Genomic DNA, 45,156 nt, shown 5'->3' with positions numbered 1-45,156 from the left:
CGCCGGCGCGCTCGCGCTCGGTGAGGTACTCGTCGACGTCGAGCGCGGCCTTCACGCCCATCCCGCTGGCCGTGGCCGCCTGCTGATAGTGGAAGTCGACCACGTCGCCCGCGCCGAACAGCCCCTCGACGCCCGTCGCGGTCTGGTTCCCGCCGCGGCCGCCCTTGGTGATCAGGTAGCCGTCGTCGTCGGTCTCGATCCCCGTCCCCTCCAGGAAGTCCGTGTTCGGGGTGTGGCCGATGGCGAAGAAGACGGCGCCCACGTCGAAGTCGTACTCGTCGACCTCGTCGGCGGTGGCCGCGTTTTTTTTTTTTGGTGTTGAGGAGGAGTTCGATCTCGCCGTCCTCGACCTTCTCCATCGTGCGCTCGATCCACACGTCCTCGGCGCGGAACTCCTCGCGGCGGTGGGCGACGTAGACGGTGTCCGCGAACTTCGTCAGGAAGTTCGCCTCCTCCATCGCGGCGTCGCCGCCGCCGACGACGAGCATGTCCTCGCCGCGGAAGAACGCGCCGTCACAGGTCGCACACGTCGAGAGCCCGTATCCCATCAGCTCGTCTTCGCCGGGGACGCCGAGCGTGCGGGCGCTGGCCCCCGAGGCGGTGACGAAGGCGTCGGCGGTGTAGACGTCGCCGTCGGAGAGCTCGACGCGGAAGTGGCCCGCGGGCTCTTTGGTCACGTCCACGATGACCCCGTTTCGGGTCTCGGCGCCGAACTTCGTCGCCTGCTCTTTCATGTTGTTGATGAGCTCCGGCCCGGAGATTCCCTCGGGAAAGCCGGGGTAGTTCTCCACGTCGGTGGTGAGCGTGAGCTGCCCGCCCGGCTCGTCGCCCTCGATGAGGAGGGGGTCGTTGTTCGACCGCGCGGCGTAAATTCCCGCGGAGAGTCCCGCGATACCGGTGCCGGCGATGATCAGTCGGCGGTGTTCGACGACGTCGTCGGTCATACGTACCGATTCGCCGTCGCGAAGTATGTAGGTTGCGCCCTCGGGCGCGAGTGACGGGAAACCGAGCGAGGCGCCCGCCGCGACAGCGGGGAGTCGGGCGTCGAAGCGGCGGAACGCGCCGGAATCCGGGGATAACCGACCTCAGTCGGTCGGGAACTCCCGCAGTGCCCCCGTCGGCGGCGAGGGGGCGTCATCGAGCGCCTCGAAGAACCGGCCGGCGACGAACGCCTCGACGACGTCTTCGAGCGACTCCTCGTCGGACACCTCCTGTAAGATGCCGAGCGAGACCTGCGCGCCGGCCATGGTCGCGTGCCCCCCGGCGGAGCCGACCGGATCGAGCGCGTCGCGGAGCAGTTCGCCCACGTCGAGGTCCGCGCCGCGGGCCCGTGCAGAGCCGTAGATGACACCGTCGATGTAGCCGAACACGAACGTCACCGTGATCCCGTCCAGATCGAGGAGGCGGTCTGCCGCCTGCGCGAGGGCGTCGCGGTCGCCGATCTCGCCGACGCAGGAGGCGACGGTCGAGCCGCGCACGTCTCGCCCCTCGATCGCGCGGGCGAGCACGCGGAGCGTCTCCGGGCTCACGCTCGGGCTCTCGACGCGTTCGAGCGTCGACTCGTCGGCGGACGCCGACAGCGACGCGGCCGCCTCGAAGTCGGGGATCGAGGTCGACCGCGTGAAGTCCTTCGTGTCGATCCGGATCCCGTACAGGAGGGCGGTCGCGAGCGGCTGGTCCGGCTCGATGCCGAGCCGCGAGAGGTACTCCTCGATCAGCGTGCTCGTCGCGCCCGCGTCCGGTCGGATGTCGACGAACTCGCCCGCGACGGGGCCTCTCGGCGGGTGGTGGTCGACGACGATGGAGACCGGATACCCCTCCGGGAGGCTGTCGTTGATCCCGGCGCGCGAGTGGTCGACGAGGGCGACCCCGCCGTAGTCGTCGAGGTCGATTCCGTCGAAGGTCTGCAGCGAGAGGTCCAGCAGGTTCACCATCGCGCGGTTCTCCTGGTGAGCGATCTCGCCGCCGTAGCAGGCGTCCGCGGGGACGCCGACCGACTCGGCGATCCGCGTCAGCCCGAGCGCGCTCGCGATGGCGTCGGGGTCGGGGTTGTCGTGGGCGACGACGAGCAGGGGGCCGGAGAGGTCACGGAGGACGCGAAACAGCCGGACCGGCTCCTCGTCGGCGTCGGCGCCGGTCGCCTCGCGAACGCGAGAGACGACGGCCTCGACCGGGTCGACGACGCGGTCGGCGACCGCCTCCAGCGCGTCCTGTTGGGCCGCGGTCGGATCCGTGCCGACGTGTGCGACGATCATCGCGTCCGGGTAGCAGCGTCGGGCGGCCTCCGCGGCGGCGACGTTTCGCTCCGGGTCGTCGCTGGCGACCAGCACGACCGCGGCGCTGTCGGGATACGTCGCGGGATCGGTCGGGTCGTCCTCCACGGTGGCGACGTTGCGGTCGCGCAGGGTCGAGGCCCACCCGGTGTCGTCGGTGATCGCGATGAGCTCGCCGCGCGAGTCGCGGGTGCGCTCGACGAGCGTGTTCCCGACCGCGCTACAGCCGAGCAGCAGACGCCGGGCCATATCGGCGCGAGGGGGTCGCGACGCAAAACGCTGCCGTCATTCGTCGGGGTCGCTCCCCGCCGACGCTCCGCTCTCGGAGCGCGAGCCGTTCACCGCGGCGGCGACGTCGACCGCGGCGCGGTTCTCGGCAACGTCGTGGACCCGGACGATGTCGGCCCCCCGGTCGGCCGCGAGCGCGGTCGCGGCGACTGTGGCGTGCTCGCGGTCGTCCGGCGCTCTGCCGACCGCCCCGTACATCGACTTGTGCGAGTGGCCGATCAACACCGGGCAGTCGAGCGCGTCGAACTCCCCGACGCGGTCGATCAGCTCGAACGCCTCGGCGGCCGACTTGCCGAAGCCGATCCCCGGGTCGACGATCACGTTCTCCCGGTCGATCCCGGCGGTCTCGGCCAGCGCGAGGCGCTCGCGGAGCGCCGCGATCACGTCGTCGACCGCGTCGTCGTACTCGGGGTCGTTCGTCGGGTCGACGGGCGCGTCGAGGCTGTGCATCACCACGACCGGGCAGCCGGCGTCGGCGACGACCTCGCGCATCTCCGGGTCGGCCAGCCCGGTCACGTCGTTGATGATGTCGGCGCCGGCGTCGAGGGCGGCCGCCGCGACAGCCGGCTTCCGCGTGTCGACCGAGACCAGCACGTCGCCGTCGGCGACCGCCGGCACGGACTCGATCGCTTCGAGGGTCGGGACGACTCGGTCGATCTCTTCGTCGACCGGCACAGGTTCGGCGCCGGGTCGCGTCGACTCGCCCCCCACGTCGACGATGTCGACGCCCGCCTCGGCCATTCGCTCGACGCCCGCGACCGCGTCGTCGAGGCCCGCGTGTCGCCCGCCGTCGTGGAAGGAGTCGGGCGTGACGTTGAGCACGCCCATGACCGCGGTGCCGTCGGTCCACGGGTAGTCGGCGGCGGTCGGTCCGGCGGCGGCCGGTTCGTCGCCGTCGCCGATCCCGAGCCGGTCGGCGATGTCGTCCGCGACGCCCGCGAACCCGTCGCCCTCGCGCTCGCGGAGCCGGTCGAGCAGGTCGCGGTACTCCGCGACCGTCCCCGCCAGCGTGACGGGCACGCGCTCGCCGCCGGGGACCCGTCCCCCGCCGGCGCCGAGCCCGCCGATCGCGGCGTCGCCGCCCGCCTCGCGGAGGGCGGCGGCGATCCGCTCGGCGCGGTCGCCGCGGAGCCGGAGTGAGAGGACGCGGTGGTCGATCGCCTCGCGTCGGCCAACGCCAGAGTCGTCCCCGGCGGGAACCCCCCCGGCGTCGAGCGCCTGCGCCGCGTTCGCGGCGGGACTCGTTCCGCCCCCCATCCGCCGCGGCGTCACGGTCCGCATGCGCGCCGCGCGGGCCTCCGCGACCGCGAACAGCGAGCCGACGAGCAGCACGCAGTCGCCGGGGGCGGCGCGTTCGACAGCGGCGTCGAGCGCGGCGGCCACGTCGCCCCCGGGGGTCACGTTGCCGACGCCCGCCGTCCGGAGCGCGGCGGCCAACACCTCGGGGTCCTCCGCGCGGTCGAGGTCGGGGCGACAGGTGATCGCGGAGGCGGCGTCGGGGAGCGCGTTCGCGGCGCTCGCGTGGTCCTTGTCGTGCATGGCGCCGTACACGAGGTGGAGGTCATCGTAGTCGTACTCGGCGAGGGTCCCCGCGAGCGTCCGGCAGGCCGCCGGGTTGTGCGCGCCGTCGAGCACCGTCAGCGGTTCCGTGTCGACCACCTCGAACCGGCCGGGCCACGTCGCCCGCGCGAGCCCGTCGCGGAGCGCGGCGTCGGTGAGGTCGGCGTCGCTCCCGTCACCGAGGGCGGTTGCGGTGCGCCGGGCGAGCGCGACCGCGATCCCGGCGTTCGTCGCCTGATGGTCGCCAACGAGCGGGATCCGGTAGGTTCCGGCCGCCTCGCCGGACAGCGTCACCTCGGCGTCGGTCGGGCTCACGCGGCCCTCGTAGGCGACGGAGATGGCGGGGTCTTCGTCGGCGGCTTCGCTGTCCTCGCCCGCTCCCGAGACCGTCGCGACCGCGGCGCCCGCGTCGGCGGCGACCTCGCGAACGACCGACAGGGCCTTGCCCTCGCAGGCGGTGACGAGGGGGGCGCCCGCGTCGGCGATCCGCGCTTTGGTGCGGGCGATCTCCGCGATCGTGTCGCCGAGGACCGCGGTGTGTTCGAGCGAGACGTTGGTGACCGCGGTCGCGACGGGGTCGACCACGCTCGTGGCGTCGTACTCGCCGCCGAGCCCGACCTCCAAGACGGCCACGTCGACCTCGCGGCGCGCGAAGTCGCGGATCGCCATCGCCGTGACGACCTCGAAGAAGGTGAGCGGTTCGCCGGCGGCGGCGCGCTCGACGAGCCACGGCTTCACCTCCTCGACGAAGTCGGCGATCGCGTCCTCGGTCATCGCCAGCCCGTCGACTCGGACCCGCTCGGCGAGCGCGGAGAGGTGCGGGGAGGTGTAGAGGCCGACGGAGAGCCCGGCCTCTCGGAGGACCGACTCGGTCATGCGCGCCGTGCTCCCCTTCCCGTTCGATCCCGCGACCTGCACGAACGACACGTCCTCCTCCGGGTTCCCGAGCCGGTCGAGTAAGGCCGCCACGCGCTCGGTCCCCGGCTTCACCGAGAAGCGGCGGAGGTCGAAGAGGAACGCCGCCGCCTCGTGGTAGTGCATACGCCGTGGGTCGGCTCGCCGTCGCTTAGGCGTAACGGACCGGGAGCGCCGTCCCGGCTGTTTCCCGTTCCCTTCCACTCTCGTCCGCCTTCCCCCCGCCCGACCGGAAGAGCAACCCTTACGCGCGCGGCACCCCGACTCGTTCGCATGAACGAGACTGCGGCCGCGACGGCGTCCGCGGCCGAGGACGGGGAGCCGGACCGCGACGCCCCCGACGCCGCCGGCACCGCCCCGGTCGTCGTCGGCGAGGGCGTCCGCAAGTCGTACGGCGAGGTCGACGCGCTCGACGGCGTCGACATCCGCGTCGAGCCCGGCGAGGTGTTCGGGCTCATCGGTCCCAACGGCGCGGGGAAGACGACGCTCGTCCGCGCGCTGACGGGGACGACCGAGGCCGACGGCGACCTGCGGGTGTTCGGCGTTCCGCCGCGCGAGGTCGACCCGCAGCGGATCGGCCTGCTCCCGCAGTCGTTCGACCCGCCGGAGCGGCTCACGGCGTCCGAGCTGGTCGACTACTACGGCGGGCTGTACGACGCGTCGCGCGACACCGCGTCCGTCCTGCGCGACGTCGGGATGGCCGACGACGCCGACGCGTGGTACGAGTCGCTCTCGGGCGGCCAGCAGCGCCGGACCTGCGTCGCCACCGCCATCGTCAACGACCCCGACCTCCTCTTTCTGGACGAGCCGACCACCGGGATCGACCCGGCCGGCCGGCGTTCGATCCACCGGCTGATCGAGCGGCTCGCCGGCGACGGCACGACCGTCTTCCTCACGAGCCACGCGATGGACGAGGTCGAGCGGCTCGCCGACCGCGTCGCGCTCCTCCGAGACGGCGCGGTCGTCGCGGTCGGCGCCCCCGACGAACTCATCGCCGCTCACGGGGGCGACCCCGGGCTGGCGGTCACGCTCGACGATCCCGCCGCCGAGGCCGACGTCGAGGCGATCCGAGAGACGCTCCGAGCGGAACGCTCGGGCGGATCGACTGGGGAGCCCGCGGCCGCGGGTGAGGACGTGCCGGCGGTCGAATCCACCAGTGAGGGTCTCCGGATCCGCGGCGTTCGGCCCGAGGAGATCGGCGACGCGGTCGACGCGCTGGAGGCCGCCGGCGTCGCCTTCGAGTCGCTCGCGTGGTCCGAACCCTCGCTGGAGGACGTGTACCTCCGGCTCACGGGAGAGGAGTACTCGCCGCGGACGGGGGATCTCGGCGAGCTCGCGTCGGAGGGGGGTGACCGATGAGCCGCGTCGGTCGGATCGCGACCGAGGCGAGCGCGGCGGCGCGGTCGTTCCTCCGGCGGCGGACGGCGGTGTTCTTCACCTTCTTCTTCCCCGTGATCCTCGTGATGATCTTCGGCGCGCTGGTCCAGACGCAGCCGACCGGAGGCGGGCTGTTCGCGGAGCCAGCGGGCTACTACATCCCCGGCTACCTCGCGGTCGTCGTGCTGTTCACGCCGTTGTCGCGGGTCGGCTCCGAGATCGCTCGCCACCGCGACGGCGGCCGGTTCGAGAAGCTGGCGACGACGCCGCTCTCGCGCGCCGAGTGGCTGCTCGCGCACACGCTGGTCAACGTCGCGATCATCGGCGCGGCGAGCCTGCTCATCCTCGGCCTCGTGTTGGCCGTGACCGACGCGGAACCGGTGGTCTCGCCCGCGCTGGCGGCCCTCCCCGTCTTCGTCGCCGTCGCGGTGGCGCTCTTCTGCGGGCTCGGCGCGCTGCTCGGCGCGCTCGCGGACTCGCAGGACGGCGTGATCGCCGCGAGCAACACGGTCGCGCTCCCGCTTCTGTTCCTCTCGGAGACGTTCGTCTCGCCCGAACTGCTGCCGGAGTGGTTCCTGCCGGCGGTCGCGGCCTCGCCGCTGACGTACTTCGCGCGGGGGACGCGAGCGATCATCCACGAGCCCGGGCCGTGGCTCGGCGATCTGGCGGTCCTCTCGGCGCTCGCTGTCGCGTTCCTCGCGCTCGGGGCGTACGCGGTCCCCCGGACCGAGTAAGAGCGGGATCGCGCGGCAACGACCCGGAAGCCGGTCATTTATATCGCCCGACGCCGTCTCCGACAACGAGAGCAAGCGTGCCCACCGTTCAATTCACCTGCTCGGACTGCACGCAGACCATCGAGGTCAACGACGAGATGCGGGAGACGATCCTCGACACCGGCTGTCCGGTCTGTACGACCGCGGCGAGCGAAGACGATTTCGGCGACGAGTAGCGGGGCCGACGCGTCGTTGTCGGTGGCGTTCTCGGTCGGTCGGTTCCCCGGAGTCGTCTGCGATCACGAGAGCACTTCGACCACGTAGCCGTCGGCTTCGAGCGCGTCGATGATGTCGGCGGCGTGTTCCGCGTCGTCGGTCTCCAGCTCCAGCTCGAGCTCCGCGGCGTTGACGGCGACGTCTCGCGACGTGCGGTCGTGGTGAACGGCGTACACGTTCGCGCCGGTGCGGGCGACGATGCTGGAGACGCGCTCTAACTCGCCGGGCCGGTCCTTCAGGTCGATGGTGATCTTGAGGTACCGGCCCATCTGGACCAGCCCGCGCCGGATCACGGTGCCGAGGCGGTTGAGGTCGATGTTACCGCCGCAGAGCGCGGCGACGATCGTCTCGTCCTCCTCGTACTCGAACGCCTCCGAGAGGACGGCCGCGAGCGCGACCGCGCCGGCCCCCTCGACGAGCGTCTTCGCGCGCTCTAACAGGAGCGTGAGCGCTAAGGCGATCTCGCGGTCGTCGACCGTGACGACCTCGTCGACGTACTCAGTCATCACGTCGAGCGTCTGCTCGCCGATCGATCGGGTGGCGATCCCGTCGGCGATCGTGTCGACGCTGTCGATCTCGTGGACCTCGCCCGTTTTCAGCGACTCGCCGGCGGAGGCCGCGCCCTCGGCCTGCACGCCGACGACCCGCACGTCCGGGAGCTGCTCTTTGATCGCGACCGCGACGCCCGAGATGAGCCCGCCGCCGCCGATCGGGACGACGACCGTGTCGAGCTCGGGGCAGTCGTCGACGATCTCCAGGCCGAGCGTCCCCTGTCCCGCCATCACTACGGGGTCGTCGAACGCGTGGACGTACGTCCGGCTCTCCTCGCGTTCGAGCTCGTGGGCGTACGCCTGCGCCTCGTCGTAGTCGACGCCCTCCAGCCTGACGCTCGCCCCGTACCCGCGGGTGGCCTTCACCTTGGAGACGGGCGCGAACTTCGGCATCACGACGGTGGCGTCGACGCCCGCGCGGTCGGCCGCGAGCGCGACGCCCTGCGCGTGGTTCCCCGCGCTCGCGGTGACCACGCCGGCCTCGCGCTCGGCGTCGGAGAGGGTGGCGATCCGGTTCATCGCCCCGCGGATCTTGAACGCGCCGGTGCGCTGGAAGTTCTCCAGCTTGAGGTGGAGGTCAGCGCCGCTCATCTCGGAGAAGCTCCGCGACCGCTCCAAGGGCGTGTGCCGGGCCACCTCGTCGACGCGCTCGCGCGCGTCGCGAACGTCGGAGAGGCTGATCATACCCCGGTGTCGCCGCGCCGGCCGCTAATTGGTTCCGGTCCGTTCCGTCGCGGTTCGCCGTCGAACGAGGCGAGCCACGGGCTCGCCGTCCGTAACCGAGCCACAGGCTCGCCGTCTGTGAAAGGGGGAATGCACGCGTGTGACGTGCAAGTGAAACGAGACGTGCCGAATACAAAAAGGTAGGGCTAGCGGAGTGAAAGTGAAAACGCACGACTGCGGCGCCGTCATCCCTCCGTCAGACGCGATCTCAGGGGGTCAGGCGCACCCGGACGGCTTCCCGTTCGAGGTAGCTGTCGACCCGATCGGCGAACCCGTACTCGTCGCTGCCGCGGTCTCCTCCGGCATCGTCGCGGTCGCCGCCGTCTCCGGCGTCCGGCCACGTCGCGTCCGCGTCGAGCCTGTCGGGGTCGCCGACGTACACCGCAGCCTCGTCCGGATGTCCGTCGGGCGCTTCGAGCGGGATCGCCACCCGGCGGTACAACCCCTCTCCGACGCGCTCGTACGCGTCGAGCGCGTCCAGCTCCTCGGTGCGGAGGAGCCGTCCCGCGGTCTCTCCCCTCGGCGCGAGCGTCGGGTACTGCCCCTCGACGAGGTGGAGTCCGAACAGCGTCGCGGGGCCGACGTACACGTACGAGTCGAGCACCCCGGCGACGCGCTCCGGTTCGGTCAGGGTCCCGTACACGAAGACGTCCATAGGCTGTGTGCGTCGTTCGCACGCTTCAACGTTCGGGCGGCGCTCTCCGCCTCCAATCCAAACGATTTTTCCCCATCCCATCGGTGAGTGACGGCATGTATCGACCCCGCGGTCACCGCGTTGTCGCGGGAATTGGGGCGCTCTTGCTGCTGGCCTCGACGGCCCATCACGGCTTCGAGATCGGATCCGTCACGGGCGCTACCGGGCCGCTGCTCGCGCTTGCGCTCGACGGCGGGATCGCGGCCGCCGTCGTTTACGCCGGCTACCGGATCGCTGCGATGGGGTTTTCTCCGGACGAGGAGCGCCGTATCGCCCGGTGGACGGTGGCCGGAGGGCTCACGGCGGTCGGCGCGATCGGCGCGACACTCCTCGTTCGCGCGTTCGAGGGGCGCCGGCTCGTCGAGCCCGCATTCCCGCTTCTGGTCGCCGCGGGCGCCGGGGCGTTAGCCGGCACGGTTGCGGGTTACTACGCGGTCCGGAGCGCGGCCGAGGCCCAGCGCGCGCGGGACGCGACGCGGGCCGTCTCCTTCGTGAACCGTCTCCTCCGTCACGACCTCCGGAACGACCTCTCCGCGATCCGCGGGTACGCCGACCTGATGGACGGGGGAGCGGCCCCCAGCGCCGACGAGCCGCCGGGCGGGCTCGGCTCCGACTCCCCGCCAGACTCAGCTCTCGACGCCCCCTCGTCCACGTCGGCCGTCATCGCGCGGAAGGCGGACGAGGGCCTCGACCGGATCGAGGCGACGGGCGCCGTCGCTGACGCCCTCCTCGGACGGGCACCGCTCCGACACGTCGACCTCGCCGAGACGACGCGAGACGTGCTGGCCGGGGTCGCCGACCGTCGCGGAGTGACGATCGACGCGGACATCGCCGACACGGCGCCGGTCCGGGCGAACGAGGGGTTGCGTTCGGTGGTCGACAACCTCGTCGAGAACGCGATCGAACACGGCCGCCCCGATGTCACCGTCCGGGTCGTCGTCCGCGTCGGCGATGACAACGTCTCGCTGACGGTCGCCGACGACGGTCCGGGGATCCCCCCGGAACACCGCGACTCGCTGCTCGGCGAGGGAGCGGCCGAGGACGATGCGTTGGGCGGCCTCCGGATCGTCTCGACCCTGATCGACAGCTACGACGGGGACCTCTCGATCGGCGAGTCCGACGACGGCGGTGCGCGGATCACGGTGACGCTCCCACGTGCGGGCTCGCGGTAGGGGCCGCGACGAAGGGGTGAACGAAGCCGGAGGGGGACGGTGTCCGGCGCTTGACGGGTCGCGTCCGGCGGCGCTCTCCGCCTCCGATACGGTGAAAGCCTGTCCGGCCCTCCGCGGTGACACATGGACCTCTCGCGGCTGCGGCGCGTCTGGACGCGCGTGTTCGCGCTCGCGTGGCCGGTCATGGCCGAGCAGACGTTCCGCACCGCGATGCGGACGACCGACATCCTCGTCACCGCGCTGTTCTCGCCGGCGGCCGTGGTCGCGATCGGGCTCGCCGACCTCTACGCTCGGTTTCCCCTCCGGATCGGGCTCGGCCTCGGCGGCGGGGCGATCGCGCTCTCCTCGCAGGACACCGGCGCGGGCGCGACCGACACGCGCGACGAGGCGGTGACGCAAGCGATCCTCGTCGGCGCGCTCGCTGGGATCCCCTTCGTGTTCTTCGGCCTCTTCTTCGGCGAGTACGCGATCGACGTGTTCGGGCGGCTCGTCGGCGATCGAACCTCCCCGGCCGTCGTCGCGCTCGGGTCGACGTACCTCGCGATCGTCTTCGCGACCGCCCCCGCACGCCACGTCGCCCTGGTCGCCGCCCGCGCGCTCCAGGGGACCGGCGACACCCGCACGCCGATGTACGTCAACGTCGCCGCCAACTCCGTCAACATCGCGGGGTCGGTCGTCCTCGGGCTCGGCCTGTTCGGTCTCCCGCGGCTGGAGGTCGTCGGCGTCGGCCTCGCGACCGCCGGCGCCAACGTGCTCACGGCCGGGCTCCTCTGCTTCGCCATCTGGGGCCCGTGGACCGAAGCGTCGTTCGCGCGCCCCCGCGACCTCACGATCGCGAGCCAGCTCCTCCGAGTGAGCGCCCCTCGCGTGCTCGAGGGGTTCGGCTCGGAGCTCGCCGAGTTCCCGTTCAACGCGCTCCTCTTGGGCTTCGGCGAGCCGGTCAACGCCGGGTTCCAGATCGGGTGGCGGGTGTACCAACAGGTGACCGGCCCGCTCTCGCGGGGGTACAACGTCGCCGCCTCGGTGCTCGTCGGGCAGTCGCTCGGCGCCGGCGACCCCGACGAAGCCCGGCTTAACGGGTGGGCGGTCGCCGGACTGGGCGTCCTCACGGTCGGCTCGATCGGCCTCGGTCTGGTCGCGCTCGCGCCCCGGCTCGTTCCGCTCTTTACCGACGACGGTCCGACGATCGCGTATGCGGTCGACTTCGCTCGCGTCTACGGCGTCGCCGGGGCCGCCTTGGTCTGCTTCTCCGCGCTCTCCGGCGCGCTGCAGGGTGCGAGCGAGACCAGGGTCCCGCTCGTCGCTCGCGTCTCCGGGATGTTCGGCCTCTTTCTCGGCGCGTCGTGGCTGCTCGGGCGGACGGCCGGACTCGGCCCCCGGGGGGCGTACGTCGGCGTGTTCCTCGCGTACGCGTGGATGGCGCTCGTCGTCATCGTCGGCTTCCGCTACTCGGGGTGGGCCGGCCGCGCCGCGGAGATGATGGCGGAGCGCGGGAGCGACGAGGCCGGCGACGCGTCGCCGGCGGACGGTTCGGAGCGGACCGAACCGGCCGATCGCACCTCCGAGTGACCCCCACCGCTCGGGTTTTTAAGTATCAGACGGCCGAACCGGTTCGCATGGACCTGTCCTCCGCGGTCTCCGCTACCGCGTCGACCCTCCGACGGCGTCCCGCCGACCTGCTCCCGTTTTACCTCCTCGGCACGGCGATCCCCGTCGTCGCTCGCGTTGGCCTCTTCGTTGCGGTCGCCGGAACGTACCTCCACTACGAGCTGACCGGTCGGCTCGCCGACGCGCGCCGAGCGCTCGCCGACCTGGACCTGACGCCGCCCGACACGCAGGACCCCGAGGCGGTCCAGGCGTGGGCCGAGGGCGTCGCCCCGGCGCTCGAACCCCTCGCGTCGCCGACCGCGATCCTCCTTCTCACCCTCGGCACGGCCGCAACGCTTCTGTTGGCGATCCTGACGTACGCCGCCGTCTCGGCCGGACAGATGTCGGCGGTCGCGGGCCGCGTCCGCGGCGGTCGCGGGCTCACCGCCGGAATCGCCGGCGTGCGAGGACGCTGGCTCACGTTCCTCGGCCTCTACGTCGCCGAGGTCCTGCTGTGGGCCGGCGTGTTGCTGCTCGCCGGGGTCGCCGTCGGCGGGGCGTCCCTCGTCAACCCCTTCCTCGGCGCGCTCGTCGCGCTCGTCGCGCTGCTCGTCGGACTGGTCGTCCTGCTCCTCGTCCGCGCGGTGTTCGCGTTCGCGCCGGCCGCGGTCGTCGTCGACGAGACGGGGGTGATCGGCGCCGTCGAGGGGGCCGCCGGGTTCATCCGATCGAACCCCGTCGACGCCCTCGCGTACCTCGTCGTCGCCGTCGGCGTGCTCGTCGCGATCTCCTCGGCCGCGTCCGCGCTCGCGTTCTTCGGCGGCGGGGCCGTCGTCGCGCTCGCCAGCGCGGTCGTCGCCGCCCCCGCGCTCGACCTGCTCAAGACCGTCCTGTACGGCGACCACCGCGGTGCGGTCGCGCCCGTCGACCCGGTCGACGCTCGCCTCCGCGACCAATTCCTCGACGGCGTCCGCCGCGGCTGGCGTGAGATGACCGGGTTCGTCCGGCGAACGCCGGGGTTACACGCGGTCGCGGTCCTCGTCGGCGTCGGATTTGGTGCGGTCGGGTGGCTCGCGGCCGACCCCTTCGTCGGCGCGGTCACCACGTCCATCGACTCGCGGCTGGTCGGCCATCTCCCGCCGGCGGCCGCGCTCAACTTCTTCGGGAACAACTGGTCGGTGGCGATCGCGACCTCCCTCGGGGGTGTCGCCCTCGTGATCCCGGCGATCTCGTCGATCGCGTTCAACGGGCTGGCGCTCGGCGCGGTCGCGGCGTTGGAGGAGAACCTCGCCGCGCTGGTGGCGTTCGTCGTCCCGCACGGGGTTCTCGAAATCCCCGCGCTCTTCATCTCCGGAGCCCTCGGCATCCACCTCGGAATCGTCTCGTGGCGGACGTTCCGCGGTCGCCTGTCTCACGAGGCGTTCGCCGACGTGCTCGAACGCGCGTTCTGGGTGCTGGTGGGAGTCGGCGCGCTGATCGCGGTCGCCGCGTTCATCGAGGGGTTCGTGAGCCCGTACTACTGGCGGCCGTTCCTCTGAGGTCGCCTCCTCGCCGCGTCGCCGTCGCTCCCCTCTGCTCGGCGACCCGCCCGTACGTTCAAGTCGCTCCGCGCCGAATCCTGTCCTGTATGACGCGACGCGATCCCTTCACCGAGATAGAGGACCTGCTCGAACGGATGGGACAGGAGTTCGAGGAGCTGGGCGGCACGCTCGACGCGCCGGGGCCCGAGGTGCCCGGATTCCCCGGGGCCCGCGACGTCGCCGTCGACGTGATCGAGGACGACGAGTCGATCACCGTGCTCGCCGATCTCCCCGGCTACGACGCCGACGAGATCGAGGTGGAGCTTCACGACGACGCGCTCTCGATCGCGGCCACCCGCGAGGAGACCCGGGACGCGGAGGCGACGGTCGGCGAAGCCGACGCGGCCGGAGACGAAGACAGCGTTGACGACGCGGGCGTCGGCTCTGAGGCCGGAGGCGACGCGGCGGTTCGCTACCACCGCCACGAACGCCGCCGCCGCTCGGTGTCGCGCCGGGTTCCGATCCCCGAACCGGTCGAACGCGACGGCACGACCGCCTCGTACGACGACGGCGTGCTCACCGTCACCCTTCCCAAACGGGCGTCGTCGGACTCCGCCGGCCACAGCATCGACGTGAACTGACCGGTCAGGGTTCGGGCTCTCTCGTCGCCGTCGCTTCGCGTCTTCCGAGCCGGCTGACACGAGCTATCAGCTATCCTGTCGTCTTTAATACCACTGAACGCGTCTCTATAGGTGACCATGAACAGAACAAACCCCTTCGACGAGATCGAGCAGTTCCTCGGCCGCGCCTCCTTCGGCGGCGACCGCGCGTGGGGGCGTGACCTCCGAACGACGGACATCGACGTGGCCGAGTACGACGACGAGTTCGTCGTCATGGCCGACCTCCCGGGGTACGACCGCGAGGACATCGACGTGCGGGCGACGGAGGGACGGCTCACGATCACCGCCGAGCGCGACACGGAGCGCGAGGACGGAGACCACGAGGCGGACCGTCGCTACCTCCGACGCGAGCGGCGCCACGAGTCCACCACCCGATCCGTCGACCTCCCCGGACCCGTCGTCGACGAGGACGCGAGCGCGACGTACCGCCACGGCGTGCTCACCGTCACGCTCCCGAAGACAGCCGACGTGGCAGACGAGGGCCACCGGATCGACGTGGCGTAGGCTCCCCGCGTTCGTTCTCATCTTCGTTCTCATCTCCGTTCTCGTCCCCGCCCCCCTTCTCACGCCAACACTTTCTCCACGCCTCGCGTGCTACGACGACCCATGGACGACGCCGACCACGAAGCTGCCCGTCGCGACCTCGTCGCCAGCCTCCGTCGCCGGCTCGATGTCGACGAGCGGACGCTCGCGGCGATCGGATCGGTACCGCGACACGCGTTCGTCCCGGAGGGCCACCGATCGCGCGCCTACGCCGACCGGCCGCTCCCGATCGGCCACGATCAGACGATCAGCGCGCCGCATATGGTGGCGCTCATGACCGACCTGCTCGATGTCGGACCGGGCGACCGAGTGTTGGAGGTCGGTACGGGCTGCGGCTACCACGCCGCCGTCGTCGCCGAGATCGTCGGCCCGGGGAACGTGTACAGCGTCGAGTACGTCCCGGAGCTGGCCGAATCGGCCCGCGAACGGCTCCGGCGGCTCGGCTACGACGTGACCGTCCAGGCCGGCGACGGGCGAACGGCGTTCCGCGACGAAGCGCCTTTCGACGCCGCGTATCTGACCTGCGCGCCGACCGATGCAGTCCCCGACCAGATCGTCGAGCGCGTGCGGTCGGGCGGCCGGGTCGTCGCGCCGGTCGGTCGCGCCGGCGCGCAGCGGCTCGTCAGACTGACGATCGGAGCGGAGGGCGTCGACCGCGAGGACCACGGCGGTGTCCGGTTCGTTCCGATGCGGTGACGGGCGACTCGGTGACACGCGGCACGACACCGAGCGAGCGCTTTTAGAGGGCCGAGCACCGAGCCACGCTATGGACGAGGCGTCGCTTCGAGCCGACATGATCGAGGGGCTCGAACACCAGATCGGCGAGACGCTGGACGAGCCCGTGTTAGCGGCGCTCCAACGCGTCTCACGTGACCCGTTCGTCGACGACGCTTCGACGGCCGGGGGCGAGACCGGCCGGGGCGGCGGCAACGGGGACCGGTCGCTCGCGCCCGCGACGGTCGTGCGGCTGTTAGCCGCGCTCGACGCCGACGAGGGCGACGAGGTGCTCGTCGTGGGCGCGGGCGTCGGCTACTCCGTCGCGCTGCTCGCTGAAATCGCTGGCGCGAGGCACGTCCACGCCGTCGACATCGACCGCGGGGCGGTCGCGCTCGCCCGGTCGAACCTCTCGACGGCCGGATACGACGCCGTCCTCGTCGACCGGCGGGACGGGGCGAACGGGCTCCCCGAATACGCCCCGTACGACCGGATCCTCCTCGAGGCCGGAGTCGTCGAGCCGCCGCGCGCGCTCCGCGAGCAGCTCGCCGACGATGGCCGGATCGTCTACCCCCGCGGGACGGCGGTGCAAACGATCGCCGCGATCGAGCCGGACTCGGCGGGAGACGCGACCGACGACGCGATCGACGACGATACCGCCCCGACGGGGTTCCGGACGGTCGAAACGGCCGGTCCGGCCCGCCTCCAGCCGATGCTCGTCGACGGCGAGCAGCGCGGCGTCGAGCGGAACCGCACCCGCCGCGAGGACGCCGAGCGCGCCGAGCAGGGTCACTTCGCGCGGCACGGCTGGGAGCAGGACTGGATCGACTGGGACGACCGCCTCTGATCATTCCGCGACCACCAGCACCTCCGTGTTCCCGCGCTCGTCGACGTAGTCGCCTTCCGCGGGTGGTTTCACTTCGACGGTGAGGGTGCCGTCCGGCTGATTCGGCCCCAGTTCCGGGTCGACATCGACCGTCGCCATCCCGTCCTCGTTCGTCGTTCCGGTGGCGACGCCGTCTATCTGTGCCGATCCGCTTCGGACGATTACCGTCGCGTCCGCGACGCGGGAGCCGTCCGGATCGAGGACGGCGACGTCGAGCGACTGGTCGCCCGGCGTCGTCACCTCCGGCTGCGGCTGCGCGTCGAGCTCCGTCGCCGACAGCCCTTCGATATCGCCGATCATCCCCATCATCACGCTGAGGCTCGCGACGCCGACGACGAGCGCGATGACCAGCCTGACCGGCAACCCCTCGATCGCCCGTCGGTCTGCGCGGAACGATCGGTTGTTCGCGGTGCGTCCGTCCCGTTTCGAGTGCGGCATACCGCCGGTGGCCGCGGTATCACTGATAAATAGTTGGACGGGGTCGACCGAGCGGGTCGGGGGAACCGTCTCTCGCCCGCGACCGTCACTCCGGCGGGCTGTTACCGACCGCGTTCTCCCCGGGCCTTTTGTGCGATACCGGGCGCACCGCGGCTATGCACGTGCTCGGACGCGAAGCCGGTTCGGACGGTGGAGCCGGCCCCGACGAGAGTTCTCCCGCCGGAGCGGACGGCGAAACCGCCGGCGGCCGTCTCCCGACCATTCGGCTCGGATCGTTCCTCGCGCGCGACGGGAGCGCGGGAGCCGGTGTCGGCGTGGACGCGGATACGCCACACGCCGGCGTCGTCTTCGGCAAGCGGGGCACCGGCAAGTCGTACACGCTCGGCGTCCTCGCGGAGGGGCTCGCGGCCTCGCGCGGCGTCGCGCCGATCGTGGTTGATCCGATGGGCGTCTTCGGTGGGCTCCGGGCCGCAGGCGGACGGGTCGTCGAACCGCGGATCCGACCGACGGCGATCCCGCCGGAGGCGTGGCCGGACCTGCTCGGGCTCGACCCGGCGAGCGGCCCGGGAAGCCTGGCGTGGCGAGTCGTCGCCGATGCCTTCGACGCCGCCACCGACGCCGGAGACGACCGGGAGGAGGCGGACCCCCCCCCTCTCGCTTGCGACGCTCCGCGACCGTGTCGACGACGCGGACGCGCCCGCGGCGGACCGGCGCGCGGCGACGAACCACCTCCGACTCGCGGAGTCGTGGGGCGTGTTCGACGCGACCGCGCCGCCGGTCACCCGTCTCGCCGGCGGGGACCCGACCGTGATCGACCTCGCCGGCGTCCCCGAGGCGGCCGCGGCCGCGGTCGTCCGGGCGGTCGCTCGGGGACTCTACGACGCCCGGATCGACGGCGACCTCGACCGCCTCCCGTGGCTCCTGATCGACGAGGCGCACGCCTTCTTCGGCGGCGTCGCCGACCCAGCACTCCGGACGCTGTTGACCCGCGGTCGCGCGCCCGGCGTCTCGCTGGTCTGTGCGACGCAGCGTCCCGGCGCGGTGCCGAGCGTCGCAGTCTCCCAGTCGGACCTGATCGTCGCCCATCGTCTCACCGCCGAACGCGACCTCGATCGGCTCGCCGAGGCCGAGGCGACCTACCTCGCCGGCGACCTCGCCTCGCGGCTTCCGACCGACACCGGCGAAGCGCTCGTCGTCGACGACGCGACGGAAACGGCACACACCGTTCGCGTCCGTGAGCGCCGGACCCCGCACGGCGGCGGGAGCCCCCGCGCGAGCCGGACCGCCGCGGTCGCGGGGGAGCCCCCCGGAGACGGATCTCCGGAATGCGCTGCGGATTCGGGGGGTCCGAGATAACCGCCGGAGGCGCGCCGACGCGGAACGGACGCCGTCAGGAGTCCGCCTGATCGGACCTCGGGGAACGACAGGTACAGGCGCCTCCGTGCCCTACTGGGTCTCGTGACCGACGACGAGGACGGAAGCGCCCCAGACGGGTCCACGGCAGACGCTTCGCCCGCGGACGCCCAGCCCCATGCCCCCGGCACCGCCGACGCCGCAGCTACCGCCGACGCGGCGGATTCTCCCGACTCGGCGGACGCGCCGATCGACTTCGGGACCCTCTCGCTCCCCCAGCGCGCGTTCGTTGCGGCCGTCCAAAACCCGACCCGCGGGGTCATGATCGCCGGCCTGCTCGCGTTCGCGTTCTCGTTTTACGTCGCCTTCTGGCTGGTCTTTCCGCAGGTCGCGGCGTTCATGTCGGCGATCGGCGCCGTCTTGGTCGCGCTCGTCGCGCTCGTCTACCTCGTCTCGGACCGACTCTCTCGGTAGCCCCCCTCTCTCGTCAAGTCGTTCCTCACTCTCGGCTCTCGGGCTCCCGCCACGCGCTCACGGGTGCGGCTCGTAGAACTCCCTGAGCGGCACCCCGAACGCCGGCGCGAGGGTCGCGACCGCGTCGCCGACCAGCACGTCGCGCTCGGCGAACTCCCGCTCCACCTGCGCGCCGAGCGCCACGTCGCCGGCCGCGTCGCTCTCGAGGTACTCGCGGACCGTCGTGAACTCCCGCTCTCGTTCGACGACGTAGCGATCGCCGTCGATGAACGGGCCGTACGTCTCCGGATCCACGTCGTCGGCGTACGACTCGTAGAAGCTCGCGGCGTGTTTCCGCACCGCGACCGGCGGTCCCTCGTGGCGCGCCACCGCCGGCCGCTCTGCGACCTCCAGTTCGGCGTACAGCGCCGCGCGCTTGGCGCCGCCCCCCTCGCGATCGGGGCCCTCCGCGTCGGTCATCGCACGCGCGCGGAGCACGTCGAACCCGCGCTTGTTCAGCCCCCGGACGATCCCGTCGAGCGACCGCCGGAGCTGCGGCCACAGCTGGTCGTCGACCACGTCGGGAGCGTCGAACACGACGGCGGCCGGCGTCGTGTTCCGTCGATCGAGATGGCTCCGGACGTCACCGGCGTCGAGCGGGGCGGGGTCAGCCGGCTCGAACGGGTCCTCGCTCGGCGCCGCGAGCAGCTCGCGGGCGTAGTGTTGGAACCGCGCGAGGTTCGCCGCCGAGAGGACGGCCGCGACGTTCCGCGTCGGATCGGTCGGATCGACCACGACGAGCGGGTCGTCGAAGGTCCGCTCGGCGTGCCCCTCGGGGTCGAACTCCACCGGCGGGTGCCAGCTCCGGGCGGACTCCACGAGGGGGACGAACCCCCCGAGTTCCAGGACGAGCAGCTCGGTCAGGTACCCCGAGAACCCCTCGGTGCGGAGGTCGCTCCCGTACGCTCCGATCCCTTTCAGGAACGCCTTCGCGAGCACGACATCGTCCGCGAGATCGTCGTCCAGCCGCGCGGAGAGGTACGCGTCGTGGAACGGGGTGCGGTCGACGGCGGAGACGAGGTCCCCGGCGGTCTCGACGTCGTGACAGGGGACCAAGTCCACGTCGAACCCCTCGTGGGTCCCCTTCACGTAGGGGTGTTCGGCGTACTCCTCGTGGCCGTCCGGGAGGACGGCGTGGCCGACGGCGAGCCCGTACTCCTCCAGCTGTTCGCGGTCGAGGTCGGCGTCGAACCGCACGAAGAGGTCGATGTCGCGGTCGCCGGAGACCCACGTGCCGCGGGCGGTCGACCCCACCTGCACCACGTCGGCGTCGACCGGGAGGTCCGCGATCGCTGCTCGCGTCCGCTCGGCGAGTTCGGCGGCGACCGTCCGCAGGTGGTCGCGCTCAGCGGGCTCGGGCACCACTCGGTCGCGCACCCGCGACAGCACCGCCTCGAGATCGTCCATGAAACTCGCTTCTCGCGGTCCGGCCGAAAACGTGTCGGTCACCGGGCGAGTGGCGTGCTCTGCGAGTCGATCGGGAGACGGCGGCTGGGAGCGATCTGGGTGCGCCAACCGATCGCACTCGGGTCGGGCGGAAACGAAAGCCCTATCAAAACGAATCGAGTACGCTGAATCGAGCCGAAGTAGCTCAGTTGGTAGAGCGCCTCGCTGTTAACGAGGCGGTCCCAGGTTCGAGTCCTGGCTTCGGCGCCTCTTTCCGTTCCTACTCCGCATACCGTTTGGTGACGACTCCGGCTTTCTATCGACAAGTTCACTCCCGGTCCCGTCCGGCGATCACACCGATTCGGTACGCTAAAGGGCTCGTCCCGTTTAGCCCGCACCACGGGCCTTTAGCTTAGTCTGGCTCAAAGCCCTCCGCTCATAACGGAGTGATCGCCGGTTCAAATCCGGCAAGGCCCATCTTTTTACTCCAACAGCTCGACGAGCCCGTTCACGTCTTCGATGACGGCGTCGGCGCCGACCTCGGTGTACTTCCGGCGTCCCTCGTCGCCGGTCAGGCCGCCGGTGAGGACGCCGATCCCGTAGTAGACGCGGCTCGGGTCCTCGTCGTCGGCGTTGCGCGCGGTCCGCACGTCGTCGAGGGTGTCGCCGGCGAAGGCGACGCGGTCGGCGTCGAACCGTTCCGCGAGCTCCACGAGCGCCCGCGGGTGCGGCTTCCCCTCTTCCCAGTCGTCCATCGTGAACCGGTGGTCGTCGGGCACGTCGAGGCCGACGCGTTCTAAGGCGATCTCCGCCTCGGCTGCGGGCCGTCCCGTCAGCACGCCCACGTCGAACCGGTCGGTGAGGGCGGCGATCGTCTCCGCGTCGATCAGCGTCGGCTCGTCGTGGATATACCCCGGCGCCGACAGCGGCGGCTCGCCGCCTTCCAGTTCGCGGTACAGATCTTCGCCCAGATACAGCGCCTGAAAGGTCTCGCGGAGGAGGTCGGTGTCCCACTGGTCGCGGACCCGCGCCTGTGCGACCCGGGGGAGGTCGCCGACGACCGCCTTCGCGGCGCCGAGCCCGCCGCCCCCCTCGGCCACCCGGTCGGTGAACGTCTCGACGTCCATCCCGAGCCCCTCGCGGCGGGCCAACACGTAGAGGGCGGCCGCGTTCGTCAGCTCCCAGTCGTTGTTGAACCCGCCGGCATCCTTGAACGCCTGGACGCCGTCGCGATCGATCGTCTTCTCACACACCCGCTCGACGGTCTCGATGATCGCCCGCCGGTAGGAGTCCGCCACGTCGACCAACACCCCGTCGATGTCGAGGACGACTGCGTCGACCTGCATACCCGTAGGCTGGCAGGAGCGGGAAAGAACGTTCCGGGTTCTCGTCGAATCGGGCGCCCCTCGGACTCCCGCCTCACACGGGGTCGGCCGATCGCCCCTCGCGGTCGCCGTCGCGTGCGACGTACAGCACGATCCCCTCGATCGTGCGCCGTCGGACCGGCACGACCGGCTCCTCGAACCCGAGGGTGGTGAACACGCAGACGGCGTCGAGACGGTCGGCGAGCGCGACGGTCGGCCGTTGGATCTCGGCCGGCAGGTTACACGCGTACACCGCGTCGACCGCCGCGCGGCCGTCCGCATCGGTCGCGACACGATCGGCCGCCTCACCCGTGATGCGGCCGCTCTCGTCAACCAGCGGCTCGGCGTCGCGTTCCGGCTCCCCGTCCGCGAGCGCGAGCACGTTCCCCCGGCGGATCCGAAGCGACCCCGCGACCGATCCGCTGTCGGTTTCTCTCGCGGCCGACCGGGTTCGATCCCCCGGTTCGATGTCGACGGCAACGACGCGACAGCCCCGCTCTGCGAGCGCTCTCGCGACTTCGGGTCGGTCGCCGACGCCGACCTCGACGAGGGTGTCGTGTTCGGCGAGTTCGTCGACCAGCGCCCGGCGAGAGAGTGAGACCACGGCGCGGGCTTTATGATTGCGGCGGTCATAAGCGATTCCATGCTCGTGGACATCGTCCCAGTCGGGGAGGTCACGCCCCGCGTGAAACGCGAGGCCTCCGCCGCGCTCCGCTCCGTGTACGACTGCGACGTGACGGTCCACGACGACCAGCCGATTCCCGGGGCGGCTTACGACGAGGGCCGCGATCAGTACCGCGCCGAGGACCTGATCGAGACCGTCGGTCGCGTCGGCGGCGGCGAGAAGAACATCGGAATCACTCCGCGCGACCTCTACTACCGCCGTCGGAACTACGTGTTCGGACTCGCGTATCTCAACGGAAACGGCTCCGTGATCTCCACTCACCGGCTCCGAACGTCCTCCGACGGGGGCGTCTCCACCAAGCCCGCAGTCGACGTGTTTGCCGACCGCGTCCGCAAGGAAGTCGTCCACGAAATCGGTCACACCCTCGGTTTGGAGCACTGCGACAACAGCAAGTGCGTCATGTCCTTTTCCCCGACCGTCCGCGAGGTCGACGTGAAAGAGGAGAACCTCTGCGGCTCCTGTTCGCGGCTCGTTCGATAAGGGCGCCGTCGCTCGGGAGCGACTCGGTTCCCGCCGGTAGACGTAAACCGCATCCTGTCCAACTACCGCGTATGGCCGCAAAGCCGGAGTACCGCGACCGGCCGGACGTCGAGGTCGCGCTGTTGGACGCGCTTGTCGACCGCGGCGACGAGGGGATGACGGTGCTGGAGCTTCGCGCGGCCGTCGACGCTGACATCGACGCCGTCGAGGAGGCGCTGTCGACGCTGAAAGCGGACTCGCTCATCACCGTCGAGAGCGAGCAGCGGGTGCGTGTCTACGCGCACGACCGCGTCATCCCCGATCCCGACGATCAGATCGAGGATAGCTCGGACACCCTCATCGACGCCGTCCGCGACCGGCTCGGACTGTAGCGACACGGCGCGTGCGCGAGCGGGGACGCGGCCTCGCTCGGGCCTGCCGAAGCCAGCGACCTTTTGCCGCTCCCCCGACTCTCTACCGGTATGACTCTCGTCTCCGACACCCACGGTGCCCACGGCGCGGTGTACCGCGACCGCGGCGGCCGGCAAGTGGTCGATCACTACGGGAAACCAGAGCGCGTCGGCAAGGCGGTCCGCAACGTCGTCGGCGCGATCGAGATGGGGTACGGCGTCCTCGCCGTCACGGGCGACGACCGCGTCGAGTTCGTCGACAACGCCGTCTCCAACCGGGTCCCGGGCGAGGACGGGCAGGGCGTGTACGCGCTCCTGCTCGATCCGCAGGGGGGGATCGAGACGGACATGTACGTGTACAACGCCGACGAGCGCCTGCTCGTCTTCCTCCCGCCGGAGCGGACCGAGGCGGTCGCCGAAGATTGGGCCGACAAGGTGTTCATCCAGGACGTGGCGATCGACGACATCTCCGACGAGCTCGCCGTCTTCGGGGTTCACGGGCCCAAGTCGACGGAGAAGATCGCCTCGGTGCTCGGCGGGCCGGGCGCCCCCGAGAAGCCGCTCTCGTTCGTCCGCGGATCGATGGTCGACGCGGGCGTCACCGTCATCGCGAGCGACGCCCCCCTGGGCGAGGAGGGGTACGAGGTCGTCTGCGCCGCCGCGGACGCCGAAGAGGTGCTCGACACCCTGATCAACCGCGGGCTCAACGCGGCGCCGTTCGGGTACCGGACGTGGGACGCGCTCTCGCTCGAAGCCGGCACGCCGCTCTTCGAGTACGAACTGGACGGGACGGTCCCGAACGTCCTCGGGCTCCGCAACGCGCTGGACTTCGAGAAGGGGTGTTACGTCGGACAGGAGGTCGTCTCCCGCGTCGAGAACCAGGGGCGCCCGAGCCGCCGACTCGTCGGGCTCGCCCTCGACGGCCTCGCCGACGCGACCGCCGAGATCGACGGCGACACCGACCCGGAGGAGTACGACGCGCTCCTGCCCTCCCCCGGCGCCGCCGTCTTCGCGGGCGACGAGGCGGTCGGCGAGGTGACCCGCGCGGCGGTCGGCCCCGCCGCCGGCGATCCGATCGCGCTGGCGCTCGTCCGGTTCGACGCCGATCTCGCCGCCCCCACCGTGCGCGTCGACGGCGCGGAGGTGTCGGCGACGCGGACCGACCTCCCGTTCGCGTCCGTCGACGGGAGCGCCCGCTCCGCGCGGCTGCCGACGTACCCGGACGACGAGTAGCCGACGCCGGCTCGGTGCCCTCCGGGTTTCGAAGTCATCCGCCGCCGAGCCGCCGGTAACGCCGGACGATAGCCGGATGATAGCCGGACCACCGCGGTTCGCCGATCGGATCGCCGTCAGATCACGAACTGCACCGCGGTGTAGACGCTAAACCCGAGCGTCAGCGAGCCGACGAGCGACGCGATCCACGCGAACACGGTGTACCCCATCTTCGACCGACTCACGCCGGCGTCGCCCGCGGCGTAGCCGGCGCCGACGATGGCGGAGACGATGATCTCGTTGAACGAGACGGGGATCCCGAACGCGACGGCGGTCTGCGCGATCGCGAACGACGGGATGAGCGCCGAGATCGACCGCCGCGGTCCCATCGAGGCGTAATCCTGCGAGATCGCTTTGATCATCCGCGGCGCGCCGGTCCACGACCCGACCAGCAGCCCCGCGCCGCCGCCGACGAGCAGGGCCCACAACGGGACCCCGACCTCGCTGAAGATCGGCACGAGCGGCCCGATGGCGAGGCCGACCTGCGACCCCCCGGCCGAGAACGCGACGAGGCCGCCCATCGCGAGGAGGAACCGGCGCTGGGCGCCCTCGCGGTCCCGACCGAGATCGGCGTACACCGCGGCCGCGACGACCGCCGCGACCGCGGCCGTGACGAGCGCGTCCCCGAACGCGCCGACGCCGATTTCGGTGCCGATCGCCGCCGATAACGACGCCTGCTCGCCCGGCGGACCGAGCAGCGCGAACCCGACGTTCGCGACAAGCGCGCCGACGAGTCCGGCGAGCGCGGCGGTGAGCGGCCGCTCGGGGAGCGCGTCGCCGATGAGCCCCCGCGCGACGACGTAGGCGACGCCGCCGCCGGCGAACGGAGTGAGCACCCACAGCGTGAGGATCTCGGTGTACTTCGGCCACGCCGGATCCCCGCCCATCGCGAGGCCGACGCCGACGACCGCGCCGGTGACGGTGAAGGCGGTCGCGATCGGGTAGCCGGCGAACACGCCGATCGCGACGAGCGCGGCCGCGGTGAGCAGCGCGACGATGGCCGCGCCGGCGGTGAGGGTGACGCCGCCGATCAGTTCGGTTCCCACCGCCTCCGTCACGTTCGCGCCCTGGAGGATCGCGCCCAGCAGCCCCAACACCCCGACGACAAGCCCCGCGCGCATCACGGAGATGGCGTTGGCGCCGACGGCCGGAGCGAACGGCGTCGATCCGGAGGAGCCGGCGCCGATCGACCACGCCATGAAGAGGCTGGCGGCGGCGGCGACGCCGAGGGTGGCGACGGTTGCGACGACCATGTTACTGCTGCCCGTCTTCGAACCCTTCGCGGAGCCCCGTCAGGGTGCGCCGGACCAGCAGAAAGGCGAAGAAGAAGAAGCCGAGTAGGACAACGAGAATTACGACGAACAACGGTTCGACCGGGAGCATACAGTCGGATCCGTCGGCACGGTGTTATGCGTTTCGGCACCCCGGTCGCCCGCCGATTCCGATCGGCTCTCTCGCCGGGCGAGTGCGCTCACCGTCAGTCGGTGACTAAAACGCGCCTTTGTGTCTCAGTCACCTATATGATCTCACCGACACAAGATATCGATGCGACCCCCGCTTCGGCCCTCTCCCCACATTCGGTCACCCACTGGCGAGCCGCGACGACCGATAACGCTTGCCTGTTCGGGTCACTCCATGCTCCCTCCCCCCCTGCGTCCCGGCGTGACCGACCGGGCGGGGTGTCGTGTCCGTCCGCCGATGCCCTTCAGTCCCCCTGCCACCCCGTTTGGCGGGCGTTTTCATCCGGCCAGCGACCGATCCCGGCCGCTGTCGCCCACCCACGCCCGACTCAGGGATCGATCCGGAACTCCTCGAAGACCTCACCGCCCGGCGTGACGAGGCTCCCGGTTAGCGCGCTTGCCCCCTCGGAGGCCGGTTCGAGCTCCGCGTGCGCCGGACGGTTCCCGCGCGGCTGTGCGTGGCTCCCGGGATTCAGTATCGGGAGCGCGCCCGAGTCGTCGAACCGGGGCCGGTGGCTGTGGCCGCAGATCACGGCGTCGGCGTCGCGCTCCCGGGCGAGCATCACGAGCCCGGTGTCGCCGCTGCGGTGCCGGTGCGTGACGGTGAACCGGACGCCCTCGTACTCCACGGTCAGCACCTCGGGGAGCCGGTCGCGGATCGCGGCGTCGTCGTTGTTTCCGTACACGCCCCGGAGCGTTCGGGCGGCCGACTCGAACGCGTCGAGCACCGGCTCGCGGTAGAAGTCGCCGACGTGAATGACGAGGTCGGCCTCGCGGACCGCCTCCGCGGTCCGCCCCTGAAGCTTCGACTCCTCGCGTGAATGGGTGTCCGAGACGACGACGAGCATACGCTCCGTCGGCGCGCGTCCGGCTTAAAAAACACGTCCGGCGGCGCCGCCCGCGATCCGAACGAGCCGCCGAGCGGGAGACGACCTATTCCTCCAGCGACAGCGAGGCGAGCAGCGACTCCAACTGCACCTGTTCGTTCGCCCCCTCGGCGATCCGGTAGTCGGCCTCGCCGATCCGCTCCATCAGCGCGACCGCCTCGCGCTCGGTCAGGTCGAACTCCCAGACGGAGCGGTGGAGCTGGTCGATCACGTCGCCGCCGGCCATCCCCGTCTCCGTGAGGAGCGTGTCGAGGGTCGCCCGCGCCCGCGAGAAGTCCCCCTCCAACGCGTTCGTCACCATCGACTCGATCTCCTCGGGCCGCGCGGTCGCCGTGATCGCGTACACCGCCTCCTCGTCGACGACGTCGCCGGTCGTCGCCGCCGCCTGCAGCGAGTTGATCGCGCGGCGCATATCGCCGTCGGCCGCGTACACCAGCGCGTCGACCCCCGCGTCCGTCACCTCGATCCCCTCCGCCGCCGCGATCTCGCGGGTCTGCGCGGCGACGGCCTCGTCGGAGAGCGGCGAGAAGCGGAAGACGGCACAGCGCGACTGGATCGGGTCGATGATCTTCGACGAGTAGTTACACGAGAGGATAAAGCGCGTGTTGTCGGAGAACTGCTCCATCGTCCGGCGAAGCGCTGACTGAGCGTCATCGGTGTTGTGCGTCAATACCCCGTTTGCGAGCATGAAGTTGGGAGTGTCCTCCATGCTAATGTTGTACGCCTTGCCGCGATGGCTGTATTCGATGCTGTCGATCGCGACCGTCTGGACGCCCTGTAGTCCGCCGTCCGTGACGACCGCCGGTTCGAACTCCTCTTTCTCGTAGTGCTCGTGGTGAGGCATGGCGCCGTCGCCGACCACGACGTAGGTGTACTCGTCGCCGTACGTCTCGAGGAACTCCTCGACTTTCTCCGTCTGCCCCCAAAGCTCGGCGACTCCTTTGACCTCGATTACCGTGTCTCCGAGCAGGAAATCGGGGTGGTATACGTAGTCAGACAGCTCGAATGCCGGTTCGTACTCGTACTCGATGCCTTCTTCCTGCAGCGCCTTCGCGACATCGTACTCCCAGTCGGATCGAACCAGATGTCCGAGTTCGTCGCTGTGCCTGATGTTGCCGCCGGTCGGCTCGTGACCTTTCAGCGCTTCGGACACCTTCTGTGCGACTTCCGGATCACGCATCGGGTTATTGTCGCCGCTGATGTCACAAACCGGATAGTCACAGTTTTCGACGCTCTTTTCGATTACCGCTTGTCTCTCGTCGTCGTCCAAGCTTTCCCACCACTCGACCGTGGCCGCGCCGATGTCTGCTTTCACCTCGTCGGGATCTGCGTCGACAACCCACTCTTCCCACGACGTTCCCGACCGCATCTCGCTGATCGTCTCGCGGACTCGTTCCACTGTCTCCTCGTCCATTTCCCACACGTTGACGCCATGGAAATCCCCGCCGTAATTCGGATTGTTACTCCCCGCAAAGCGACCGTCAGAGAGCTTTTCGACGATCTTCTCTCGCCGCTCGTCGGACCACTCGGTCCCGTGCATCGGGTTCCCGTCTCCGCGCATTTTCCGGCTGTGGCCCTCATTTTTGCACTCGACGGAACAGAACCGCCCCGCCGTCCACGACTCACAGATCTCGCACTGGGACACCCCGATCTCGTCTTTGAAGTCCGCGATTTCGTCCCCCGATGATAGTTCTCTGAGCTCCTTCTCTACGAGTCTCCCATCTTCGCCGACCACGAAGAACGGGTGAGTCGGACTCGCAATCGTGGTTCGGCCGTCCTCCAGTTCCACTTGGAGGAAATCCGCGGTACCGGAGTCGACGAGTTTCCCTTTGTCGGACTGTATCTCGTTGGTCTCGAAATCGACAGACGGGATCGGTTCGCCCTCGGTACTCACCTCCTCGATCGGTTTTATTTCGGGCTTCGACGGATATCCCGTCACAACTTCGGTTCCCGGCGGTACGCACAACGAGTCTGCCTCATCGAGGAACACGATCCGGAAGTCGCCGCCGAACGACGACCGCGCGAACCCCTTGATCCGGTCGCGCACCACGTCGATCCCCCGCTGATCGGAGGCGTTCAGCTCGAGGAAATTGCCGCGCCAGTTGTCCTCGCCGTACACCTGTCGGGCGATGGCGGTGGCTGCGGTCGTCTTTCCGACTCCGGCAGGACCGCTGAAAAGAAGGTGCGGGATGTCGTCCTGTTCGATGTAGCTCTGGAGCCGTTCGACGATCTCCTCTTGGCCGTGGATGTCGTCGAGCGACTGCGGCCGGTACTTTTCGATCCAGATCTCCCGGCCGGTCGCGGTCGCAGCCGTCTGCTCGTCGGCCTCGCTCATGCCGGATCGGAGGGTCGGCGGGGTGATAAACGCCCCGAGAACGGGTCGCGACGGAGCGCGGCGCCAGCCGGTTCGCGCCGCGGCGCTCGGCCGTCAGCCGCTCCGCGAGAGCCGCTGGAGCTCGTAGGCGAACACCCAGATCCCCATCAGCACCCCGACGGGGACGACCACCTCGGCGATCTCCCGCGAGATCGGCAGGTTCGCCACGTCGACGAGCAGATGCGTCGTCGTCGCGGCGAGCTGCGCGAACAGTTCGTACTCCGCGCGGATCGTGTTCGTCAGCATGGAGCCGACCACGAGCATCACCATCGCGGCGACGCCGTGGATCGTCCCCCGGATATGTGGCATAACCGTCACATCTGCGACGACCCTGATAGGTGTTTCTCCCGCACCCATCCGCTCACAGCCGCCGCCGGACCGTTTCACAGAACGCGCTCGCCGCGTCGACCTCGGCCTCCGCGTCGCGCAGCCGCGCGGCCGTGTCGCCGTCGACGTCCGGTGCGAGTACGACCGCCGCGGCGCCGGTGGAGAGCGTTTCGGTGCGCCAGTCGACGTACCGCTCGCCGGCCCACGCCGGGAGGTCGGCGCGCAACACGGCGTTCCGCCAGGCGAACTCCCGAGTCCCTTTCAGCCCGAGGAGGGCCAACCGGTCGTCGAGGGGGTCGAGCAGCCGGTCGATGCCGGCAATCCCGACCGCGGCGTACGTCTCGACCAGCGCGTCCTGTGCGGTCTGGACGAGCCGCGCGAGGATCGCGTTTATCCGGTCGTGGTCGGCGCGCTTGGCGTCGCGGTCGGGGTCGATGCCGATGTCGCCGAGCGTGTACGTGAGGTCGTAGGTGATGTGCGCGTTGATGCCGAGCAGGGCGTCCTGCGCGACGAGCGTTTCGCCGCGAGCGCCGGCGGCGAAGGCGATCAGCCACGGACGCGGGAGCGACTCGAAGTCCCGCTGCTCGAACGCGACCAGCGCCCGGCGGTAGCGCTCCGCGAAGGCGACGAGATACGACGCGGCCCACTCCGCGTCGATGAACGCGCCGTCGTCGATCGCCGTTCTGACGGTCGCCGTCATCCGACTGTACACCGTGAGAAACACCGCGCGCCGGTCGCCGCGCTCACGGAGGTACGACTCGGCTCGGGCCAGCCGCTCGTCCACGTCCGCGACGGACGCGAAGGGCGTCGCGACGAGATCGAGCAGCGCCGCGTCCGGCTCGTCGTCCGCCAGCTCCGCGGCGATCGCGTCGACGTCGATGTCGACATCGGCCGTCCGCCGGATCCCGGTCAGCAGCGCTCTCGCCTCCTCGGCGGTCGGGACGGCGGTGCGGATCGGGGTCATCGTGAGCGACGGCGGACGCCGTCGACATCGGCCGGTACTCAGCCGAACCAAAAGAACGTTGCTGCCGGACCGAGGCCGGCGTCGACTACGCGAACTCGTCGACGAGCTCGGGAACCACGTCGAACAGGTCGCCGACGATGCCGTAGTCGGCGATGTCGAAGATGGGCGCGTTCGGGTCCGTGTTGATCGCGACGATCGTGTCCGACCCCTTCATCCCGGCGACGTGCTGGACCGCGCCGGAGATCCCGACCGCGATGTACACGTCCGGGGTGACGACCTTCCCGCTCTGCCCGACCTGCCGGTTCTTCGGGAGCCACCCGTTGTCGACGATCGGCCGCGATGCGGAGAGCGTCGCGCCGAGCGCGTCGGCGAGCTCCTCGACGAGCTCCAAGTTCTCCTCCTCCTCGATGCCGCGCCCGACCGAGACGAGCACGTCCGCGTCGGCGATGTCGACGTCGCCGCCGCCGACCTCCTCGAAGCCCGTGACGCGCGCGCCGGAGTCAGGGTGGTCGACGTCGACGGACTCCACCGACGCGTCGCCGACGCCCTCCGCGGGCGCCCACTCGCCGCCGCGGACGGTGAGGAGGAAGCGGTCGCCGTCGACGTCGACGGTCGTCTCCACCTTCGAGCCGTACATCTCGCGGGTGACGGTCAGCCCGTCGTCGTACTCGAAGCCGATCGCGTCGGTCACCAGCTGGAGGTCGTACGCCTCGGCGACGGCGGGCGCGTAGTCCAGCCCGTTGACCGAGTTGGGGACCACGACCGTCTCCGCGTCGGTCTTCTCGAGGAGCGCACCGACCGCCGACTGGTAGACGTTGTGGTCGAACTCCTCGCCGTTCGCGACCGCGTGGACCGCGTCCACGCCCTCGCGGTTCAGGTCCTCGGCGAACCGGTCGACATCGCCGCCGACCGCCGCGACGTGGAGGTCGCCGCCCTGCGCGTCGGCGAGTTCGCGGCCGGCCTCGATTGCCTCGTAGGAGACGTCGCGAAGCTCCCCGCGACGGTGTTCCGAGACGACGAGCACGTCGGACATCACGCGCTCACCCCCTTCTCGCGGAGGACCTCAGCAAGGCACGACGCGCTCTCGCCGGCGTCGCCCTCGATGATCTCGGCGTCCGACTCGCTCTCCGGCTCGTACATCGAGGTGATCGTCAGCGAGCTCTCGACGTCGTCGGCCGACAGCCCGAGGTCGGCCAGATCCGTCGCGTCGATCTCCTTGCGCTGGGCCTGCCGGATGCCGCGGAGGCTCGCGTAGCGCGGCTCGTTGAGTCCCGTCTGAACCGTCAGCACGGCGGGGAGGTCAACCTCGGTCAGCTCCTCGACGCCGCCCTCCAGCTCGCGGTGAACGTGCGCGACGCTCGCGTCGGCGTCGACCTCGAGGTCGTTGACGACGGCGGCGTGCTCGAAGCCGATCCGCTCGGCGAGCGCGACGCCCGTCGCGCCGAACCCGGTGTCAGCGGCCTGTACGCCGCCGAGTACGAGGTCGGGCTCTTCCGCTTCGACGACCGCCTCGAACGTCGCGACCTTCGCGGGCACGTCGGCGAAGCCCGCCTCGAAGGCGTCGTCCCAGACCCGCACGGCGCGGTCGGCACCCTTCGCGAGCGCCATCCGGATCGTCTCCTCCGCGCGCTCCGGCCCGATGGTGACGGCGACGACCTCGTCGGCAATTCCCGCTTCGGCCAGCTGCACCGCCGCCTCGACCGCGTAGTCGTCCCACTCGTTGAGGTCGTACTCAAGGTCGGACGCTGCGATGTCGGTGCCCTCGATCGCGAAGTCGTCGTCCGGCTCCGCGACTTCCTTGACTGTCACCAGAACTTTCATGATCAACATTCCGTCGTTCGACCTGTAAGAGCTTTCGGAACGCCGCACCGTGGGGGCGCAGTTTCCGCGATCCACTCCCGATCGCTCCGCTCCCGTCCCCGGAATCGGCCTCAGTTCTCGGATTCGCCGTTGCCGCCGGGCTCGCTGTCGGAGCGACCGTCGTCGCCGTCGGATCCATCGCTGTCTGGAACCGAGATCAGGTTCTCGCGCCCCAGCCGAAGCTTCTCCACGCGCCCCGCATCGGCCATCGCGGAGAGCAGCTGTGACACCTTCGCGTCCGACCACCCGGTCTCGGCGACGATGTCGGCCTGTCGCATCCGCCCGCCGTTCTCCTCGAGGAGGCGCTCGACGCGCTCCTCGTCGGACAGCAGCGAGAGGTCCTCGTCGTCCCCCTCGGGTGTCGCGTCGTCGCCCGCTTCCGGTCCGTCGACCGTCGGGTCGGGATCGCCCGCGGCGCCCTCTGCGTCGTCGCGCCCTTCGGGGCCGGCGCGTTCTCCGCCGTCGCTGTCGACGGTCGCCCCGTTCGTGCTCCCGCCCGACGCGGGGGCCGGACCGCCGTCGATGCGTCGGTATCCGACGATGCTCCCGGCGATGAGCACGGCGGCGACGACGATCGCGGCGGTGATCATCGTCCACGGGGGTGAGGCGGCCGGCGCGTACACGACCGCGACCCGCTCCTCCTCGCCGAAGACGCGCGGCCCCTCGACGATCACGGCGTTGTCCCGCAGCCGGTCCGTGGCGTCCGAGGTCCCGGTGATGGTGTACCCCTCCGGCGTCGCCACTTCGAGCGTCTGCCCCTCCTCCAGCGAGAGCAGCCACGTCCCGCCGTTGGGTGTCGTCAACGCGTCGCCCAGCACCAGGTTCTCGCCGTCTTCGTCGAGGAACTGGGTCCAGACGAACGTCAGGCGGAGCTCGCCGACCGCCGCCGTCTCGCCGCTCGCCACGCCGAACGACGAGGGGTCGTCGTGGACGACGACCTCGCGCGCGGCGTCTTCGATCCGCATCGTTCGGTCGACGTTCCGACTGGCCTCACGAGCGAACCCCTCGAACAGCGCCGATTTGGGCCCGATCTCGCCCTCGACGAACCTGTCCCCGACCGCGTCGAACGCCGCGCGGTCCGCCCCATCGGTGAGGGCGTACCTGACGGACACGGTCCACCGGGCGTCCCGGTCCGGCGTCGGCTCGATCAGAATCCGCGTCGACGTGGCCGGGTCGAACGGCTCTTCGATCTGTTCGGCGGCCGACGGGTCGACGGCCAACGGATCGACGGCAGACGCGTCGCCGGCCGACGCGTCGGCGTCGAGGGAGGGTGCGGGCGAGGGGGCGGCTCCCGCGACGGGCGCGACGCCGCTCGCAACGAGTGCGACGGCCACTAGCCCGACGAGGAGGGCGCGAGACGGGGCGTTCCGCATACGGATCAGGGCACTCAGGCGCCGGGCAAAACGCTTTCCATCGTTCGTTTTGCTCGCCGACGGGCTCGCGGCCACCGAACCGGCTCCGAATCCCGGCCGGCCCGTCGGTTCGTTGAGGTGGATTTTTTATATCCTGACGCGAACCAACGCTGTATGAGAGCCCTCCCGGTCTCCCTCGCGCTGCTGCTTCTGTTCGCGTCGATCGTCGGCGCGGCGTCCCCGGCGGCCGTCGCGGGGTCGGTCGCCGACCCCGCGACCGCCCCCGATTCGGTCGTCGAGGGCACCGATGCAACCGTCACGCGCGTCGGATCCGCGGCGACCGGCGTGCTCGCCGGCGGCGACGGCGACCGCGGCCGTCCGCAGGTGGCCTCGGAGAACCTCACCTTCCGGACGCTGTCCACGCCGAGCGACAGCGAGACGCGCTTCGGATCCGGGAGCCGCGGTGCCAACCTCGGCTCGTCGGTCGGGTTCGCCGTCGACGAGACCGACGCGGCCATGGAAACCGCGGCGGTCGTTCAGCGGGTCGAGGCCGCCGAGACGACGCCGGAGCGGCAGCGCCGTATCCTCGCCGCGATCAACCGCGTCGAGCGCGACGAGGTGACGCTCAACAGCCGACAGGCCGAGGCGTTCAGCGCACACGCCGCCGGCGAACTCTCCGACCGGGAGCTCCTCGACGAGCTCGTCCGGATCGCCGCGACCGCCCGCGAGTACGACGCGCGACTGGAAGCGCTCGACGCGCTAGCCGAGGAGACCGACGGGTTCAGCTCTCCGACTCGGCTCGACGAGCTCCAAGTCGCGCTGCAGGTGTACGAGGGCCCCGTCCGCGACTACGCGCTCTCGGCCGCGCGCGGCGAGGTGGCGGCCACTGAGTTGTACATTGAGTCGAGCAACCAGTCGGTCGTGCTGGCGGCGATCATCGACGGCGAGTACGTCCGTGAGGTCTTCCGGCTCGACCGCTGGGACCGCGGTGGCGGAGCGATCGGGAACGACGAGGCGATCGAAGTCACGTCGACCGCCTACCCCGAGACGGCGTCGCTCCGCGAACCCGACGCCTTCGGCGCCGGTTCGGTCCAGCGGATCACCATTCCCCACGATTTCGGTGTCCTGCGCACCTTCGTCAGCGGGGGCACGAGTCAGGTGTTCGTGGAGCACCAACGCCTCGCGCTCGACGCGTTCCCCGACACCGAACTCGTCTCCGAGACCGGGGACGGCTTCAACGTCACCGTCGACCGCAGCTACGCCGGCGGTCCGGTGACAGTCACGGTCCGCGACGAGGAGACCGGCGAGCCCGTCTCCGACGTTACGGTCACCAAAAGCGTCGGCGGCGGGGACAGTCAGACGATCGGAACCACCAACGCGGACGGTGTGGTTCGGACGCTTTCGCCCCCGGAGTCCTACCGGGTCACCGTCGTCGACGAGCCCCGCGCGGTGTTCGTCGACGACCTCGAACCCATCGCGACGCCGCGTCCGGTTGCGGGAGACGACGCGTAGGGATCGCGGCTGCCCCCGACGCTTTTCACGGATCCCGCGGCACTCCCCCCGTGCCAACCGACATCGACCAATCGTCCGGGGGGAGCCCACCGACCGAAACGGGACCGGAAGCCGTTGCTACGGGCTCGACCGCCGTTCGGTCTTCCCGTGCGCTCGCGCCCGTCGCCGGCGTCCTGCTGCTCGCTATCACGGTCGTGCTCGCGGGCGGGGTCGTGACCGCGACGATCGGCGCTCCGCCCGAACCGGCGCCGACGACCGCCCTGTCGCTGTCGGCGACCGACGACCGGATTACGGTCACGCACCGCGGCGGCGACGCGCTCAACGCGACCGAACTAACGGTCCGTGTGCGAATCGACGGCGAGCCGCTCGCCCGGCAGCCGCCGGTCCCGTTCTTCTCGGCGGCGGGGTTCCACCCGGGACCGACCGGCGCGTTCAACGCCGCGACAGACGGCGCTTGGCGCGTCGGCGGGACGGCGTCGTTCCGAGTCGCGGAGACGAACGATCCGACCCTCGAACCCGGTCGGACCGTGGCCGTCGATATCTCGGTCGACGGACGACCCGTTGCGACGCTGGAGGCGGTCGTCGACTCGGGATAAGGAGCGAGGGTGGGGAACGGGGGTTCGAGCGTCACCCGCTACCGTTCGGGGACCCGTGCGACCGTCGTGATCGCACGCGGGCTCCGCGGCGTCGACTGCTGGATGTGGTGTTCGTACGTCTCGTAGCCGGCGGCCTCGAACATCCGGTCGGCCTCCTCCTCGTCGTAGAAGAGCATGATCGCGTCGGCGACCCGCTGGAGGACGCGGTTGTGCGGATAGTCGGGGCCGACCACGAGCACCTGCCCGCCCGGCTTCGCGACGCGGCGGAGCTCTCGTAACCCCTCGATCGGATTCGGCCAGTACTCGATCGAGCCGGAGGACCACACCACGTCGAACGTGTCGTCGCGGAACGGGAGCCGCTCGGCGTCGCCGCGGTAGAAGCTCACGCGGTCGTGTCTTCCGAACTTCTCGAACGCCTTCTCCATCTGGTGGACGCTCTGGTCGAGCCCGTGCACGTCGTCGGCGTGTTCGAGGAGCCCCTCGGTGCCGAACCCGGTGCCACACCCCACGTCGATCACCTTCGGATCGTCGCCGAACTCCAGCCACGAGAGCGCCTCCGCGCGCATCTCCTCGTTCCAGTTGAACCAGTTGATCTTGTCGTACACCTTCGAGAGGTACTTGTAGAACACCCGGGCGTTCGACTTGTCCTCGAGGATCCCCATTTACCGGTTGCTTGGGTCGCCCGCCCCATAACGACACGGATCCCCCGCGGCCGTCGCCGCCGCGTCCCCGACGCGCGCTCCCGTTCCGACCCGCTTTTCCGCTCGCCGCCCGACCGTCGGGTATGGAACCGACGACGAGCGGCCGCTTCCGCGTCCACGACCGCCGCCCCCGTCCCGACATCGACGGGACCGGACCGTCTGATCCACCGGAGGAGTTCGTTCTCGTCGAGCATCCGGAGGAGCCGATCGACCCGACCGACCCCGACGCCGAGGATCGGTTCGACCCGCTGTACGCCGCCGCCGAGGGGTACGAAGGGGACCTCGCCGACCGGGTGGCGTCGCTGGAGCCGGGGGTCGTCGTCGACGCGACGCTCGCGTGGACCGACGGTTCGGCCCGCTTCGCGGATGTCGAAACCGTCCGGGAGAGTCGCTTTCGCTACGCGGACGGCGTGGAGGGGATGTTCGAAGCCGCCGTCGACGCGTGGGACCAGATCCGCTCCGCGGGGGAGGCGGTCGGCTCGATCACCACCCGGTCGAACGACGGCGACCCGAACGGCGCGTTGTACCTGTTCGCGGACGCCCCGGGAAGCGACGCGTTCGCCGATCTCCGGGCGGGACGGATCCCGGTCGAGCCCCTCGTCGCGCGCGTCAACGAGTCGCGAGAGGACGACGACCCCCGCGAGGTGTTCGTTCTCCGTCCCGCCGCCCACGATTTCGTCGCCGTCTACGTCGTCTTCGACCGCGAGGGCGTGCTGGCCCAGACGGTGCGCGACACCTACGATCTCGGCCCCGGCCTCGCTGCGGGGCTCGACGACGGCGCGCTCGACGCGGCCAAGGCGGGATCGGACGGCGGTGACGAAGACGACCTCAGCGACGGCGACGAAGACGGCTTCGACGCCCTCGACCGACTGTAACGATCCGCGGTAGCGCGTTCCCCCGCTACAGCCAGTCGGCGTCCGGGTCGACCCGCCCCGCCGGGGGCTCGCCGTTGAGGACGGCCGCCACGTCGGCGGCGCCGCTTCGGTTGAGGTCGTCGCGCGCCTCTTCGCTGTACCACGCCGCGTGCGGCGTGACGACCGTGTCGTCACGCCCGACGAGCGGGTCGTCCTCGGGCGGTTCGTCGTCGAGCACGTCGAGGGCGGCGCCCTTGATCGATCCCGACTCCAGCGCGTCGAGCAGCGCCGCGTCGTCGACGACCGGTCCGCGGCTCACGTTGACGACGACCGCGCTCTCGTCGAGCCGACCGAGCGCGTCGGCGTCGACCATCCCCCGCGTCGCGTCCGTCAGGGGCGCGTAGACGCCGACGTGGTCGGCGCGGTCGAACAGCTCGTCGAACGCCGCCTTCTCGACGCCGTACTCCGCCATGTCTTCGGCCTCCACGAACGGGTCGTAGGCGACGAGGTCGGCGCCGAACCCGGCGAGCTGTTCGGCCGCGCGCTGCGCGATCGGGCCGAACGAGACGAACCCGATAGTCGACGCGCTCACGCGGTGGATCGGCCGCCCGGGCTCCCAACCCCATCCGCCGGCGGCGACGTGGTCGTCGTACCGCTTCAGCGACCGGAGACCGGCGAGGAGCAGCGAGACGGAGTGGGTCGCCACCTCGTCGGTACAGTAGTCGGGGGCGCGAGTGACGGTGACGCCGTTGTCGGCGGCGGCGCCCACGTCCACGTTGTCCACGCCCACCGCCGACCGGACGACCACCCGGAGGTCCAGCGCGTCGAGCGCCTCGGCGGTGACCGGCGTGTTGATGTCGGTCACCACCGCGTCGGCGCCCGCTGCCGCCTCGATCAGGCGCTCGGTCGACCCCAGTTCGGCGACCTCGATATCGACGGGCTCGTCCACCGCGTCGTCGAGGGTCTCGCGGTACGTCTCCGGGTCGATCATCGGGAACGCCGACAGCACAACTCTGGCCATACGCCAACATTTGTCCCGCCCTACTTGACGCCTTTCTCGCGTTTTCAGCTCCTGAAACACCAATTTTCGATCGTGATCGTCTCTCGAGTCGGGATCGCTTCGCCCCGGTTCCCCCGCGAGTCGATTCCCCCTTACGAGGTCCCGATCATGCCGATCGAGGTCCCGATCGTTCCGATGCCTCTTTGCGCGCGCGCTCGCAAGGGCGTCCGTGAGCGACGACAGTCCGACCGACCCGTCGACCAAGCCGCCGATGCTCGTGCTGTTGGAGTCGCTGGCGTTCTACCGGAACGTCCGCGTCGGGCTCGTCGCCGGTGCGGCCCTCGCGGTCCTGCTGTACGCGGTCCGAACGCTGGAACTGCTCGGGCCGGTGATCGACACCCGAGAGTATCCGCTGTTCGGGCCGGACGCGTGGTTCCTGCTGTTGGCGTTCGTGCTGGCGGCGACGTTCGCACTGCTCGTCGCCATCGCACTCACCGTCGCCGAAGCCGTGCGCGGGGCGCGAGACATGTCTGGCGAGTCCGAAGAGGGCGGCGAGTAGAAGATTGGAGACCGCGTCGATCAGTCGGCGGTACAGGACGCGTCGCTCTCGTCGCCGGTGAACTCCTGCGCGGGCTCGGTGAGCTTGTAGAGGTTCTGCCGGGCGTCCGCGAAGTACACGTCCTCGTCAACGACGTCGATCCCTTCCAGCCGCTCGAGCGCGTAGCGGACGGTTCGAGCCGACAGCATCGACTCTTGGACGATCCCCTTCTGGGTCAACGGCCCGTTGTACTCGAGCACCTTGAAGACGAGCTTGGCGCTCGGCGGGAGGTCGTCGAGTCCCTCCGTTTGGGTTCCTTCCATCGTTACGAACGGAAACCGCACATCGTCATAAATGTTGATGCGTCACCGCGTTCAACCCGGCGATCCGTCGCCGTTACCGGATATTTCTGCTGGTTATTGGCGAGAGATGAGGCAATATAATCCGGTATACTCCCGGCAAACTGACCAGTCAGTCAGCGATGTCGCTCGCGCGCGCTTCGCCGCCAGCGCCTGCCGGGTCGACTCCGGAGCTGCCGAGTCACCGCCGCGGTCGTTACAGCGGCTCGTCACGGGTCGGGCGGTCCCCGTCGGCGGCGTTCGGGCCCGAGCGCTCGGCGGAACGAACGGCTTTTCACCTGTGCTCGCGGATCGACTCGTATGAGCGACGACTCGGGGATATCTGGCCATACCCGAAGCGTGGTCGTCACGACGATCTGCTGCCTCGCGGGGATCGCCGCCGGCGTCGTCTCGGCCGCGTACGTCGGGACGGATCCGGTTGACGCCGCCAGCACCACCGGCGTGCTGGTGATGGGCGCGTTCGTGGTTGCCCAGTTCCCGCTGTACAAGGTGATCGGCGTCGGCGACTTCGGGGTCAAGGACAACCTCTACGTGGCGTTTCTGACGTTCACGCTGTGGTTCATCAGCTACACCGTGCTTGCGACCTCCGGCGTGCAACTGGTGGCGTAAGATGGCGGACGACAGCATCGCCGTCGTCGACCTCGATCGGTGCCAGCCTGACCGGTGTAACTACGAGTGCGCGAACTACTGCCCGCCCAACCGGACGGGGAAGGAGTGCATTACCGAACGCGGCGAAGACGCGGTCGAGGGCGACCCGGACCAGATTCACATCTCCGAGGAGATCTGCCTCGGTGAGACCTGCGGGATCTGCGTCGAGAAGTGTCCGTTCGACGCGATCGAGATCATCAACCTCCCCTCCGAGCTCGACGAGGACCCGGTTCACCGCTACGGCGACAACGCCTTCTCGCTGTACGGGCTCCCGACGCCGAAACCGGGCAACGTCACCGGCATCCTCGGCCCGAACGGGATCGGGAAGTCGACCGCGGTCCACGCGCTCGCCGGCGAGATGGTCCCGAACCTCGGCGACCACGAGTCGGAGGGCGACTGGGAGCGCGTGCTCGACCGGTTCCGCGGCACCGGGCTGCAGAACTACCTCGAATCGCTGAAGGAGGGTGAGGTGACGGTCGCGCGCAAGCCGCAGTACGTCGACCAGATCCCGAACCAGTTCGACGGCAACACGCGCGAGCTGCTGGAGCGCACCGACGAGCGCGGCGCGCTCGACTCCCTCATCGACCGGCTCAACATCGCGCCGGTGATGGACCAGCCGATCGACTCCATCTCCGGCGGCGAGCTGCAGCGCGTCGCCATCGCGGCGTGTCTCGCCCGCGACGCCGACTTCTACTTCCTCGACGAGATCACGCCGTACCTCGACATCGGCCAGCGGATGGTCGTCGCGCGGCTCATCCGCGAGCTCGCGGACGACGACACCGCCGAGCGCTCGATGCTCGTCGTCGAGCACGACCTCGCCATCCTCGATCTCCTGGCCGACACCCTCCACGTCGCGTACGGGGAGCCGGGGGCGTACGGGGTCATCACCGATCCCAAGTCGGTCCGCAACGGGATCAACGAGTACCTGAAAGGGTATCTGGACAACGAGAACATGCGGATCCGACCGTCCGCGATCACCTTCGAGGAGCACGCGCCGCGGGTCTCCTCGCGCAGCGAGACGCTGATCGAGTACCCCGAGCTCTCGAAGTCGTACGGCGACGGCGAGTTCGAGCTCCACGTCGACGGCGGCGAAATCAACCGCTCCGAGGTGCTCGGCGTGGTCGGCCCGAACGGGATCGGGAAGTCGACGCTCGCGAAGCTGTTCGCGGGCTCGCTTGAGCCCGACGAAGGCGAGCTCGACTTCGCGCTCGACATCTCGTACAAGCCGCAGTACATCGACATCGACCAGCCGATGCGCGTCGACGCCTTCCTCTCTTCGATCACCGACGAGTTCGGCAGCTCCTACTGGAACGCCGAGATCGCTCAGCCGCTCCAGCTCGACCGCGTGATGGAGCAGAACCTCTCGGACCTGTCGGGCGGGGAGCGCCAGCGCGTCGCCATCGCGGCGTGTCTCTCCGAGGACGCCGACCTGTACCTCCTCGACGAGCCATCCGCCCACCTCGACGTGGAACAGCGGGTGCGCGCGACGACCGCGATCCGCCGGTACGCCGAGAATCACGACGCGACCGTGATGGTGATCGACCACGACATCTACATGATCGATCTCCTCGCGGACCGCCTGATGGTGTTCGACGGCGAGCCGGCCGAGCGCGGGCACGCGACTCCGCCCCAGGAGATGCGCGACGGGATGAACGAGTTCCTCGCGGACCTGGACATCACCTTCCGCCGCGACGAGCGGACGGGCCGCCCCCGGATCAACAAGCCGGGCTCGCAGCTCGACAGCTCGCAGAAGCGCGAGGGCGAGTACTACTACTCCACCTGACGCCGCTTCCTCCCTCGCTCCGTTCCCGTCCTCGCTCCGTTCCGCTCCACTTCTCACCTGCCCACCCGAATCCGCGGTATCGAAGCGATTAAGCGGGGATGCCGCGAACGACGGGATATGCAACACCTCATCATTCGCGGCGACCCCGGGATCCGGCGGGACGCGGTGATCGAGTACGAGGGCGAGGAGCTGGTGTGTTTCGGTATCAACGTCCAGGGTGGCTGGCACGGCCCGGACGAGCCCCAGCTCTGGTGTACCGTCGGCACCGAAGACGAGCGCGAGGCCTACGACAAACGCGAGTACGTCCCTCACTGGCTCGACGTCGACACGATCGACGCCGAGGAGCTCGACGTGATCAAAGCGAAGGGCGAACTGTCGGTCTGACGCCGCCGTCCGTCTGCGGTTTCGACTCTGTTCTCACACCGGCGGATCGTCCAGCCACGCCTCGATGGCGCCGGCCATCGCGCCGCGGCGGTGGATCGTCCTCGCCTCGGGATCGACCACGGTGCTCTCCGTGCCGGGCGTCTCGCCGTCGTCGATCAGCACAGCGACACCCTCGCGGATCCGGTCGCCGAGGTCGTCGAGGCTCGTCACGCTCCCCCGTCCGGACACGTTCGCGCTCGTCGCGGTGAGCGGTCCGGTCTCTCGGAGCAGGTCGCGGGCGACCGGCTGGTCGGGAACGCGGATCCCGACGCGGTCGCGTCCGGCGGTGAGCGCGTCGGGGACCGCGTCGCCGCGCTCGACGACCACGGTCACGGGGCCGGGGAGGAACGCCCGGGCGAACGAGATCGCGAACTCGGTGGGCTTGGTGTGTCGGAGCGCGGCGTCGACGCTCGGGACGCCGAGCGAGAGCGGATTCGAGCGCTCTCGTCCCTTCAGATCGAACACCCGTTCGACCGCGTCTGGGTCGAGCGCGTCGCCGCCGAGCCCGTACACCGTCTCGGTCGGGTAGACCACGAGATCGCCGTCGGCGACCGCCTCGGCCGCTCGTCGGAGGGTGTCGCTGTCCGTTGTCACACCATCGCGTTCGTGGCGGTCGCGAAAAAGGGTAACGAGTGGGGGTGACGATCGGCACCGGCAACCGGGTGCCGGGGGTGACGATCGTTTGCGCGGTCGGTTTCGCAGTCAGTCGACGAGCCGGTCGATCGCGTCGCCGATCGCCTCCGCGTCCGGGAACTCGGGGTGTTCGCTCGCGACCCACGCGAACTCGACGGTCCGGTCGGCGTCCAAGAGGAACACGGCGGGTCGCGTCTCGGTGATCCCGCTCATCCCGTCGATGTCGTGTGCGAGACCGTACGCCTCGATCACGCCCGCGCCGGGATCGGAGAAGAGCCGGACGCCGTCGGCGCGCTCGTCGAGGAGGCGCTTGTGGGCGTACGGCGAGGAGATCGACACGCCGAGCACGTCCAGATCGGCCGCCCACCCGTGGTCGTCGACCGTGTTGTGGAGGTACGTCGCCTGGAAGGCGCCGTCCATCGGGTGGAACAGCAGGAGGGTCGGCCCGTCGACGGCCTCGTCGAGCGCGCAGTCCTCCCAGTACTCTTCGTCGACGAGCGGTCGGGTGAAGTCGGGCGCCGTGTCGCCCTCGGCGACGTGGTCCGTCTCGGGCAGCGAGACGACGTCGAAGTCGGGCATCTCAGGCACCCCCCTCGCCGTAGGTTCCCTTCAAGTACTCCACGATGTTCGCGCTCTCGGACATCGTCACGCCCGTCTCGCGGTCGACGATGGCGGGGACGCTGCGCGCCCCGGAGACGCGCTTGACGACGTTGCGCTCGGAGTGCATCGGCTCGACGTACCGCGACCGGTACGCCACGTCGAGTTCGTTCAGGGTGCGGGCGACGCGCTCGCAGTAGGGACACGCCTGCAGTCGGTACAGGGTGATCGGTGGGTCGCTCATACCTCGCCGTTTGCCGGCGAGACGGGTAATCATGTCGGCGGCGGTACTTCGCGGGCGGAGCCCTCCGGATCGCCGGTTCGGTGATCGTCGATCGACCGAGCGCGCCCGCCGTAATCGCTACTCGACCGGCACAGTGAGTGTGCGAAGGGAACGCTTTAATCGCGGGGAGCCAGAAAGCAAACGAATATGGGTTTGTCGTCCAGCGTGTCGGCGGCCGATGTCCTCCAGCTACCGATGCCCGGCGACGGCGTCGTGACCGTCCTCGGCGTCGCCGCGATTCTCGTCCTGGTCGGACTGTCGGCGTTCTTCTCCTCGTCGGAGATCGCGATGTTCTCGCTGCCGCAACACCGCGTCGACAGCCTCGTCGACGAGGGGGTAACAGGGGCGGAGACGATCCGGGGTATGAAACAGAACCCCCACCGCCTGCTGGTGACGATCCTCGTCGGGAACAACATCGTCAACGTGGCGATGACCTCCATCGCGACCGCGCTGTTCGGGATCTACCTCTCGCGGGGCGAGTCGGTGCTGGCGACGACGTTCGGCATCACGACGCTCGTGTTGATCTTCGGCGAGAGCGCGCCGAAGTCGTACGCCGTCGAGAACACCGAGTCGTGGGCGCTCCGGATCGCCCGCCCGCTCAAGCTCTCGGAATACGCGCTGTACCCGCTCGTGGTCCTGTTCGACTACATCGTGAAGGGAGTCAACAAGGTGATCGGCGGGTCGTCCGCCATCGAGTCGACGTACGTCACCCGCGACGAGATTCAGGACATCATCGAGACGGGGGAGCGCGAGGGGGTCATCGAGGAGGAGGAGCGGGAGATGCTCGACCGCATCTTCCGGTTCAACAACACCATCGCCAAGGAGGTGATGACGCCCCGCCTCGACGTCACCGCGGTCGCCAAGGAGTCCTCGGTCGAGGAGGCGATCGAGAAGTGTATCCAGGCCGACCACGAGCGCGTCCCCGTCTACGAGGGGAACCTCGACAACATCATCGGCGTCGTGACCGTGCGCGACCTGGTCCGCGAGCTGCGCTACTCCGAGGGCGAGCCGTCGCTGGCGCGGGTCGTTAAGCCGACGCTGCACGTCCCCGAGTCGAAGAACGCCGACGAGCTGCTCGCGGAGATGCAGGACAACCGCCTCCAGATGGTCACCGTCATCGACGAGTTCGGCACCACCGAGGGGATCATCACGTTGGAGGACATGGTCGAGGAGATCGTCGGCGAGATCCTGGAGGGCGACGAGGAGGCCCCCGTGGAGTTCATCGAGGACAACGTCGCCGTCGTGCAGGGCGAGGTGAACATCGACGAGGTCAACGAGATACTCGGGATCGACCTCCCCGAAGGCGAGGAGTTCGAGACGCTCGCCGGCTTCGTCTTCAACCGCGCCGGGCGTCTCGTCGAGGAGGGCGAGGAGATCGAGTTCGACGGGATCCGGATCCGGATCGAGCGCGTGGACAACACCCGGATCATGTCCGCGCGGGTGACCGTGCTCGACGCCGCCGAGACGGCCGAGTCGATCGCCGAGGAAGAGGCGGCGGAGCCGGGTGCCGAGCCCGAAGCGCCCCCGAACGACGCGGAGTAGTACGTTGTCGTGAACAGTGATCGGGCGGAGAGCGTCTCTGGTGGTTCTGTCGGTCGCCTATAACTGATTACTGACGGCGGATCGAGGGTGACCACCTCCAAAGCCCCAGCC

44 protein-coding genes, 2 tRNA genes and 5 pseudogenes are annotated in these 45,156 nt (G+C 70.2%); 25 read left to right on the top strand and 26 right to left on the bottom strand.

The annotated features are described in order from the left end of the window. The 3 genes and pseudogenes from DJ69_RS12450 to folP all read right to left on the bottom strand — a co-directional run. Positions 1–944: pseudogene (locus tag DJ69_RS12450) on the bottom strand (NAD(P)/FAD-dependent oxidoreductase); the annotation flags it as partial. A 141-nt stretch (positions 945–1,085) separates the two neighbouring features. Then, entirely contained in the window at positions 1,086–2,522 is a 1,437-nt protein-coding gene (locus DJ69_RS12445; protein WP_099255896.1) for a DHH family phosphoesterase, read from the bottom strand. A gap of 36 nt (positions 2,523–2,558) precedes the next feature. Then, positions 2,559–5,162, bottom strand: a complete 2,604-nt coding sequence (gene folP / locus DJ69_RS12440) for a dihydropteroate synthase (RefSeq protein ID WP_099255895.1) — start codon at positions 5,160–5,162, stop codon at positions 2,559–2,561. Positions 5,163–5,309: 147 nt separating this feature from the next. Between folP and DJ69_RS12435 the strand changes: the two genes are divergently transcribed. The 3 genes from DJ69_RS12435 to DJ69_RS17930 all read left to right on the top strand — a co-directional run bounded on the left by DJ69_RS12435 (position 5,310) and on the right by DJ69_RS17930 (position 7,362). Beyond that, a complete protein-coding gene (locus DJ69_RS12435) occupies positions 5,310–6,395 on the top strand; it encodes an ABC transporter ATP-binding protein (protein ID WP_099255894.1) in 1,086 nt (361 codons plus the stop codon). Further along, positions 6,392–7,147: an ABC transporter permease gene (locus tag DJ69_RS12430; protein ID WP_099255893.1), complete on the top strand. Its 756-nt coding sequence runs from the start codon at positions 6,392–6,394 to the stop codon at positions 7,145–7,147. Before DJ69_RS12435 ends, DJ69_RS12430 begins: the two co-directional genes overlap by 4 nt. Before the next feature lie 77 nt (positions 7,148–7,224). After that, positions 7,225–7,362: a DUF7560 family zinc ribbon protein gene (locus DJ69_RS17930; protein ID WP_144050438.1), complete on the top strand. Its 138-nt coding sequence runs from the start codon at positions 7,225–7,227 to the stop codon at positions 7,360–7,362. Positions 7,363–7,425: 63 nt separating this feature from the next. On the opposite strand, the gene ilvA is transcribed toward DJ69_RS17930, so the two are convergent. Then, the gene (gene ilvA / locus DJ69_RS12425; protein ID WP_099255892.1) at positions 7,426–8,637 is read right to left on the bottom strand and encodes a threonine ammonia-lyase; all 1,212 of its coding nucleotides are present in this window, start codon (positions 8,635–8,637) and stop codon (positions 7,426–7,428) included. Positions 8,638–8,884: 247 nt separating this feature from the next. Next, positions 8,885–9,331, bottom strand: a complete 447-nt coding sequence (locus DJ69_RS12420) for a gamma-glutamylcyclotransferase family protein (RefSeq protein WP_099255891.1) — start codon at positions 9,329–9,331, stop codon at positions 8,885–8,887. Between the two features lie 95 nt (positions 9,332–9,426). Here DJ69_RS12420 and DJ69_RS12415 point away from each other — a divergent pair, with 95 nt between their 5' ends. The 7 genes from DJ69_RS12415 to DJ69_RS12385 all read left to right on the top strand — a co-directional run bounded on the left by DJ69_RS12415 (position 9,427) and on the right by DJ69_RS12385 (position 16,433). Then, complete coding sequence (locus tag DJ69_RS12415; protein WP_099255890.1) at positions 9,427–10,542, top strand: ATP-binding protein; 1,116 nt, start codon at positions 9,427–9,429, stop codon at positions 10,540–10,542. Positions 10,543–10,665: 123 nt separating this feature from the next. Next, a complete protein-coding gene (locus DJ69_RS12410) occupies positions 10,666–12,111 on the top strand; it encodes an MATE family efflux transporter (RefSeq protein ID WP_099255889.1) in 1,446 nt (481 codons plus the stop codon). Positions 12,112–12,158: 47 nt separating this feature from the next. Further along, positions 12,159–13,667, top strand: a complete 1,509-nt coding sequence (locus DJ69_RS12405) for a stage II sporulation protein M (protein ID WP_099255888.1) — start codon at positions 12,159–12,161, stop codon at positions 13,665–13,667. 89 nt (positions 13,668–13,756) lie between these two features. Then, positions 13,757–14,290, top strand: coding sequence for an Hsp20/alpha crystallin family protein (locus DJ69_RS12400; protein WP_099255887.1), 534 nt, complete (start codon positions 13,757–13,759; stop codon positions 14,288–14,290). Between the two features lie 117 nt (positions 14,291–14,407). Next, entirely contained in the window at positions 14,408–14,833 is a 426-nt protein-coding gene (locus DJ69_RS12395; RefSeq protein ID WP_099255886.1) for an Hsp20/alpha crystallin family protein, read from the top strand. Positions 14,834–14,935: 102 nt separating this feature from the next. Then, complete coding sequence (locus DJ69_RS12390; RefSeq protein WP_099255885.1) at positions 14,936–15,568, top strand: protein-L-isoaspartate(D-aspartate) O-methyltransferase; 633 nt, start codon at positions 14,936–14,938, stop codon at positions 15,566–15,568. A 70-nt stretch (positions 15,569–15,638) separates the two neighbouring features. Continuing rightward, positions 15,639–16,433 (top strand): protein-L-isoaspartate O-methyltransferase family protein, encoded by a 795-nt coding sequence (locus DJ69_RS12385; protein WP_099255884.1) that lies wholly within the window; start codon positions 15,639–15,641, stop codon positions 16,431–16,433. On the opposite strand, the gene DJ69_RS12380 is transcribed toward DJ69_RS12385, so the two are convergent. Continuing rightward, the gene (locus DJ69_RS12380) at positions 16,434–16,910 is read right to left on the bottom strand and encodes a DUF7382 domain-containing protein (RefSeq protein WP_099255883.1); all 477 of its coding nucleotides are present in this window, start codon (positions 16,908–16,910) and stop codon (positions 16,434–16,436) included. A gap of 155 nt (positions 16,911–17,065) precedes the next feature. On the opposite strand from DJ69_RS12380, the pseudogene DJ69_RS12375 reads away from it, so the two are divergent. Beyond that, positions 17,066–18,266: pseudogene (locus DJ69_RS12375) on the top strand (ATP-binding protein). Positions 18,267–18,368: 102 nt separating this feature from the next. Continuing rightward, a complete protein-coding gene (locus DJ69_RS12370; RefSeq protein WP_099255882.1) occupies positions 18,369–18,737 on the top strand; it encodes a hypothetical protein in 369 nt (122 codons plus the stop codon). 57 nt (positions 18,738–18,794) lie between these two features. Here the strand turns inward: DJ69_RS12370 and cca are convergent, their stop codons facing one another. Beyond that, on the bottom strand, positions 18,795–20,183 hold the full coding sequence (gene cca, locus DJ69_RS12365; RefSeq protein ID WP_099255881.1) for a CCA tRNA nucleotidyltransferase: 1,389 nt from the start codon (positions 20,181–20,183) through the stop codon (positions 18,795–18,797). 173 nt (positions 20,184–20,356) lie between these two features. Between cca and DJ69_RS12360 the strand changes: the two genes are divergently transcribed. Together DJ69_RS12360 and DJ69_RS12355 are read left to right on the top strand one after the other, a co-directional pair. Next, a tRNA-Asn gene (locus DJ69_RS12360) sits at positions 20,357–20,429 on the top strand. Positions 20,430–20,563: 134 nt separating this feature from the next. Continuing rightward, positions 20,564–20,639, top strand: a tRNA-Ile gene (locus DJ69_RS12355). A gap of 5 nt (positions 20,640–20,644) precedes the next feature. Here DJ69_RS12355 and DJ69_RS12350 read toward each other — a convergent pair. Together DJ69_RS12350 and DJ69_RS12345 are read right to left on the bottom strand one after the other, a co-directional pair. Next, positions 20,645–21,508, bottom strand: a complete 864-nt coding sequence (locus DJ69_RS12350; RefSeq protein ID WP_099255880.1) for a TIGR01548 family HAD-type hydrolase — start codon at positions 21,506–21,508, stop codon at positions 20,645–20,647. A gap of 73 nt (positions 21,509–21,581) precedes the next feature. After that, entirely contained in the window at positions 21,582–22,130 is a 549-nt protein-coding gene (locus DJ69_RS12345; RefSeq protein WP_099255879.1) for a UPF0146 family protein, read from the bottom strand. A 39-nt stretch (positions 22,131–22,169) separates the two neighbouring features. Here DJ69_RS12345 and DJ69_RS12340 point away from each other — a divergent pair, with 39 nt between their 5' ends. The 3 genes from DJ69_RS12340 to ygfZ all read left to right on the top strand — a co-directional run bounded on the left by DJ69_RS12340 (position 22,170) and on the right by ygfZ (position 24,313). After that, entirely contained in the window at positions 22,170–22,691 is a 522-nt protein-coding gene (locus tag DJ69_RS12340) for an archaemetzincin family Zn-dependent metalloprotease (RefSeq protein ID WP_099255878.1), read from the top strand. A 71-nt stretch (positions 22,692–22,762) separates the two neighbouring features. Beyond that, positions 22,763–23,062 (top strand): DUF6432 family protein, encoded by a 300-nt coding sequence (locus DJ69_RS12335; protein WP_099255877.1) that lies wholly within the window; start codon positions 22,763–22,765, stop codon positions 23,060–23,062. 90 nt (positions 23,063–23,152) lie between these two features. Continuing rightward, the gene (ygfZ, locus tag DJ69_RS12330; RefSeq protein WP_099255876.1) at positions 23,153–24,313 is read left to right on the top strand and encodes a CAF17-like 4Fe-4S cluster assembly/insertion protein YgfZ; all 1,161 of its coding nucleotides are present in this window, start codon (positions 23,153–23,155) and stop codon (positions 24,311–24,313) included. A 116-nt stretch (positions 24,314–24,429) separates the two neighbouring features. Here the strand turns inward: ygfZ and DJ69_RS12325 are convergent, their stop codons facing one another. From DJ69_RS12325 to DJ69_RS12290, 11 genes and pseudogenes are all read right to left on the bottom strand, one after another. After that, on the bottom strand, positions 24,430–25,605 hold the full coding sequence (locus tag DJ69_RS12325) for an inorganic phosphate transporter (RefSeq protein ID WP_099255875.1): 1,176 nt from the start codon (positions 25,603–25,605) through the stop codon (positions 24,430–24,432). A gap of 1 nt (position 25,606) precedes the next feature. Further along, complete coding sequence (locus DJ69_RS19040; protein ID WP_275539527.1) at positions 25,607–25,735, bottom strand: DUF7859 family protein; 129 nt, start codon at positions 25,733–25,735, stop codon at positions 25,607–25,609. A 406-nt stretch (positions 25,736–26,141) separates the two neighbouring features. Then, positions 26,142–26,660 (bottom strand): metallophosphoesterase, encoded by a 519-nt coding sequence (locus DJ69_RS12320; RefSeq protein ID WP_099255874.1) that lies wholly within the window; start codon positions 26,658–26,660, stop codon positions 26,142–26,144. Positions 26,661–26,745: 85 nt separating this feature from the next. After that, positions 26,746–27,357: pseudogene (locus tag DJ69_RS18885) on the bottom strand (replication factor C small subunit); the annotation flags it as partial. Between the two features lie 3 nt (positions 27,358–27,360). Continuing rightward, positions 27,361–28,593: pseudogene (locus DJ69_RS18880) on the bottom strand (replication factor C small subunit); the annotation flags it as partial. Positions 28,594–28,662: 69 nt separating this feature from the next. Then, positions 28,663–29,034 (bottom strand): annotated as a pseudogene (locus DJ69_RS18875) (AAA family ATPase); the annotation flags it as partial. 93 nt (positions 29,035–29,127) lie between these two features. Continuing rightward, the gene (locus DJ69_RS12310; protein ID WP_180271811.1) at positions 29,128–29,382 is read right to left on the bottom strand and encodes a hypothetical protein; all 255 of its coding nucleotides are present in this window, start codon (positions 29,380–29,382) and stop codon (positions 29,128–29,130) included. A gap of 52 nt (positions 29,383–29,434) precedes the next feature. Continuing rightward, positions 29,435–30,364 carry a DUF5995 family protein gene (locus DJ69_RS12305; protein ID WP_099255872.1) on the bottom strand — a complete coding sequence of 310 codons (930 nt, stop codon included), beginning with the start codon at positions 30,362–30,364 and terminating at the stop codon, positions 29,435–29,437. An 85-nt stretch (positions 30,365–30,449) separates the two neighbouring features. Beyond that, positions 30,450–31,397 (bottom strand): electron transfer flavoprotein subunit alpha/FixB family protein, encoded by a 948-nt coding sequence (locus DJ69_RS12300; RefSeq protein WP_099255871.1) that lies wholly within the window; start codon positions 31,395–31,397, stop codon positions 30,450–30,452. Then, on the bottom strand, positions 31,397–32,185 hold the full coding sequence (locus tag DJ69_RS12295; protein WP_099255899.1) for an electron transfer flavoprotein subunit beta/FixA family protein: 789 nt from the start codon (positions 32,183–32,185) through the stop codon (positions 31,397–31,399). Before DJ69_RS12295 ends, DJ69_RS12300 begins: the two co-directional genes overlap by 1 nt. A gap of 110 nt (positions 32,186–32,295) precedes the next feature. After that, positions 32,296–33,597: a helix-turn-helix transcriptional regulator gene (locus DJ69_RS12290; RefSeq protein WP_099255870.1), complete on the bottom strand. Its 1,302-nt coding sequence runs from the start codon at positions 33,595–33,597 to the stop codon at positions 32,296–32,298. Between the two features lie 153 nt (positions 33,598–33,750). On the opposite strand from DJ69_RS12290, the gene DJ69_RS12285 reads away from it, so the two are divergent. Both DJ69_RS12285 and DJ69_RS12280 read left to right on the top strand, forming a co-directional pair. Then, complete coding sequence (locus tag DJ69_RS12285) at positions 33,751–35,088, top strand: DUF7094 domain-containing protein (protein ID WP_099255869.1); 1,338 nt, start codon at positions 33,751–33,753, stop codon at positions 35,086–35,088. 50 nt (positions 35,089–35,138) lie between these two features. Continuing rightward, the gene (locus DJ69_RS12280; RefSeq protein WP_394338362.1) at positions 35,139–35,684 is read left to right on the top strand and encodes a type IV pilin N-terminal domain-containing protein; all 546 of its coding nucleotides are present in this window, start codon (positions 35,139–35,141) and stop codon (positions 35,682–35,684) included. Between the two features lie 38 nt (positions 35,685–35,722). Here the strand turns inward: DJ69_RS12280 and DJ69_RS12275 are convergent, their stop codons facing one another. Next, on the bottom strand, positions 35,723–36,346 hold the full coding sequence (locus tag DJ69_RS12275; protein ID WP_099255868.1) for a methyltransferase domain-containing protein: 624 nt from the start codon (positions 36,344–36,346) through the stop codon (positions 35,723–35,725). Between the two features lie 122 nt (positions 36,347–36,468). Between DJ69_RS12275 and DJ69_RS12270 the strand changes: the two genes are divergently transcribed. Continuing rightward, positions 36,469–37,260, top strand: coding sequence for a DUF6663 family protein (locus DJ69_RS12270; protein ID WP_099255867.1), 792 nt, complete (start codon positions 36,469–36,471; stop codon positions 37,258–37,260). Positions 37,261–37,285: 25 nt separating this feature from the next. On the opposite strand, the gene DJ69_RS12265 is transcribed toward DJ69_RS12270, so the two are convergent. Then, positions 37,286–38,260: a C-terminal binding protein gene (locus DJ69_RS12265; RefSeq protein WP_099255866.1), complete on the bottom strand. Its 975-nt coding sequence runs from the start codon at positions 38,258–38,260 to the stop codon at positions 37,286–37,288. Positions 38,261–38,510: 250 nt separating this feature from the next. Between DJ69_RS12265 and DJ69_RS12260 the strand changes: the two genes are divergently transcribed. Continuing rightward, positions 38,511–38,798 (top strand): DUF7536 family protein, encoded by a 288-nt coding sequence (locus DJ69_RS12260; RefSeq protein ID WP_099255897.1) that lies wholly within the window; start codon positions 38,511–38,513, stop codon positions 38,796–38,798. 20 nt (positions 38,799–38,818) lie between these two features. Here the strand turns inward: DJ69_RS12260 and DJ69_RS12255 are convergent, their stop codons facing one another. Continuing rightward, the gene (locus tag DJ69_RS12255) at positions 38,819–39,100 is read right to left on the bottom strand and encodes a MarR family transcriptional regulator (RefSeq protein WP_099255865.1); all 282 of its coding nucleotides are present in this window, start codon (positions 39,098–39,100) and stop codon (positions 38,819–38,821) included. Between the two features lie 336 nt (positions 39,101–39,436). Here DJ69_RS12255 and DJ69_RS12250 point away from each other — a divergent pair, with 336 nt between their 5' ends. From DJ69_RS12250 to DJ69_RS12240, 3 genes are all read left to right on the top strand, one after another. Next, a complete protein-coding gene (locus DJ69_RS12250) occupies positions 39,437–39,745 on the top strand; it encodes an EMC6-like membrane protein (protein WP_099255864.1) in 309 nt (102 codons plus the stop codon). A gap of 1 nt (position 39,746) precedes the next feature. Continuing rightward, the gene (locus DJ69_RS12245) at positions 39,747–41,567 is read left to right on the top strand and encodes a ribosome biogenesis/translation initiation ATPase RLI (protein ID WP_099255863.1); all 1,821 of its coding nucleotides are present in this window, start codon (positions 39,747–39,749) and stop codon (positions 41,565–41,567) included. Positions 41,568–41,684: 117 nt separating this feature from the next. Continuing rightward, the gene (locus tag DJ69_RS12240) at positions 41,685–41,951 is read left to right on the top strand and encodes an HAH_0734 family protein (RefSeq protein WP_004049300.1); all 267 of its coding nucleotides are present in this window, start codon (positions 41,685–41,687) and stop codon (positions 41,949–41,951) included. 33 nt (positions 41,952–41,984) lie between these two features. Here the strand turns inward: DJ69_RS12240 and DJ69_RS12235 are convergent, their stop codons facing one another. The 3 genes from DJ69_RS12235 to DJ69_RS12225 all read right to left on the bottom strand — a co-directional run bounded on the left by DJ69_RS12235 (position 41,985) and on the right by DJ69_RS12225 (position 43,464). After that, a complete protein-coding gene (locus tag DJ69_RS12235) occupies positions 41,985–42,584 on the bottom strand; it encodes an L-threonylcarbamoyladenylate synthase (protein WP_099255862.1) in 600 nt (199 codons plus the stop codon). Between the two features lie 108 nt (positions 42,585–42,692). After that, a complete protein-coding gene (locus DJ69_RS12230) occupies positions 42,693–43,202 on the bottom strand; it encodes a redoxin domain-containing protein (RefSeq protein WP_099255861.1) in 510 nt (169 codons plus the stop codon). Position 43,203: 1 nt separating this feature from the next. Further along, positions 43,204–43,464, bottom strand: coding sequence for a glutaredoxin family protein (locus DJ69_RS12225; protein WP_099255860.1), 261 nt, complete (start codon positions 43,462–43,464; stop codon positions 43,204–43,206). A gap of 186 nt (positions 43,465–43,650) precedes the next feature. Between DJ69_RS12225 and DJ69_RS12220 the strand changes: the two genes are divergently transcribed. Next, positions 43,651–45,045, top strand: coding sequence for a hemolysin family protein (locus DJ69_RS12220; RefSeq protein ID WP_099255859.1), 1,395 nt, complete (start codon positions 43,651–43,653; stop codon positions 45,043–45,045). Positions 45,046–45,156: the final 111 nt, after the last annotated feature.

Origin of the sequence: Halorubrum persicum (genome assembly GCF_002727125.1) — an archaeon.
In the GTDB taxonomy this organism is placed as follows: Archaea; Halobacteriota; Halobacteria; order Halobacteriales; family Haloferacaceae; genus Halorubrum; species Halorubrum persicum.
Note: the sequence above shows the minus strand (reverse complement) of the source record. Positions and strands in the feature narration are given on the sequence as shown.

Bases quoted from the DNA above. Each gene is read 5' to 3' on its own strand.
- DJ69_RS12445 (WP_099255896.1), bottom strand. From the start codon at position 2,522: ATGGCCCGGCGTCTGCTGCTCGGCTGTAGCGCGGTCGGGAACACGCTC.
- folP (WP_099255895.1), bottom strand. From the start codon at position 5,162: ATGCACTACCACGAGGCGGCGGCGTTCCTCTTCGACCTCCGCCGCTTC.
- DJ69_RS12435 (WP_099255894.1), top strand. From the start codon at position 5,310: ATGAACGAGACTGCGGCCGCGACGGCGTCCGCGGCCGAGGACGGGGAG.
- DJ69_RS12430 (WP_099255893.1), top strand. From the start codon at position 6,392: ATGAGCCGCGTCGGTCGGATCGCGACCGAGGCGAGCGCGGCGGCGCGG.
- ilvA (WP_099255892.1), bottom strand. From the start codon at position 8,637: ATGATCAGCCTCTCCGACGTTCGCGACGCGCGCGAGCGCGTCGACGAG.
- DJ69_RS12420 (WP_099255891.1), bottom strand. From the start codon at position 9,331: ATGGACGTCTTCGTGTACGGGACCCTGACCGAACCGGAGCGCGTCGCC.
- DJ69_RS12415 (WP_099255890.1), top strand. From the start codon at position 9,427: ATGTATCGACCCCGCGGTCACCGCGTTGTCGCGGGAATTGGGGCGCTC.
- DJ69_RS12410 (WP_099255889.1), top strand. From the start codon at position 10,666: ATGGACCTCTCGCGGCTGCGGCGCGTCTGGACGCGCGTGTTCGCGCTC.
- DJ69_RS12405 (WP_099255888.1), top strand. From the start codon at position 12,159: ATGGACCTGTCCTCCGCGGTCTCCGCTACCGCGTCGACCCTCCGACGG.
- DJ69_RS12400 (WP_099255887.1), top strand. From the start codon at position 13,757: ATGACGCGACGCGATCCCTTCACCGAGATAGAGGACCTGCTCGAACGG.
- DJ69_RS12395 (WP_099255886.1), top strand. From the start codon at position 14,408: ATGAACAGAACAAACCCCTTCGACGAGATCGAGCAGTTCCTCGGCCGC.
- DJ69_RS12390 (WP_099255885.1), top strand. From the start codon at position 14,936: ATGGACGACGCCGACCACGAAGCTGCCCGTCGCGACCTCGTCGCCAGC.
- DJ69_RS12385 (WP_099255884.1), top strand. From the start codon at position 15,639: ATGGACGAGGCGTCGCTTCGAGCCGACATGATCGAGGGGCTCGAACAC.
- DJ69_RS12380 (WP_099255883.1), bottom strand. From the start codon at position 16,910: ATGCCGCACTCGAAACGGGACGGACGCACCGCGAACAACCGATCGTTC.
- cca (WP_099255881.1), bottom strand. From the start codon at position 20,183: ATGGACGATCTCGAGGCGGTGCTGTCGCGGGTGCGCGACCGAGTGGTG.
- DJ69_RS12350 (WP_099255880.1), bottom strand. From the start codon at position 21,508: ATGCAGGTCGACGCAGTCGTCCTCGACATCGACGGGGTGTTGGTCGAC.
- DJ69_RS12340 (WP_099255878.1), top strand. From the start codon at position 22,170: ATGCTCGTGGACATCGTCCCAGTCGGGGAGGTCACGCCCCGCGTGAAA.
- DJ69_RS12335 (WP_099255877.1), top strand. From the start codon at position 22,763: ATGGCCGCAAAGCCGGAGTACCGCGACCGGCCGGACGTCGAGGTCGCG.
- ygfZ (WP_099255876.1), top strand. From the start codon at position 23,153: ATGACTCTCGTCTCCGACACCCACGGTGCCCACGGCGCGGTGTACCGC.
- DJ69_RS12325 (WP_099255875.1), bottom strand. From the start codon at position 25,605: ATGGTCGTCGCAACCGTCGCCACCCTCGGCGTCGCCGCCGCCGCCAGC.
- DJ69_RS19040 (WP_275539527.1), bottom strand. From the start codon at position 25,735: ATGCTCCCGGTCGAACCGTTGTTCGTCGTAATTCTCGTTGTCCTACTC.
- DJ69_RS12320 (WP_099255874.1), bottom strand. From the start codon at position 26,660: ATGCTCGTCGTCGTCTCGGACACCCATTCACGCGAGGAGTCGAAGCTT.
- DJ69_RS12310 (WP_180271811.1), bottom strand. From the start codon at position 29,382: ATGCCACATATCCGGGGGACGATCCACGGCGTCGCCGCGATGGTGATG.
- DJ69_RS12305 (WP_099255872.1), bottom strand. From the start codon at position 30,364: ATGACCCCGATCCGCACCGCCGTCCCGACCGCCGAGGAGGCGAGAGCG.
- DJ69_RS12300 (WP_099255871.1), bottom strand. From the start codon at position 31,397: ATGTCCGACGTGCTCGTCGTCTCGGAACACCGTCGCGGGGAGCTTCGC.
- DJ69_RS12295 (WP_099255899.1), bottom strand. From the start codon at position 32,185: ATGAAAGTTCTGGTGACAGTCAAGGAAGTCGCGGAGCCGGACGACGAC.
- DJ69_RS12290 (WP_099255870.1), bottom strand. From the start codon at position 33,597: ATGCGGAACGCCCCGTCTCGCGCCCTCCTCGTCGGGCTAGTGGCCGTC.
- DJ69_RS12285 (WP_099255869.1), top strand. From the start codon at position 33,751: ATGAGAGCCCTCCCGGTCTCCCTCGCGCTGCTGCTTCTGTTCGCGTCG.
- DJ69_RS12275 (WP_099255868.1), bottom strand. From the start codon at position 36,346: ATGGGGATCCTCGAGGACAAGTCGAACGCCCGGGTGTTCTACAAGTAC.
- DJ69_RS12270 (WP_099255867.1), top strand. From the start codon at position 36,469: ATGGAACCGACGACGAGCGGCCGCTTCCGCGTCCACGACCGCCGCCCC.
- DJ69_RS12265 (WP_099255866.1), bottom strand. From the start codon at position 38,260: ATGGCCAGAGTTGTGCTGTCGGCGTTCCCGATGATCGACCCGGAGACG.
- DJ69_RS12260 (WP_099255897.1), top strand. From the start codon at position 38,511: ATGCTCGTGCTGTTGGAGTCGCTGGCGTTCTACCGGAACGTCCGCGTC.
- DJ69_RS12255 (WP_099255865.1), bottom strand. From the start codon at position 39,100: ATGGAAGGAACCCAAACGGAGGGACTCGACGACCTCCCGCCGAGCGCC.
- DJ69_RS12250 (WP_099255864.1), top strand. From the start codon at position 39,437: ATGAGCGACGACTCGGGGATATCTGGCCATACCCGAAGCGTGGTCGTC.
- DJ69_RS12245 (WP_099255863.1), top strand. From the start codon at position 39,747: ATGGCGGACGACAGCATCGCCGTCGTCGACCTCGATCGGTGCCAGCCT.
- DJ69_RS12240 (WP_004049300.1), top strand. From the start codon at position 41,685: ATGCAACACCTCATCATTCGCGGCGACCCCGGGATCCGGCGGGACGCG.
- DJ69_RS12230 (WP_099255861.1), bottom strand. From the start codon at position 43,202: ATGCCCGACTTCGACGTCGTCTCGCTGCCCGAGACGGACCACGTCGCC.
- DJ69_RS12225 (WP_099255860.1), bottom strand. From the start codon at position 43,464: ATGAGCGACCCACCGATCACCCTGTACCGACTGCAGGCGTGTCCCTAC.
- DJ69_RS12220 (WP_099255859.1), top strand. From the start codon at position 43,651: ATGGGTTTGTCGTCCAGCGTGTCGGCGGCCGATGTCCTCCAGCTACCG.